The organism is Pseudomonas donghuensis (assembly GCF_000259195.1).
Classification (GTDB): domain Bacteria; phylum Pseudomonadota; class Gammaproteobacteria; order Pseudomonadales; family Pseudomonadaceae; genus Aquipseudomonas; species Aquipseudomonas donghuensis.
In genome coordinates this window covers 3,562-58,117 of record NZ_JH650758.1, presented here as the reverse complement: position 1 = coordinate 58,117, position 54,556 = coordinate 3,562, and the positions used below count along the sequence as shown (strand labels likewise).

The 54,556-nt window shown below is 62.8% G+C and carries 54 protein-coding genes and 3 pseudogenes (1 of these 57 cut by a window edge); 27 read left to right on the top strand and 30 right to left on the bottom strand.

Translation table 11 applies throughout. The annotated features are described in order from the left end of the window. From UW3_RS0104880 to UW3_RS0104865, 4 genes are all read left to right on the top strand, one after another. A protein-coding gene (locus UW3_RS0104880) for an EVE domain-containing protein (RefSeq protein WP_010221168.1) crosses the window boundary here: on the top strand, window positions 1-79 show its end. Its footprint begins 371 nt before the window's first position; 79 of the gene's 450 nt are visible here — the last part of the coding sequence; the start codon falls outside the window, past its left edge; its stop codon occupies window positions 77-79. Window positions 80-172: 93 nt separating this feature from the next. Beyond that, the gene (locus tag UW3_RS0104875; RefSeq protein ID WP_036994894.1) at window positions 173-1,138 is read left to right on the top strand and encodes an HlyD family secretion protein; all 966 of its coding nucleotides are present in this window, start codon (window positions 173-175) and stop codon (window positions 1,136-1,138) included. Next, a complete protein-coding gene (rbbA, locus tag UW3_RS0104870; RefSeq protein WP_010221166.1) occupies window positions 1,135-3,858 on the top strand; it encodes a ribosome-associated ATPase/putative transporter RbbA in 2,724 nt (907 codons plus the stop codon). The genes UW3_RS0104875 and rbbA overlap by 4 nt, the downstream gene beginning before the upstream one ends. Continuing rightward, on the top strand, window positions 3,858-4,976 hold the full coding sequence (locus tag UW3_RS0104865; protein WP_010221165.1) for an ABC transporter permease: 1,119 nt from the start codon (window positions 3,858-3,860) through the stop codon (window positions 4,974-4,976). The genes rbbA and UW3_RS0104865 overlap by 1 nt, the downstream gene beginning before the upstream one ends. Here the strand turns inward: UW3_RS0104865 and UW3_RS0104860 are convergent, their stop codons facing one another. Further along, window positions 4,977-5,381 (bottom strand): flagellar basal body-associated protein FliL, encoded by a 405-nt coding sequence (locus UW3_RS0104860; RefSeq protein WP_010221164.1) that lies wholly within the window; start codon window positions 5,379-5,381, stop codon window positions 4,977-4,979. Between the two features lie 156 nt (window positions 5,382-5,537). On the opposite strand from UW3_RS0104860, the gene UW3_RS0104855 reads away from it, so the two are divergent. Then, window positions 5,538-6,515, top strand: a complete 978-nt coding sequence (locus tag UW3_RS0104855; RefSeq protein ID WP_010221163.1) for an NADPH:quinone oxidoreductase family protein — start codon at window positions 5,538-5,540, stop codon at window positions 6,513-6,515. Window positions 6,516-6,635: 120 nt separating this feature from the next. On the opposite strand, the gene UW3_RS0104850 is transcribed toward UW3_RS0104855, so the two are convergent. The 5 genes from UW3_RS0104850 to trxA all read right to left on the bottom strand — a co-directional run bounded on the left by UW3_RS0104850 (window position 6,636) and on the right by trxA (window position 11,946). Then, complete coding sequence (locus UW3_RS0104850; protein WP_010221162.1) at window positions 6,636-7,286, bottom strand: gamma-glutamylcyclotransferase; 651 nt, start codon at window positions 7,284-7,286, stop codon at window positions 6,636-6,638. Between the two features lie 276 nt (window positions 7,287-7,562). Continuing rightward, entirely contained in the window at window positions 7,563-8,531 is a 969-nt protein-coding gene (locus UW3_RS0104845; protein ID WP_010221161.1) for a CDP-6-deoxy-delta-3,4-glucoseen reductase, read from the bottom strand. Further along, complete coding sequence (gene ubiD / locus UW3_RS0104840; protein WP_010221160.1) at window positions 8,532-9,998, bottom strand: 4-hydroxy-3-polyprenylbenzoate decarboxylase; 1,467 nt, start codon at window positions 9,996-9,998, stop codon at window positions 8,532-8,534. Window positions 9,999-10,127: 129 nt separating this feature from the next. Further along, window positions 10,128-11,387, bottom strand: a complete 1,260-nt coding sequence (gene rho, locus UW3_RS0104835; RefSeq protein ID WP_010221159.1) for a transcription termination factor Rho — start codon at window positions 11,385-11,387, stop codon at window positions 10,128-10,130. Window positions 11,388-11,616: 229 nt separating this feature from the next. Beyond that, window positions 11,617-11,946: a thioredoxin TrxA gene (trxA, locus tag UW3_RS0104830; protein ID WP_010221158.1), complete on the bottom strand. Its 330-nt coding sequence runs from the start codon at window positions 11,944-11,946 to the stop codon at window positions 11,617-11,619. 241 nt (window positions 11,947-12,187) lie between these two features. On the opposite strand from trxA, the gene ppx reads away from it, so the two are divergent. Continuing rightward, window positions 12,188-13,690, top strand: a complete 1,503-nt coding sequence (gene ppx, locus UW3_RS0104825) for an exopolyphosphatase (RefSeq protein ID WP_010221157.1) — start codon at window positions 12,188-12,190, stop codon at window positions 13,688-13,690. On the opposite strand, the gene ppk1 is transcribed toward ppx, so the two are convergent. Beyond that, window positions 13,677-15,908 carry a polyphosphate kinase 1 gene (gene ppk1 / locus UW3_RS0104820; RefSeq protein WP_010221156.1) on the bottom strand — a complete coding sequence of 744 codons (2,232 nt, stop codon included), beginning with the start codon at window positions 15,906-15,908 and terminating at the stop codon, window positions 13,677-13,679. The genes ppx and ppk1 overlap by 14 nt on opposite strands. Before the next feature lie 19 nt (window positions 15,909-15,927). After that, window positions 15,928-16,938, bottom strand: coding sequence for a porphobilinogen synthase (gene hemB, locus UW3_RS0104815; RefSeq protein WP_010221155.1), 1,011 nt, complete (start codon window positions 16,936-16,938; stop codon window positions 15,928-15,930). A 207-nt stretch (window positions 16,939-17,145) separates the two neighbouring features. Here hemB and UW3_RS28075 point away from each other — a divergent pair, with 207 nt between their 5' ends. Next, complete coding sequence (locus tag UW3_RS28075; RefSeq protein WP_010221154.1) at window positions 17,146-17,790, top strand: DedA family protein; 645 nt, start codon at window positions 17,146-17,148, stop codon at window positions 17,788-17,790. Window positions 17,791-18,291: 501 nt separating this feature from the next. Here the strand turns inward: UW3_RS28075 and UW3_RS30055 are convergent. Beyond that, window positions 18,292-18,840, bottom strand: a pseudogene (locus UW3_RS30055) (sterol desaturase family protein); the annotation flags it as partial. Between the two features lie 191 nt (window positions 18,841-19,031). Here UW3_RS30055 and elbB point away from each other — a divergent pair. Beyond that, on the top strand, window positions 19,032-19,700 hold the full coding sequence (elbB, locus tag UW3_RS0104800) for an isoprenoid biosynthesis glyoxalase ElbB (RefSeq protein WP_010221152.1): 669 nt from the start codon (window positions 19,032-19,034) through the stop codon (window positions 19,698-19,700). 49 nt (window positions 19,701-19,749) lie between these two features. Here the strand turns inward: elbB and UW3_RS0104795 are convergent, their stop codons facing one another. Continuing rightward, window positions 19,750-20,208: a YaiI/YqxD family protein gene (locus UW3_RS0104795; RefSeq protein WP_010221151.1), complete on the bottom strand. Its 459-nt coding sequence runs from the start codon at window positions 20,206-20,208 to the stop codon at window positions 19,750-19,752. 60 nt (window positions 20,209-20,268) lie between these two features. Further along, window positions 20,269-22,167 (bottom strand): cytochrome c/FTR1 family iron permease, encoded by a 1,899-nt coding sequence (locus UW3_RS0104790; protein ID WP_010221150.1) that lies wholly within the window; start codon window positions 22,165-22,167, stop codon window positions 20,269-20,271. A gap of 345 nt (window positions 22,168-22,512) precedes the next feature. Between UW3_RS0104790 and UW3_RS0104785 the strand changes: the two genes are divergently transcribed. The 4 genes from UW3_RS0104785 to UW3_RS0104770 are packed head-to-tail and all read left to right on the top strand — an operon-like array spanning window position 22,513 to window position 25,647. Next, window positions 22,513-23,910 carry a COG3014 family protein gene (locus tag UW3_RS0104785; RefSeq protein WP_010221149.1) on the top strand — a complete coding sequence of 466 codons (1,398 nt, stop codon included), beginning with the start codon at window positions 22,513-22,515 and terminating at the stop codon, window positions 23,908-23,910. Window positions 23,911-23,919: 9 nt separating this feature from the next. Next, window positions 23,920-24,291: a YcfL family putative periplasmic lipoprotein gene (locus UW3_RS0104780; protein WP_010221148.1), complete on the top strand. Its 372-nt coding sequence runs from the start codon at window positions 23,920-23,922 to the stop codon at window positions 24,289-24,291. Between the two features lie 24 nt (window positions 24,292-24,315). Further along, window positions 24,316-24,903: a penicillin-binding protein activator LpoB gene (gene lpoB / locus UW3_RS0104775; protein WP_010221147.1), complete on the top strand. Its 588-nt coding sequence runs from the start codon at window positions 24,316-24,318 to the stop codon at window positions 24,901-24,903. A 3-nt stretch (window positions 24,904-24,906) separates the two neighbouring features. Continuing rightward, complete coding sequence (locus tag UW3_RS0104770; RefSeq protein ID WP_010221146.1) at window positions 24,907-25,647, top strand: hypothetical protein; 741 nt, start codon at window positions 24,907-24,909, stop codon at window positions 25,645-25,647. 50 nt (window positions 25,648-25,697) lie between these two features. Here the strand turns inward: UW3_RS0104770 and UW3_RS0104765 are convergent, their stop codons facing one another. The 3 genes from UW3_RS0104765 to UW3_RS0104755 form a co-directional block, all read right to left on the bottom strand. Then, a complete protein-coding gene (locus UW3_RS0104765) occupies window positions 25,698-26,330 on the bottom strand; it encodes a LysE family transporter (protein ID WP_010221145.1) in 633 nt (210 codons plus the stop codon). An 83-nt stretch (window positions 26,331-26,413) separates the two neighbouring features. After that, complete coding sequence (locus tag UW3_RS0104760) at window positions 26,414-27,001, bottom strand: mechanosensitive ion channel family protein (protein WP_010221144.1); 588 nt, start codon at window positions 26,999-27,001, stop codon at window positions 26,414-26,416. Further along, window positions 27,001-28,911: an ATP-binding cassette domain-containing protein gene (locus UW3_RS0104755; RefSeq protein ID WP_010221143.1), complete on the bottom strand. Its 1,911-nt coding sequence runs from the start codon at window positions 28,909-28,911 to the stop codon at window positions 27,001-27,003. Before UW3_RS0104755 ends, UW3_RS0104760 begins: the two co-directional genes overlap by 1 nt. 50 nt (window positions 28,912-28,961) lie before the next feature. On the opposite strand from UW3_RS0104755, the gene UW3_RS28070 reads away from it, so the two are divergent. Next, window positions 28,962-29,444: a TIGR02444 family protein gene (locus UW3_RS28070; protein ID WP_036994884.1), complete on the top strand. Its 483-nt coding sequence runs from the start codon at window positions 28,962-28,964 to the stop codon at window positions 29,442-29,444. Here UW3_RS28070 and UW3_RS29045 read toward each other — a convergent pair. Beyond that, window positions 29,420-30,428: pseudogene (locus UW3_RS29045) on the bottom strand (AlgP family protein). The gene UW3_RS28070 and the pseudogene UW3_RS29045 overlap by 25 nt on opposite strands. Before the next feature lie 226 nt (window positions 30,429-30,654). On the opposite strand from UW3_RS29045, the gene UW3_RS0104740 reads away from it, so the two are divergent. Further along, entirely contained in the window at window positions 30,655-31,320 is a 666-nt protein-coding gene (locus UW3_RS0104740; protein WP_010221141.1) for an FKBP-type peptidyl-prolyl cis-trans isomerase, read from the top strand. 15 nt (window positions 31,321-31,335) lie between these two features. On the opposite strand, the gene UW3_RS0104735 is transcribed toward UW3_RS0104740, so the two are convergent. From UW3_RS0104735 to UW3_RS28615, 8 genes and pseudogenes are all read right to left on the bottom strand, one after another. Then, window positions 31,336-31,806 carry an Rsd/AlgQ family anti-sigma factor gene (locus tag UW3_RS0104735; RefSeq protein WP_010221140.1) on the bottom strand — a complete coding sequence of 157 codons (471 nt, stop codon included), beginning with the start codon at window positions 31,804-31,806 and terminating at the stop codon, window positions 31,336-31,338. 225 nt (window positions 31,807-32,031) lie between these two features. Beyond that, window positions 32,032-32,553 (bottom strand): disulfide bond formation protein B, encoded by a 522-nt coding sequence (locus UW3_RS0104730; protein ID WP_010221139.1) that lies wholly within the window; start codon window positions 32,551-32,553, stop codon window positions 32,032-32,034. Between the two features lie 217 nt (window positions 32,554-32,770). Next, window positions 32,771-34,009, bottom strand: coding sequence for a heme biosynthesis protein HemY (locus UW3_RS0104725; protein ID WP_010221138.1), 1,239 nt, complete (start codon window positions 34,007-34,009; stop codon window positions 32,771-32,773). Next, window positions 34,006-35,097: a uroporphyrinogen-III C-methyltransferase gene (locus tag UW3_RS0104720; protein ID WP_010221137.1), complete on the bottom strand. Its 1,092-nt coding sequence runs from the start codon at window positions 35,095-35,097 to the stop codon at window positions 34,006-34,008. The genes UW3_RS0104725 and UW3_RS0104720 overlap by 4 nt, the downstream gene beginning before the upstream one ends. A gap of 46 nt (window positions 35,098-35,143) precedes the next feature. Beyond that, window positions 35,144-35,911, bottom strand: coding sequence for a uroporphyrinogen-III synthase (locus tag UW3_RS0104715; RefSeq protein ID WP_010221136.1), 768 nt, complete (start codon window positions 35,909-35,911; stop codon window positions 35,144-35,146). Beyond that, complete coding sequence (hemC, locus tag UW3_RS0104710) at window positions 35,908-36,849, bottom strand: hydroxymethylbilane synthase (RefSeq protein WP_010221135.1); 942 nt, start codon at window positions 36,847-36,849, stop codon at window positions 35,908-35,910. Before hemC ends, UW3_RS0104715 begins: the two co-directional genes overlap by 4 nt. A gap of 121 nt (window positions 36,850-36,970) precedes the next feature. Then, a complete protein-coding gene (locus UW3_RS0104705) occupies window positions 36,971-37,717 on the bottom strand; it encodes a LytR/AlgR family response regulator transcription factor (RefSeq protein ID WP_010221134.1) in 747 nt (248 codons plus the stop codon). Beyond that, window positions 37,714-37,821, bottom strand: a pseudogene (locus tag UW3_RS28615) (sensor histidine kinase); the annotation flags it as partial. The pseudogene UW3_RS28615 and the gene UW3_RS0104705, both read right to left, overlap by 4 nt. 220 nt (window positions 37,822-38,041) lie before the next feature. On the opposite strand from UW3_RS28615, the gene argH reads away from it, so the two are divergent. Beyond that, window positions 38,042-39,436, top strand: coding sequence for an argininosuccinate lyase (argH, locus tag UW3_RS0104700; protein WP_010221133.1), 1,395 nt, complete (start codon window positions 38,042-38,044; stop codon window positions 39,434-39,436). Window positions 39,437-39,491: 55 nt separating this feature from the next. On the opposite strand, the gene UW3_RS0104695 is transcribed toward argH, so the two are convergent. Beyond that, window positions 39,492-40,154, bottom strand: a complete 663-nt coding sequence (locus UW3_RS0104695; RefSeq protein ID WP_010221132.1) for a glutathione S-transferase family protein — start codon at window positions 40,152-40,154, stop codon at window positions 39,492-39,494. A 146-nt stretch (window positions 40,155-40,300) separates the two neighbouring features. On the opposite strand from UW3_RS0104695, the gene UW3_RS0104690 reads away from it, so the two are divergent. The 3 genes from UW3_RS0104690 (at window position 40,301) to UW3_RS0104680 (ending at window position 43,920) form a co-directional block, all read left to right on the top strand. Beyond that, on the top strand, window positions 40,301-40,585 hold the full coding sequence (locus UW3_RS0104690; RefSeq protein ID WP_010221131.1) for a hypothetical protein: 285 nt from the start codon (window positions 40,301-40,303) through the stop codon (window positions 40,583-40,585). An 84-nt stretch (window positions 40,586-40,669) separates the two neighbouring features. After that, window positions 40,670-40,915, top strand: a complete 246-nt coding sequence (locus UW3_RS0104685; RefSeq protein ID WP_010221130.1) for a TIGR02647 family protein — start codon at window positions 40,670-40,672, stop codon at window positions 40,913-40,915. A gap of 158 nt (window positions 40,916-41,073) precedes the next feature. Next, window positions 41,074-43,920, top strand: a complete 2,847-nt coding sequence (locus tag UW3_RS0104680; RefSeq protein ID WP_010221129.1) for a class I adenylate cyclase — start codon at window positions 41,074-41,076, stop codon at window positions 43,918-43,920. A gap of 3 nt (window positions 43,921-43,923) precedes the next feature. Here UW3_RS0104680 and rnk read toward each other — a convergent pair whose 3' ends face one another. From rnk to cyaY, 3 genes are all read right to left on the bottom strand, one after another. After that, a complete protein-coding gene (gene rnk, locus UW3_RS0104675) occupies window positions 43,924-44,343 on the bottom strand; it encodes a nucleoside diphosphate kinase regulator (RefSeq protein WP_010221128.1) in 420 nt (139 codons plus the stop codon). Between the two features lie 133 nt (window positions 44,344-44,476). Then, window positions 44,477-44,698, bottom strand: coding sequence for a DUF1289 domain-containing protein (locus UW3_RS0104670; protein WP_010221127.1), 222 nt, complete (start codon window positions 44,696-44,698; stop codon window positions 44,477-44,479). Further along, window positions 44,698-45,030 (bottom strand): iron donor protein CyaY, encoded by a 333-nt coding sequence (gene cyaY / locus UW3_RS0104665; protein WP_010221126.1) that lies wholly within the window; start codon window positions 45,028-45,030, stop codon window positions 44,698-44,700. The genes UW3_RS0104670 and cyaY overlap by 1 nt, the downstream gene beginning before the upstream one ends. 195 nt (window positions 45,031-45,225) lie before the next feature. Between cyaY and lptM the strand changes: the two genes are divergently transcribed. From lptM to UW3_RS0104635, 6 genes are read left to right on the top strand one after another with little or no spacing between them, the layout of a single operon-like run. Beyond that, entirely contained in the window at window positions 45,226-45,363 is a 138-nt protein-coding gene (lptM, locus tag UW3_RS28065; RefSeq protein ID WP_010221125.1) for an LPS translocon maturation chaperone LptM, read from the top strand. Window positions 45,364-45,372: 9 nt separating this feature from the next. Then, window positions 45,373-46,620, top strand: a complete 1,248-nt coding sequence (lysA, locus tag UW3_RS0104655; protein WP_010221124.1) for a diaminopimelate decarboxylase — start codon at window positions 45,373-45,375, stop codon at window positions 46,618-46,620. A gap of 4 nt (window positions 46,621-46,624) precedes the next feature. Next, window positions 46,625-47,455, top strand: a complete 831-nt coding sequence (gene dapF, locus UW3_RS0104650) for a diaminopimelate epimerase (RefSeq protein ID WP_010221123.1) — start codon at window positions 46,625-46,627, stop codon at window positions 47,453-47,455. A 13-nt stretch (window positions 47,456-47,468) separates the two neighbouring features. Beyond that, window positions 47,469-48,206, top strand: a complete 738-nt coding sequence (locus UW3_RS0104645; RefSeq protein WP_010221122.1) for a DUF484 family protein — start codon at window positions 47,469-47,471, stop codon at window positions 48,204-48,206. Then, complete coding sequence (gene xerC / locus UW3_RS0104640) at window positions 48,206-49,105, top strand: tyrosine recombinase XerC (protein ID WP_010221121.1); 900 nt, start codon at window positions 48,206-48,208, stop codon at window positions 49,103-49,105. Before UW3_RS0104645 ends, xerC begins: the two co-directional genes overlap by 1 nt. Beyond that, window positions 49,102-49,797 carry an HAD family hydrolase gene (locus UW3_RS0104635; protein ID WP_010221120.1) on the top strand — a complete coding sequence of 232 codons (696 nt, stop codon included), beginning with the start codon at window positions 49,102-49,104 and terminating at the stop codon, window positions 49,795-49,797. The genes xerC and UW3_RS0104635 overlap by 4 nt, the downstream gene beginning before the upstream one ends. Before the next feature lie 148 nt (window positions 49,798-49,945). On the opposite strand, the gene sutA is transcribed toward UW3_RS0104635, so the two are convergent. The 3 genes from sutA to glnK form a co-directional block, all read right to left on the bottom strand. Further along, window positions 49,946-50,269, bottom strand: coding sequence for a transcriptional regulator SutA (sutA, locus tag UW3_RS0104630; RefSeq protein WP_010221119.1), 324 nt, complete (start codon window positions 50,267-50,269; stop codon window positions 49,946-49,948). A 463-nt stretch (window positions 50,270-50,732) separates the two neighbouring features. Further along, a complete protein-coding gene (locus tag UW3_RS0104625; RefSeq protein ID WP_010221118.1) occupies window positions 50,733-52,064 on the bottom strand; it encodes an ammonium transporter in 1,332 nt (443 codons plus the stop codon). Between the two features lie 43 nt (window positions 52,065-52,107). Beyond that, window positions 52,108-52,446, bottom strand: a complete 339-nt coding sequence (glnK, locus tag UW3_RS0104620) for a P-II family nitrogen regulator (protein WP_002555808.1) — start codon at window positions 52,444-52,446, stop codon at window positions 52,108-52,110. 329 nt (window positions 52,447-52,775) lie between these two features. Between glnK and UW3_RS0104615 the strand changes: the two genes are divergently transcribed. From UW3_RS0104615 to UW3_RS29250, 3 genes are all read left to right on the top strand, one after another. Continuing rightward, window positions 52,776-53,039 (top strand): accessory factor UbiK family protein, encoded by a 264-nt coding sequence (locus tag UW3_RS0104615; protein ID WP_010221117.1) that lies wholly within the window; start codon window positions 52,776-52,778, stop codon window positions 53,037-53,039. A gap of 7 nt (window positions 53,040-53,046) precedes the next feature. Beyond that, window positions 53,047-53,400 carry a gamma-glutamylcyclotransferase family protein gene (locus UW3_RS0104610; RefSeq protein WP_010221116.1) on the top strand — a complete coding sequence of 118 codons (354 nt, stop codon included), beginning with the start codon at window positions 53,047-53,049 and terminating at the stop codon, window positions 53,398-53,400. A 244-nt stretch (window positions 53,401-53,644) separates the two neighbouring features. Then, the coding region (locus UW3_RS29250) for a YifB family Mg chelatase-like AAA ATPase (RefSeq protein ID WP_010221115.1) at window positions 53,645-54,556 on the top strand (912 nt) is incomplete at its 3' end.

The following is a 54,556-nucleotide window of genomic DNA, read 5'->3' as shown; positions in this document are numbered from 1 at the left end:
GCTGGTACAGAAAGGCAGCCGCTTGTCGGTGATGCCGGTAACCGCCGAACAATGGGCAGCGGTACTCGCACTGCGTTAAAGAGGGTAGGATTGCCGCTCATTTGACGAACATCAACGCACCAGGACCGGTGCGACGTCACAATTTGACGTTAATGCAGCAGGATGCCCAACCATGTCGATGAGCCAACACACGCCCAAACTCTTCGCCGGCGCCTTGATCGCCCTGCTCCTGGCCGCTGGCGGCCTGGGCTACTGGAAATCCCTGCATGACCGCCTGCCCGAAGGCTTGAGCATGGGCAATGGCCGGCTCGAAGCCACCGAAGTGCAAATCGCCAGCAAGATCCCCGGGCGCCTGGCCGAAGTGCTGGTCGACGAAGGCGACACGGTCGAACAGGGCCAGTTGCTTGCCCGCATCGACACCCGCACCCTCGAAGCCCAACGCAGCCAGGCCGAAGCCGAAGTGCTGCGCGCCCGGGAAAACTACTCCGCCGCCCAGGCCACCGTGCAACTGCGCCAGAGCGAGCAACTGCTGGCCAGCCAGGAGCTCAAGCGCGTGCGCGAAATCTTCCAGCGCAAATACGCCAGCCAGCAACTGCTCGACCAGCAACAGGCCCGTTACGACACCAGCAACTCCGCAGTCGTCGCCGCCCGTGCACAACTGGCCGCGATCAAGGCCGCCATCGGCGCCGCCGAAGCCCAGGTCGCGCAACTGACCAGCGAGATCGACGACAGCAGCCTGCGCGCGCCGATCAACGGCGTGATCCAGCTACGCCTGGCCGAACCGGGTGAAGTGCTCGGCGCCGGCGGTCGTGTACTGATGCTGATCGACCCCAGCGATCAGTACATGAACCTCTACCTGCCCGCCTCCACCACCGGCCGCCTGACCGTTGGCGACCAGGCGCGCATCGTGCTCGACGCCCTGCCCGACCAGGCAATGCCTGCGAAGATTGCCTTCGTCGCAGCCAAGGCGCAGTTCACCCCCAAACAGGTGGAAACCCGTGACGAGCGCCAGAAGCTGGTGTTCCGGGTCAAGCTGCGCCTGACCGAACCGAGCGCTGTGCCCCAGGCCAAACCCGGCATGCCGGGCGCCGGCTATGTGCGCACCGCTAAAGTGGACTGGCCGGCCAACCTGCAATGAGCGCGCTGGCGCTGCAGGCCGAGGGCATCAGCCACCGCTACGCTGGGCTGAGTGCCCTGCAAGACATCGCTTTCAGCCTGCCGGCGGGCACCCGTTGCGGCCTGATCGGCCCGGATGGCGCCGGCAAGTCGAGCCTGCTCGGGCTGATCGCCGGGGTGAAGAAGCTGCAGAGCGGCGAGCTGCAGGTGCTCGGCGGCTCGATCCGCCAGCGCCGCCACCGTAACAGCCTGTACCCGCGCATCGCCTTCATGCCTCAAGGGCTGGGCAACAACTTGTACCCCGAGCTGTCGATCAGCGAGAACATCCGCTTCTTCGCCACCCTGTTCGGCCTTGGCGCCAGGGAGTGCGAGCAGCGCATGCACAACCTGCTGCTGGCCACCGACCTGCTGCGTTTTGCCGAACGCCCGGCGGGCAAGTTGTCTGGCGGCATGAAGCAGAAGCTCGGGCTGTGTTGCGCGCTGATCCACGAACCGGACTTGCTGATCCTCGACGAACCCACTACCGGCGTCGACCCGCTGTCGCGTCGACGCTTCTGGGAGCTGGTCGAACAGGTGCGCCAGGAGCGCCCGCAACTGACCTTGCTGGTGGCGACCGCCTACATGGAAGAGGCCGAACAGTTCGAGCACTGCCTGATGCTCGATCGCGGCCAACTGATCGCTGCGGGCTTGAGCGAAGAGCTGGCCGCCGCCACCGCCAGTCACAAGCTCGATGACGCCTTCACCCACTTCCAGGGCAACCGCCAGCGCAGCCAACAACCCTTGGTGATACCACCCCATGATAACGGCGATGCCGAGATCGCCATCGAAGCCCACGAACTGACCCTGCGCTTCGGTGATTTCACCGCCGTGAACAAGGTCAGCTTCGCCATCGGCCGAGGCGAAATCTTCGGTTTTCTCGGCTCCAACGGCTGCGGCAAGACCACCACCATGAAGGTGCTCACCGGCCTGATGCCGGCCAGCGAAGGCAGCGCCACGCTACTCGGCCGCCCAGTGAACGCCAAGGACCTGGCGACGCGCAAGCGGGTCGGCTTCATGTCGCAGAGTTTCTCCTTGTATGGCGAACTCAGCGTGCGGCAGAACCTGGAACTGCACGCACGGTTGTTCGACCTGCCCAAGGCCGAGAGCAGTCCGCGTATCGCCGAGTTGATCGAGCGCTTCGATCTTGGCGCCATCGCCGACCAGCAGTCCGGCGCCCTGCCCCTGGGCCTGCGCCAGCGCCTGTCATTGGCAGTGGCGGTGTTGCACCGCCCGGAAGTGCTGATCCTCGACGAACCCACCTCAGGCGTCGACCCAGCCGCCCGCGACGACTTCTGGCGCCTGCTGATCGAGCTGTCGCGGGATCAGGGGGTGACGATTTTCCTCTCCACCCACTTCATGAACGAAGCCCTGCGCTGCGACCGGATCTCCCTGATGCATGCCGGCAAGGTCCTGGCCTGCAACACCCCGGCGGCGCTGCAACAGCAATTTGCCGGCCAGACCCTGGAAGACGCCTTCGTCACCTGCCTGGAACAGGCGCAGGGCGCGGGCGAAGCGCCAACTGCCAGCGCTCAACTCGACACGCCAGCCCAGGCGACGCCGTTGCACATGCGCCGAGGTTTCAGCCTCAAGCGCCTGTTCGCCGTCGCCACCCGTGAGGGCAAGGAACTGCTGCGAGACAAAGTGCGCCTGGCGTTTGCCCTGCTCGGCGCCCTGTTCATGATGGTGATCTTCGGCTATGGCATTTCCCTGGACGTGGAGAACCTCGCCTTCGCCGTGTATGACCAGGACCAGAGCCCGCAAAGCCGTGCCTATCTGGAGGCCTTTCGCGGCTCGCGCTACTTCGCCGAGCAGACGCCGATCGACGATGCCGCGCAGTTGCACAAACGCCTGCAGCGCTCGGAAATCAAACTGGCCCTGGAGATTCCGCCAGGCTTCGGCCGCGACCTGCACGCCGGGCGCCAGCCAGTGGTGGCGGCCTGGCTGGATGGCGGCATGCCGTTTCGCGCCGAAACCAGCCGCAACTATGTCGAGGCCGTGCACCAGGCCAACCTTGAGCAATTGGCGGCGCTGAGCAGCAAGGCTCAGCCAGGGCAAAGCCCGGTGCGCCTGGAAACCCGCTTTCGCTACAACCAGGATGTGGTCAGCGTGAATGCCATCGGCCCCGGGGTAATGGCGCTGATACTTGCCTTCATTCCGGCGATGCTCACCGCGCTGGGTATCGTGCGCGAGAAGGAACTGGGCTCGATCACCAACTTCTACGCCACGCCGCTGACGCGCCTGGAGTTCCTGCTCGGCAAGCAGGCGCCATACCTGGCGGTGAGCCTGATCAACCTGGCGCTGCTGGTGGCGATGAACCGCTGGCTGTTCGGCGTGCCATTCAAAGGCAGCGCCCTGGCCCTGGCCTGCGGCGGCTTGCTGTACCTGCTGGCGACCACCAGCCTGGGCCTGCTGATCTCGGCGTTCACCCGCACCCAGATCGCCGCGATCCTCGGCACCATGATCATCACCAGCCTGCCGACCATCCAGTTCTCCGGGCTGATCGTGCCGCGCTCTTCGCTCGAGGGTGCTGCGGCCTTGATGGGCCAGTTGTTCCCGGCCGGGTATTTTCTCGATATCGCCGTCGGCACCTTCACCAAGGCCCTGGACCTGCGCGAACTCTGGCCTCAGTGCCTGGCGCTGCTGGGGTTCTTTATTGGTTTCACCGGCCTGAGCCTGGCCATGCTGAAGAAGCAGGAGGTCTGATGCATCGTCTGGCACACACCCTGCGCCTGGGTTTGAAGGAGCTGACCAGCTTGCGCCATGACAGCGTATTGCTGCTGTTTTTGCTGTACGCCTTCAGCGTGGCGATCTACATGCCGGCAGCGGGTTCGGTGATCGGCGTGCACAACGCCAGCGTCGCGGTGATCGACGAAGACCATAGCCTGGTATCGCGCAAGCTCACCGAAGCCCTGCAACCGCCGGAGTTCCAGCGCGCCGTGCCACTGGCCTACAACCAGCTCGACCAGGCCATGGACAGCGGCCAGTACACCTTCGTGATCAACGTGCCGGTGAACTTCCAGACCGACCTGCTGGCCGGGCGCTCACCAGAGCTGCAGGTCAACGTCGACGCCACGGCCATGAGCCAGGCGTTCATGGGTGCCGGCTACATCGGCAGGATCGTCGAGCGCGAACTGCTCGACTACGCCAACCAGGGCTCGGCGACTGCCGGCAGCCCGGCCCTGCTCAGCGCCCGGGCGCTGTTCAACCCCAACCTTGAGGGTGGCTGGTTCCTGGCGGTGATCCAGATCGTCAACAACATCACTATCCTGGCCATCGTCCTGACCGGCACGGCACTGCTGCGCGAGCGCGAACACGGCACCCTCGATCACCTCTTGGTGCTGCCGCTGACCGCCCTGGAAATCATGCTGGCGAAGATCGGCAGCAACGCCCTGGTGGTGGTGCTGTGCACCTGGGTGTCGCTGGAAGTGATCGTCAAAGGGGCGCTGGGGGTGCCGCTGGCAGGATCACTGGGGCTGTTTTTGGCGGTGACCGCACTCTACCTGTTCGCCAGCACGGCACTGGGGATCTTCCTCGCCACGCTGGCGCGCTCGACCCCGCAGTTCGGCCTGCTGGCGATCCCGGTGATCATCCCGATGCTGTTGCTCTCGGGTGGCAGCACGCCGCTGGATAGCATGCCGCAATGGCTGCAGTGGGTGATGCAGGGCTCGCCCTCGACCCACTTCGTCAGCCTCAGTGCGGCCATCCTGTTCCGCGACGCCGGGTTGCCCGTGGTCTGGCCGGACCTTGCGGCACTTGCCGCGATCGGCCTGGCCTTCTTCGCGATTGCCCTGGCGCGCTTTCGCCGCAGCCTGACGTCCTGATTACTGAACGATCAGGTTGTTGAACAGCAAGTCGTCGACGGTCGGCTTGCCTTCTTCGTTTTCGAGCACCTGCTGGACTTGCTTCAGGGCTTCCTGACGCAGTTTTTCCTTGGCCTCGACATTGCTCATGCTCTCGAGGTTCTGCTGGGTGAACAGGGCCACCAGCTGATTGCGGATCAGCGGCTCGTGATGACGCACCGCTGCGGCGGCGGCATCGCTGTTGACCCGCAGGGCCACGTCGGCCTTGTACACGCGCAGTTTCGGCCCGCCATCCAGGGCGTAGTTGCCGACAAAAGGCGGGGTAAGGGAAATGTAGGAGACCTTCGGCTCCCCTTCCTTGGCTTCCTCGGCCTGGGCCGCCATCGGCAGCATCAGCGCCAGTACCATCAAGATCCACGCTTTCACGAATTCGCTCCTCATACAGTTGGCGCCAGCATACCCAGCGCACCGGTCAAACCCAAGCCCGGGCTTATGCCGGCCTATCAGGGCGGGCCATGCTCGTTGACCCGGCACCTCGCCCACCTACACTTATCGGCCACTACGCGCAAAGGAATAGTCCCGATGAAAGCAGTGTTGTGCAAAGCCCTTGGTCCGGCGCAAAACCTGGTTCTGGAAGAAGTCGCCAGCCCCGTGCCGAAGAAGAATGAGATCCTGCTCGACGTGCAGGCCGCCGGGGTCAACTTTCCCGACACCCTGATCATCGAAGGCAAGTACCAGTTCCAACCGCCGCTGCCGTTCTCGCCCGGAGGCGAAGCAGCCGGCGTGGTCAGTGCCGTGGGTGAAAAGGCCGGCAACCTGAAGGTTGGCGATCGGGTCATGGCCCTGACCGGTTGGGGCAGTTTTGCCGAACAGGTAGCGGTGCCGGCCTATAACGTGCTGCCGATCCCGGCGCAGATGGACTTCACCACCGCCGCGGCCTTCGGCATGACCTACGGCACGTCGATGCATGCCCTGAGCCAGCGCGGCCAGCTCAAGGCCGGGGAAACCCTGCTGGTACTGGGTGCCTCCGGCGGCGTGGGCCTGGCGGCGGTAGAAATCGGCAAGGCCATGGGCGCGCGGGTGATCGCCGCTGCCAGCAGCGCCGAGAAGCTGGCCGTAGCCAAGGCCGCCGGCGCCGACGAGCTGATCAACTACGGCCAAGCCAGCCTCAAGGACGAGATCAAGCGCCTGACGGGCGGTAACGGCGTTGATGTGATCTACGACCCGGTGGGTGGTGACTTGTTTGATCAAGCGGTGCGCGGGATCGCCTGGAATGGTCGCTTGCTGGTAGTCGGGTTTGCCAGCGGGCGTATTCCAGAGCTGCCGGTAAACCTGGCGCTGCTCAAGGGCGCAGCGGTGCTCGGGGTGTTCTGGGGCGCCTTTGCCCAGCGCCAGCCGGCTGACAATGCGGCGAACTTCCAGCAGCTGTTTGCCTGGTACGCCGAGGGCAAACTCAAGCCGCTGGTATCGCAGACCTTCCCGCTGGCTAAAGCCGGTGCGGCTATCGAGATGCTGGGGCAGCGCAAGGCGGTGGGCAAGCTGGTGGTAACCATGGCCTAAAGGCCGCGGATTGCGACCGCTTCGCGCTCGATCGCTGGCAAGCCAGCTCCCACAAGGGACTTTGTCAGGCCCACCGCTTCAAGGTAGACACTGGACACTGTGGGAGCCGGTCTTGCCGCCTCAAACCTCCCGAAGTGAATGACAGCGCCGGAACCGCGCCTCGAGATTACGATCGGGCATGGCGTGGCTGCGCAGGGCATCGAGGGTCTGCTCGACATAGTCGCGGGTAGTGCCATAACGGCCCTTGGCACTGGCAAAGATCTGACTGAGCAAGGTGTCCGGCAAGTTGCCGGCGTAGCACGGCAAGTGGCGTTCGAGTACGAAGCCCAGGGCCTGGACCTTGCTGCCATCCTCAAGACGACAATTGAGCCAGTGCGGACGATAGGCCGGGTAAGGCATCTCCCGTTGCCACAAGGCCAGCAGCGATTCTTCCAGGCAGTCGTCCGGCAAGCGGTAGGCGAAACCGCTGCACGAACCGCCGCGATCCAGGCCGAACACCAGGCCCGGGCACTCCGGCGTGCCGCGATGTTCATGGGACCACAAATACAACCCGCGATGATAACCGTGCACCCGTGCCCGCCGCCGCTCAACGGCATTGCACTCCGGACGCCAGATCAACGAACCGTAGGCAAACAACCACACCGGGCCACCCTGATGCCGGGACATGGTGTGCTGGACCGAATGTACAAGTTGCTCGCGGGTTAATTGCTCGCCGAAATCAAGCAACGGCGGATAGGTCACATTCAAAGATACCGTTTCGATCGCCGACATAGCTGTCGCCACACTTCCCCATGAATTAACAACGCTCCGCACTATAAAGGCAAAGCACTGTGCACAGAGTTACCGTACGGCAGATAAGCGCCGGAATACAAGCCCCCGGTGCCCTGCGGCGGCAATAATGGCCGGACAGGTGCGATAACAGGTGCACTGTTTCAAGTGTAGCGAAAGTTATTTTCGGTGTTGGCAATAATAAGTGGCTTATAACCGACGGCCGTGCCGACAGTTATTTAAACCGGCACGCTGTTGCAGCGTGCCTTATTCCTTCATTCAATTGCGCGGCGCATAAGCAAATACATCGGCGCGCATTTGATGCGCATCCATGCCGGCATCGACCAGGGCATCGAGGGTGGCATAGATCATGTTCGGCGAGCCGCTGGCATAGACATGCACACTCGCCAGGTCGCTGATGTCCTCACAGACGGCCTCGTGCAGCAGACCGCAACGCCCCTCCCAGCCACACAGGTCACTGACCACCTTGTGCAGGAACAAGTTGGGCAGGTGCTGCCATTCGGCCCAGTGTTCGATCTGGTAGAAGTCATCCGGCAGACGTACGCCCCAGTACAAGTGCACCGGGTGCTTGAAACCACTGGCGCGGCAGTGCTCGATCAGGCTGTGCATCTGCGCCATGCCGGTACCGGCAGCGATCAGCACCAGCGGGCCGTCAGGCAATTGCGCCAGGTGGGTGTCACCAAAGGGCATTTCGATTCGCGCCATGCGTGTGCGCTGCAACTGGGCAATCAGCTCCAGGGCGCTGTTCTCACGGGCCAGCACATGCAGCTCGAGGTCGCGGCCACTGTGTGGCGCCGAGGCCAGCGAGAAAGCGGCCTTGTCGCCGCTGTCACGCTCGATCATCAGGTACTGGCCAGCGTGGTAGCGCGGAGGCTTGCCGGCTGGCGCACGCAGCCGTACGCGCCAGACATCGCCGCCGACTTCAACACATTCGCTGAGCTGGCAGGCCAGTGTCCGTACCGGCAGCTCGCCCAGGGCCAGCACGCCATCCCACAACAAGACACAGTCCTCCAGGGGCTCGGCGATACAGGTGAACAGTTCGCCATGATCACGTTCAACGCCATCCTGGCGCACCCGGCCTTCAACCAGCAGCGCGGCACAGACATGGCAGTTACCGTTGCGGCAGCTCTGCGGGCAGTCGTAGCCCAGGCGCCGCGCCGCATCGAGAATCCTTTCCCCGGGTTGTAGCGCCAGTACGGCCCCGGACGGCTGCAAGGTTACCTGCATTTAGTCTATTCCCAACTGATGCCACAGCTCATCGATCCGCCGGGTGACGGCTTCATCCTTGACGATGACCCGTCCCCACTCGCGCGTGGTTTCACCCGGCCACTTGTGGGTGGCGTCCAGGCCCATTTTCGAACCCAGCCCGGACACGGGCGAGGCGAAATCCAGGTAATCGATCGGTGTGTTGTCGATCATCACCGTATCGCGCTTGGGGTCCATGCGCGTGGTGATCGCCCAGATCACATCGTTCCAGTCCCGTGCATTGATATCGTCGTCGGTAACGATAACGAACTTGGTGTACATGAACTGTCGCAAAAACGACCAGACACCCAGCATCACGCGCTTGGCGTGGCCTGGATACTGCTTTTTCATGGTCACCACCGCCATGCGGTACGAACACCCCTCAGGCGGCAGGTAGAAGTCGGTGATCTCCGGGAACTGCTTCTGCAGGATCGGCACGAACACTTCGTTCAAGGCAACGCCGAGAATCGCTGGCTCATCCGGCGGACGGCCGGTGTAGGTGCTGTGGTAGATCGGCTTGCTGCGGTGAGTGATGCGCTCGACAGTGAACACCGGGAAGCTGTCGACTTCGTTGTAGTAACCCGTATGGTCGCCGTATGGACCTTCCGGGGCCATTTCGCCCGGATGGATTACGCCTTCGAGGATGATTTCGGCAGTGGCCGGCACCTGCAGGTCGCTGCCACGGCACTTGACCAGCTCGGTACGGTTACCGCGCAGCAGGCCGGCAAAGGCGTACTCGGAGAGGGTGTCGGGCACCGGCGTCACGGCGCCGAGGATGGTCGCCGGGTCCGCGCCCAGGGCCACGGCCACCGGGAAGGGTTGGCCAGGGTGCTTTTCACACCATTCGCGATAGTCCAGGGCACCGCCGCGGTGGCTCAACCAGCGCATGATGACCTTGTTACGGCCGATCACCTGCTGACGATAGATGCCCAGGTTCTGGCGGTCCTTGTTAGGCCCGCGGGTAACCGTCAGGCCCCAGGTGATCAGCGGCGCAACATCGCCCGGCCAGCAGTGCTGCACCGGCAGCAGGCCGAGGTCGACATCGTCGCCTTCGATGACCACTTCATGGCATGGCGCATCCTTGACCACCTTGGGCGCCATGGACACCACCTTCTTGAAGATCGGCAGCTTCGACCAGGCGTCCTTGAGGCCTTTCGGCGGCTCGGGCTCCTTGAGGAAGGCCAGCAGCTTGCCGATTTCACGCAGTTCGCTGACCGACTCGGCGCCCATGCCCATGGCCACCCGTTCCGGGGTGCCGAACAAGTTGCCAAGCACTGGAATGTCGAAGCCGGTTGGCTTTTCGAACAGCAGGGCCGGGCCTTTGGCGCGCAGGGTGCGGTCACAGACTTCGGTCATTTCCAAGACTGGAGAGATCGGCACCTGGATGCGCTTGAGTTCGCCGCGCTGTTCCAGGCCACGGATAAAGTCGCGCAAATCGCGATACTGCATGCAAAAGCCTCGTATTGGCTGCCGTAGCGGTCGGGCTGCAGAGTGTAGCGCCGAACTCGGCTGCTCAGAATAGCCAAAGTACAGATAGCAAAAAGCCGGGTCGCCCCGGCTCTTGCCCAGCGCAACAGTTTACTTGCGCTTCATCGACAGGAAGAACTCGTCGTTGGTCTTGGTCTGCTTGAGCTTGTCGACCAGGAACTCGATGGCGGCGACTTCATCCATCGGGTGCAGCAGCTTGCGCAGGATCCACATGCGCTGCAGCTCGTCGTCGGCGGTCAGCAGCTCTTCGCGACGGGTACCCGAACGGTTGATGTTGATGGCCGGGAAGACGCGCTTCTCGGCGATCTTGCGGTCCAGGGGCAGCTCCATGTTGCCGGTGCCCTTGAACTCTTCGTAGATCACTTCGTCCATCTTCGAGCCGGTTTCAACCAGCGCGGTGGCGATGATGGTCAGCGAACCGCCTTCTTCGATGTTACGCGCGGCACCGAAGAAACGCTTCGGCTTCTCCAGGGCGTGGGCATCGACACCACCGGTGAGGACCTTGCCGGAGCTCGGGATCACGGTGTTGTAGGCACGGGCCAGACGGGTGATGGAGTCGAGCAGGATGACCACGTCTTTCTTGTGTTCAACCAGGCGCTTGGCCTTCTCGATGACCATTTCGGCAACCTGCACGTGGCGGGTTGGCGGCTCGTCGAAGGTCGAGGCAACCACTTCGCCGCGCACGGTGCGCTGCATTTCGGTCACTTCTTCCGGGCGCTCGTCGATCAGCAGGACGATCAGGTGGCACTCGGGGTTGTTACGGGTGATGTTCGCCGCGATGTTCTGCAGCATGATGGTCTTGCCCGCTTTTGGCGGAGCGACGATCAGGCCGCGCTGGCCTTTGCCGATCGGGGCGCAGAGATCGATAACCCGGCCGGTGAGGTCTTCGGTGGAGCCGTTGCCGGCTTCCATCTTCAGGCGCTCGTTAGGGAACAGCGGCGTCAGGTTTTCGAACAGGATCTTGTTCTTCGCGTTTTCCGGCCGGTCGAAGTTGATGGTGTCGACTTTCAGCAGGGCGAAGTAACGCTCGCCTTCTTTTGGCGGGCGGATCTTGCCGACGATGGTGTCGCCGGTACGCAAGTTGAAGCGACGGATCTGGCTTGGCGACACGTAGATGTCGTCCGGGCCGGCCAGGTACGAGGCATCGGCCGAGCGCAGGAAGCCGAAGCCGTCCTGGAGAATCTCCAGCACGCCGTCACCGGAGATTTCCTCGCCGCTTTTCGCATGCTTTTTCAACAGGGAGAAAATCACATCTTGCTTGCGCGAACGGGCCATATTTTCTATGCCCATCTGTTCGGCCATTTCGAGCAGATCGGTAATCGGCTTTTGCTTGAGTTCAGTCAGGTTCATAAGGGGAGTGACGTAATCATGTAAGAAGGGGGAATTAAGCTTCTGGCTTAATGAAGCCGCGCCGCAAAGAAGGCGACAGGATCGCGTACTGATTCGAATTAGGGATGCGTCGGCGACGGCGTGCAGAGGGCACCGAAGAAACAGTGCGAGGCCGAATGTAACACCTGCTTTTTCTGGCGTCTAGTCACCAGATAAAGAAAAGCCCCGACGAATGCGGGGCTTTTTTGACTCAGATATTGGCGTCCAGGAAGGCTGCCAGCTGAGATTTCGACAGTGCACCGACCTTGGTGGCCTCGACGTTGCCATTCTTGAACAGCATCAGCGTCGGGATGCCACGTACGCCATGCTTGGCCGGGGTTTCCTGATTGTCGTCGATGTTCAGCTTGGCGACGATCAGTTTGCCCTGGTAGGTAGCGGCGATGTCGTCCAGAACCGGCGCGATCATTTTGCAAGGGCCGCACCATTCAGCCCAGTAGTCGACCAGCACCGGGCCTTCAGCCTTCAGGACTTCGGCTTCGAAGGTGGCGTCGGTGACGTGTTTGATAAGATCGCTGCTCATGGAAGTCTCCAAGGTCGTAAGCAAAAAAACGTGGCCCATCATAGCCGCACCGGCTCACTACAGGAAGCCGGGAACGATTGAGTGTAACTATAGTTGTGCATGACCGCGCATATCGCTGCTGTCACGGGAAAGTCATATTTCCCGCACAACCTGCCCCATATCAAGCCTTGATACGCTGCGCGTTGGCGCCAGCGCCGGATCGTGGCAGGATTGCCGGGTTATCGACCGAGAACCCATGACCATGCCGCAAACCACAGCCAAGAATCTGTCCTTGATCGCTGCCATAGACCTGGGCTCCAACAGTTTTCACATGGTGGTCGCCAAGGCCCACCATAGCGAGATCCGCATCCTAGAGCGGCTCGGCGAAAAGGTTCAGCTGGCCGCCGGCATCAACGAAGAGCGCCTGCTCAGTGAAGAGTCCATGCAACGCGGCCTGGACTGCCTCAAGCGCTTTGCCCAGCTGATCAACGGCCTGCCCGATGGCGCCGTGCGCATCGTCGGCACCAACGCCCTGCGCGAGGCGCGCAACCGCGGCGAATTCATCCGCCGCGCCGAGGCCATTCTCGGCCATCCGGTGGAGGTCATCTCTGGCCGTGAAGAAGCCCGCCTGATCTACCTCGGTGTCTCGCACACCCTGGCTGACACCCCGGGCAAGCGCCTGGTCGCCGACATTGGCGGCGGCAGTACCGAATTCATCATTGGCCAACGTTTCGAGCCGCTGCTGCGCGAAAGCCTGCAAATGGGTTGCGTCAGCTACACCCAGCGCTATTTCCGCGATGGCAAGATCACCCCGGCGCGCTACGCCCAGGCCTACACTGCCGCGCGCCTTGAACTGATGAGCATCGAGAACGCCCTGCACCGCCTGACCTGGGACGAAGCCATCGGCTCCTCGGGGACCATTCGTGCCATCGGCCTGGCGCTCAAGTCCGGTGGCATGGGCAGCGGCGAGGTCAATGCCGAAGGCCTGGCCTGGCTCAAGCGTAAGCTGTTCAAGCTGGGGGAAACCGACAAGATCGACTTCGACGGGGTCAAACCCGACCGCCGGGCGATCTTCCCGGCGGGCCTGGCGATTCTCGAAGCGATTTTCGACGCCCTTGAGCTGCAGCGCATGGACCACTGCGACGGCGCCCTGCGCGAAGGCGTGCTCTACGACCTGCTCGGCCGCCACCACCACGAAGACGTGCGTGAACGCACCCTGACCTCGCTGATGGAGCGCTACCACGTTGACCAGGGGCAAGCGGCACGGGTCGAGCGCAAGGCCCTGCATGCCTTCGACCAGGTGGCCAAGGCCTGGGACCTGGAAGATGGCATCTGGCGCGAACTGCTGGGCTGGGCGGCCAAGGTGCATGAAGTGGGCCTGGACATCGCTCACTATCATTACCACAAGCACGGCGCCTACCTGATCGAGCACTCCGACCTTGCCGGCTTCTCCCGTGAAGACCAACTGATGCTGGCGCTGCTGGTGCGCGGCCATCGACGCAACATTCCCAAGGACAAGTTCGCCGAGTTTGGCGACGATGCCGTCAAGCTGATCCGCCTGTGCGTCTTGCTGCGCTTTGCGATCCTGTTCCACCACATCCGCGGCACCCAGCAGATGCCCACGGTGACCCTGCACGCCAAGGGCGACAGTCTGGACGTCGAGTTCCCTGCCGGCTGGCTGGACGAAAACCAGCTGACCCAGGCCGACTTCGGCCTGGAGGCAGAATGGCTGGCCCGGGTCGGCTTCGTCCTCAGCGTACGATAAGCACCGGGTTGCTCAGGCGCTCGAGCAGAGTGGCCTGGGCACTGCGCGGGTTCTGGTTGCCGGTTGGCGTGCTGCGTACGTAGCGGCCATCCGGCTGCAGGATCCAGGCGTGGGTGTTGTCGGTCAGATACCCTTCCAGTTCCTTTTTCACCCGCAGGATCAGTTTCTTGCCCTCGACCGGGAAGCAGGTCTCGACGCGCTTGTCGAGGTTGCGCTCCATCCAGTCGGCGCTGGAGAGGAACATCTGCTCTTCGCCGCCATTGAGGAAGTAGAACACCCGCGTGTGCTCGAGGAAGCGGCCGATGATCGAACGCACCTGAATGTTGTGCGACACCCCGGCAATGCCCGGGCGCAGGCAGCACATGCCGCGCACCACCAGGTCGATACGCACCCCTGACTGGCTGGCCTTGTACAGCGCGCGGATGATCTTCGGATCGGTCAGCGAGTTGAACTTGGCGATGATGTGCGCAGGTTTGCCGTCGAGGGCGAACTGGGTTTCGCGCGCGATCATGTCGAGCATGCCCTTTTTCAGGGTGAACGGCGCGTGCAGCAGCTTCTTCATGCGCAAGGTCTTGCCCATGCCGATCAGCTGGCTGAACAGCTTGCCGACGTCCTCACACAGGGCGTCGTCAGAGGTCAGCAGGCTGTAGTCGGTGTACAGGCGGGCATTACCGGCGTGGTAGTTACCGGTCCCCAGGTGCGCATAGCGGACGATCTCGCCGGCTTCGCGGCGCAGGATCAGCATCATCTTGGCGTGGGTCTTGAAGCCGACCACGCCGTAGATCACCACCGCACCGGCGGCCTGCAGGCGGCTGGCCATCTGCAGGTTGGACTCTTCGTCGAAACGCGCACGCAACTCGATCACCGCAGTGACCTCCTTGCCGTTACGCGCGGCGTCGACCAGCGCGTCGACGATCTCCGAGTTGGCCCCGCTGCGGTACAGGGTCTGGCGCACAGCCAGAACGTGCGGGTCCTTGGCGGCCTGGCGCAGCAGGTCGACCACCGGGGTGAACGACTCGAAGGGGTGCATCAGCAGAATGTCCTGCTTGCTGACCACGCTGAAAATGTTCTCGCTGTTCTGCAACAGCTTGGGGATCGCCGGGGTGAACGGCGTGTATTGCAGCTCCGGATGGCTGTCCAGGCTGGTGATGCTGAACAGCCGGGTCAGGTTGACCGGGCCGTTGACCTGGTACAGCTCGCTCTCGCTCAGGCTGAACTGCTTGAGCAGGTAGTCGGAGAGGTGCTTGGGGCAGGTGTCGGCCACTTCCAGGCGCACTGCATCACCATACCGGCGCGAGAACAGCTCGCCGCGCAAGGCCCGGGCCAGGTCTTCGACATCTTCGGAGTCCAGCGCCAGGTCGGCGTTACGGGTCAGGCGGAACTGGTAGCAGCCCTTGACCTTCATGCCCTGGAACAGGTCATCGGCATGGGCGTGGATCATCGACGACAGGAACACATAGTTGTCGCCAGGCCCACCGACCTCTTCCGGCACCTTGATCACCCGCGGCAGCAAGCGCGGCGCCGGGATGATCGCCAGGCCCGAATCGCGGCCGAAGGCATCGACACCCTCAAGCTCGACGATGAAGTTCAGGCTCTTGTTCACCAGCAACGGGAACGGGTGGGTCGGGTCAAGGCCGATCGGGGTGATGATCGGGGCAATCTCGTCACGGAAGAACCGCCGCACCCAGGTCTTGAGCTTGGTGTTCCAGTGACGCCGGCGGATGAAACGGATCTGGTGTTTTTCCAGCTCCGGCAGCAGCACGTCGTTGAGGATCGCGTACTGGCGATCGACTTCGCCGTGCACCAGCTCGCTGATCCGCGCCAGCGCCTGGTGCGGCTGCAAGCCGTCGGCGCCGGCCTGTTCACGGGCGAAGGTGATCTGCTTCTTCAGGCCCGCCACACGAATTTCGAAGAACTCATCCAGGTTGCTGGAGAAGATCAGCAGGAACTTCAGCCGCTCCAGCAGCGGATAGGACTCATCCAGTGCCTGTTCCAGCACGCGGATGTTGAACTGCAGCTGGGACAATTCGCGGTGAATGTACAGGCTGCTGTCGTCCAGACCGGGAATGACGATCGCAGGCGCAACAACCGGCGCCGGTGCCGGGGCCTCGACCACCGGCTCCGCAACCGCAGCCGGCTGCGGCGGGGTCTCGATCATCTGCTCGGGCACAGGCTGGGCGTCTTTCACTGCAACGTCGGTAAGTGCTTCGTTATTCATCTAGCGTTCCTGAAGGGCGTTACTGCCCTCTCATCAATTGAGCAGCGCGAACAGCGAAATAGGTGAGGATGCCATCGGCGCCCGCCCGTTTGAAAGCGGTGAGGGACTCAAGGATAACCCCTTCACTGAGCCAGCCGTTCTGAATCGCCGCCATGTGCATGGCGTACTCGCCACTGACCTGGTAAACAAAGGTCGGCACTTTGAACTGGTCTTTGACCCGGTGCAGGATATCCAGGTACGGCATACCCGGTTTGACCATGACCATATCGGCACCTTCCGACAGATCGGCGGCCACTTCGTGCAGGGCTTCGTTACTGTTGGCCGGGTCCATCTGGTACGAGGCCTTGTTGGCCTTGCCCAGGTTCAGCGCCGAGCCGACGGCATCGCGGAACGGGCCGTAGTAGGCACTGGCGTATTTGGCCGAGTAGGCCATGATCCGCACGTTGACGTGACCGGCCAGCTCCAGGGCTTCACGGATGGCCTGGATGCGACCGTCCATCATGTCCGACGGCGCAACCACCTGGGCACCGGCGTCGGCATGGGACAGCGCTTGGCGCACCAGGGCATCGACGGTGATGTCGTTCTGTACGTAGCCTTCTTCGTCGAGAATGCCGTCCTGGCCATGGGTGGTGAACGGGTCCAGGGCAACGTCGGTGATCACCCCCAGTTCCGGGAACCGCTCACGCAGGGCACGGGTGGCACGCTGAGCGATACCGTCGGGGTTCCAGGCTTCGGCGCCATCCAGGGACTTCTTCTCCACCGGGGTCACCGGGAACAGGGCCAGGGCCGGAATCCCGAGGTTTACCCACTCTTGCGCAGCTTCGAGCAACAGGTCGATGGACAAACGCTCGACGCCCGGCATCGAGGCGACCTCTTCGCGGCGGTTTACGCCATCGAGGACAAATACCGGGAGGATCAGGTCATCGACAGTCAGAACATTTTCGCGAACCAGACGACGGGTAAAGTCGTCACGACGGTTGCGACGCAGACGGGTGGCAGGAAACAAACGGTTAGCGGGGGTAAAGCTCACGGCAGACTCCTGAGCCCGCGCAGGCGGGCGAGCGCGACAGTTATAAGCGGCCATTATGACGCCTGTATGACAGCCAAGGGCAACCCTGCGACTTGAGGACGCAGCCATTGTCCTTGTAGGAAATGTTCACGTCGAGACACATTTGGACACTTTCCCCAAAGGCCACGAAGGGTTAGGCTGCGCGTTCATTTCGCCAGCACCCAGAAAATGCTCCAACAATTCCTGCAGGATTTCGGCTACTTTGCCCTTTTTCTCGGTACGTTTTTCGAAGGTGAGACCATCCTGGTTCTCGCAGGCTTCCTTGCGTTCCGCGGATATATGGATATCAACCTGGTGGTCGTGGTGGCCTTCTTCGGCAGCTACGCCGGCGACCAACTGTGGTACTTCATGGGGCGCCGCCACGGGCGCAAGCTGCTGGCGCGCAAACCGCGCTGGCAGATGATGGGCGACCGTGCGCTGGAGCACATTCGTCGCCACCCGGACATCTGGGTCCTGAGTTTCCGCTTCGTTTACGGCCTGCGCACGGTCATGCCGGTGGCCATTGGCCTGTCCGGCTATCCGCCACGCCGTTACCTGCTGCTCAACGGCATTGGCGCGGCCATCTGGGCCCTGGCCCTGGGCGCCGCCGCCTATCACTTCGGCGCCATTCTTGAAGGCCTGCTGGGCAACGTGAAGAAGTACGAGCTATGGGTGCTCGGCGGCCTGCTGATGCTCGGCGGCTGCCTGTGGCTGCGTCGGCGCTTCAAGGCCGCGCGCGTTGCGCGCAAGGAAGCGGCTGCCATAGAGGCCGAACAGGCTGAGCAAACCATAGCCAAGCAGCAAGATCCAACCCAGGGCAGTGACCGGCCATAAGCCAGTAAACCCGGCCAGCACCATGGACGGGATATTCACCGCCAGGCGCAGCAACTCCAGCCTCAAGGCCCAGGGCCGGTTCTCCAGCGCCGCACCCAGCACGAACAAGCCCCAAGCCATCAAGCCCCAGCCCAACAGCAAGGCCGCGACCGGCAGCTGTTCGGCGCGCTCCATCAAGTAACTGCCCAATCCCACATACACCGCGAACTGCAACGCGACGTAGAGCTGCTGCGGCCAGGCCAGGGGGACCTCGAACTTCTCGAAACGGCTCAGGTCCTGCTTGGCCTGCGGGTACCGCCGGGCCACGTCATCAGGGCGCCAGCCGGTGGGCATGAACCAGATGCGCAGCTTGTCCCACCAGCGTTCGGCCCGTCGCGCATCACTCCACAACTGGGCATAGAACTGCAGATTGGCCCACAGCGGGTTCCAGCTGGCCAGCGGCGTGGTCACGCCAAAAATCACCGGCTCGTTATCGTCCTCTTCCTGGAAGGTGCCGAATAGACGATCCCAGACAATGAACACCCCGCCGTAGTTGCGATCCAAGTACAGCGGGTTCTGCGCATGGTGGACGCGATGATTGGACGGAGTAATGAACAGCCATTCGAACCAGCCCAGCTTCGGAATGTGCCGGGTGTGCACCCAGAACTGGTACAAAAGGTTCAACGCCGCGACAGTGATGAACACCAGCGGTGGCACGCCCAGCACAGCCATCGGCAAGTAGAAGATCCACGACAGCAGGAAGCCGCTGCTGGTCTGGCGCAGGGCTGTGGACAGGTTGTAATCCTCGCTCTGGTGATGCACTGAGTGGGCGGCCCAGAGGATGTTGCGCTCGTGGCCCATACGGTGCAGCCAGTAATAGCAGAAGTCATAGAAAACAAACGCCAGCACCCATACCCACAGCGCCTCGCCCGGCAACTTGAACAACGCCAGGTGCTCCCAGGCCAGGGCATAGGTAACCAGGCCCACCCCCTTGGTCAGCAGGCCGGTGGTGGTCGACAACACGCCGGCGCTGAGGCTGTTGATCGCATCGGCCAGACGATAGGTACGCATGCCCCGCAAGTAATCCGCGAGCAGTTCGACCACAATCAGAACGAAGAAAAACGGTACCGCCAACAGGATCAGGTCCATGGATCATCCATCTCCAGGCTATCCAGCAAGATTAGGCCGGGAATGGCGCAAACCCTATGGCGACATCTGCCAAACTAGAGGACATTTAGCGCCTCGAATCGGGAGTAGTGAGCATGACCCAGAAAAAAATTGCTGTGATTCTTTCCGGCTGTGGCGTGTACGACGGCGCCGAAATCCACGAAAGCGTGATCACCCTGCTGCGCCTGGATCAGCGCGGCGCAAAAGTGCAGTGTTTTGCGCCCAACATTGCCCAGATGCATGTGATCAATCACTTGACCGGCGAAGTAATGCCCGAGACTCGCAACGTGCTGGTGGAATCGGCGCGGATCGCCCGCGGCGAGGTCAAGGACCTGCGCGAGGCCGACGCCAAGGACTTCGACGCGCTGATCGTGCCGGGCGGCTTCGGCGCGGCGAAAAATCTCTCGAACTTTGCCGTTGAAGGCGCGGGCTGCAGCCTGCACCCGGACGTACTGGCCCTGGCCGAAGCCTTCGCCGAAGCCGGCAAGCCGGTCGGCCTGATCTGCATCTCACCCGCCCTGGCGGCAAAGATCTACGGGCCCGGCGTGGTCTGCACCATCGGCTCCGATGCCGGTACCAGCGCAGCCATCGTCAAGATGGGCGGCACCCACGAGGAATGCGATGTTCATGACATCGTCGAAGACACCCAGCGCAAGCTGGTCAGCACCCCGGCCTACATGTTGGCAAAAAGCATCAGCGAAGCCGCTGGCGGCATCTACAAGCTGATCGACCGGGTGCTGGAACTGACCCACGAGAATGATTGAACACTGGAGTGAGGCACAGATCCACTGTGGGGGCCGACCAAGCCAGTGACTATGGCACCTGGCGCGCCAGGCGGGTCAGGATCCGGTCCAGGGCGTTGGCAAACGCCTGCTTCTCGCGGTCGCCATAAGGCGCCTGGCCACCACCGACCTGCCCCTGCTCGCGCAGGTCGGTGAACAGGTTGCGCACCGCCAGGCGTTCACCCATGTTGCGCTCGTCAAATTCCTTGCCGCGCGGGTCGAGGCAGGCAACGCCCTTCTTGACCAGGCGATCGGCCAGTGGCACGTCGCTGCAGATCACCAGCTCGCCCGGTACCGCGTGCTCGACCAGGTAGTCGTCGGCGGCATCCGGCCCACTGGGCACGACGATCAGCCTGACGCAGGCAAAGGCCGGTTTGATCTGGCTCTGGCCAGCCACCAGCACCACTTCCAGCTGACGCTTGAGGGCAAACTTGACCAGTTGATCCTTGGCCGCCTTGGGGCAGGCGTCGGCATCGATCCACACACGCATGGCACAGATTTCCAACAAAAACGGGCAAACAGTATCCCTGCTCGCCCGTTTTGCTTCAAATCAGCCCGCCGGTTGGCGACGCTGCTCGGCCAGGCGGCTGCGCCCGTAAAGGATGGCAATGGCCAGCAAGGCCACTACTTGCGCGGCCAGTGAATAGGCGTCGGCGTGAATACCCAGCCAATCGAAGTCGAAGAACGCCACCGGCCGCGTACCGAACACCCCGGCCTCCTGCAGCGCCTTGACCCCGTGCCCGGCAAACACCACCGACAAGGCGCACAGCAGCGCCGCGTTGATGCTGAAGAACAGGGCCAGCGGCAGCTTGGCCGAGCCGCGCAGGATCACCCAGGCCAGCCCCACCAGCAGCACCAGCGCCGTGGCGCCACCAGCCAGCACCGCGTTGTGGCCAGCAGGGCCGGCCTGCAGCCAAAGGGTTTCATAGAACAGGATCACTTCGAACAGCTCGCGGTACACCGAGAAAAACGCCAGCACGGCAAAACCGAAGCGCCCGCCGCCACCGACCAGGCTGCTCTTGATGTAGTCCTGCCAGGCCGCCGCATGACGGCGATCGTGCATCCACACGCCGAGCCAGAGCACCATGACGCTGGCAAACAGCGCCGTGCAACCTTCAAGCAATTCGCGCTGGGCGCCGCTGACGTCGATGACATACGCCGCCATCGCCCAGGTGGCGAGCCCGGCGAGCAGCGCCAGGCCCCAGCCGACATTGACACTGCGCACCGCCGACTGCTGGCCGGTATTGCGCAGGAAGGCCAGAATCGCCGCCAACACCAGGATTGCCTCCAGACCCTCGCGCAGCAGGATCAACAAACCGGAGATGTAGCTCAGCGACCAGCTCAGGCCATCGCCGCCGAGCAGTTCGGCGGCATCCTTGAGCTTGGCCTTGGCCGCACTCAGGCGCTGCTGCACGTGCTCAAGCGGCAAGCCGTCCTGCAATGACTGACGGTACGCCATCAACGACTTTTCGGTGTCTTTGCGGACATTGGCATCGACGTTGTCCAGCGAGCTTTCGACCAGCTCGAAGCCTTCCAGGTAGGCCGCTACCGACAGGTCATAGGCTTGCTCATGATCGCCTGCCTGGTAAGCCGCCAGGCTCTTGTCCAGAGTGCTGGCGGTGTAGTCCAGCAGTTGCCCCGGGCCACGCTGGACCTGCGGCGGCTGCGCTCGCTGGGCGCGGAACTGGGCAAGCGCTTCAGGCCCTTCACCAGCTTCAACTTCGGCGGGCGTCCGGCGAGCCAGGTCGGCCAGGTTGTAGGTCTTGTCGCCCTTGGCCTTGGCCGGCTCGGCGGTGAGGCTGGCGACATAGGTCGCCAGGTCCCAGCGCTGGCGCTCATCGAGCTGGTCGGCAAACGACGGCATGTCAGTGCCTTCGATACCCAGGCCAAGGGTGTTGTACAGGTCGAACAAGCTCAAGCGGTCGAGCCGTTCGGCGCTGCGCAGGTTCGCCGGCGGCGGGGTCAGGCCCAGGCCTGCCGGGCCATCACCGGCACCGCTATCGCCATGGCACACCGAACAATGCTGGGCGTACAGCGGCGCGCCGCGGCTCGGGTCCGGGGTAATGATCGGCGCCTGGCTGACTTCATAGGCCACCGCCAGTTGTGCGCCGAGCAGACGGGCCTGACGGGCGACGCCAGGGCCGTCCTGACGCTGGCTGATCGCCTGGCGCAAGTTGACCACGCCCTGCTCCAGGGCCTGGCGCTCCTGGCGGGCTGGCAAGGCGATGATCAGGCCCTGCAGCACATCGATGAACTCGAGCTGCTCGCGGTATTCCCCCTCGTCGATGACCTTGCCCGCCTCGACGGTAGCCGGGTAGTCGGCACCGATGTAATCGAGCAAGTGCAGGGCCTTGGCGGCGCCATCGACGCTGCCGGCCAGCAGTGTGGCACTGCTCAGCGCCAGCACCGGCCAGAGCAGCCAGGCAAGTAAGCGGGAACGGGGAATCATGAGCGACTCTCAAATGAAAATACGAGGTAAAGCATTGTTCACTTCCACTGAGGTTCGCTCAAGGTTTGCCGGCGTAATCGTTGAAAAATTTTGTGACAAATATCCTGGGCATCCCGCCGATTAAAGCTAAACCGTTCGTCGGCCGATACGTGAATGCTGGCACAACGACAAAATCCAAAAGCAAAACGCCATTAATTAGCCAGCAAATGCGTTTATAATGCCGCGCCGTTATATAGCGGTTAAGAATTTAGGCTCCTGTTTTAATAGGATTTGGCGATATATGCCAAAGGGATACTCGCCGTCTCGCCCCCAGGCCTCTCATCAATTCAGGGAAGAAGAATTCAGATGGCATCCCGTGTCCTCACCGTCGCGACCCTGGTCGCGGCCGTCCAACTGGCTGGTTGCTCGGCCTTTCGCAGTTACGACAGCGAGCTTCAGGAAACCAACCAGCACCTGAGCAGCGGCAACGTCGATGCTGCCCTGCAACTGCTGGAAAAAAACAACAAGGGTGAGGACAAAGACCTTCTCTACTACTTCGAGAAAGGCGAACTGCTGCGCTCCAAGGGCGACCTGGCCGGCAGCCAGCTGGCCTGGCGCAGTGCCGATGACGTGGTGTTCAAATGGGAAGAGTCGGTCAAACTCGACACCGACAAGTACCTGAGCCAGTTCGGCAGCTACCTGGTCAACGACAAGGTGCGTCGCTACGAAGGCTATGACTACGAAAAAGTCATGCTGACCACGCAGATGGCCCTCAACCTGCTGGCCCAGAACGACTTCGACGGCGCCCGTACCGAGATCAAGAAGACCCACGAGCGCGAAGCGGTCATCGCCGAGCTGCGCGACAAGGAATACCTCAAGCGCGAGGAAGAAGCCGAGAAAGAAGGGGTCAAGACCGAGTACAAGGACCTTCAGGGCTACCCCGTGGCCGCCCTCGACGCCCCGGAAGTGGTCGGTTTGAAGAACAGCTACCAGAGTGCGTTCAGCCACTACCTGTCCGGTTATGTGTATGAAGCCCTGGGCGAAAAAGGTCTGGCTGCACCGGGTTACCGCAAGGCCGCCGAGCTGCGCCCGAACACCCCGCTGCTGGAGCAGGCCCTGCTCGAGCTGGACAAGCCAGCGGCGAAAACCACCGACAGCGACGTGCTGATCGTGATCCAGAGTGGCCTGGCCCCGGCCCGCGACTCCGTGCGCATCCCGCTGCCGTTGCCTATCAGCGGCAACCTGGTGATCACTCCGCTGTCGTTCCCGGTAATCAAGGAAGACACTTCCACCGCGCACTTCAGCGAGATCTACCTGAACGACCGCGAGCTGAAGCTGACCGCCCTCAACAGCACCACCGCCATGTCCCGCCGCGCCCTGCGTGACGACATGCCGGGGATCATCCTGCGTACCAGCGTACGGGCCATCTCCCGTGGCGTGGCGCAGAAGCAGCTGAACGACGTCAACCCGCTGGCGGGCCTCGCCGTGGGTATTGCTTCGACTGTCACCGAAGGCGCCGACACCCGCACCTGGCGCACCCTGCCCGATGAAACCCAGGTTGCCCGTGTGCGCCTGCGCCAGGGCGAGCACCAGCTGAGCCTGCCATCGAGCCTGGGCGGCAGTCAGGTCAGCGTGAAAATCGACCGGCCGTTCCAGGTCGTCACCCTGCGCGTGGTCGGCAACCAGGTCTTCGCCGGCGGCCCTGCCCTGCATGTGGAGCCCAAAGCCACTGCCCAGGCCGTCGCCAGCCTCAAACAACCTTAAGGAAGCGTCATGCGAATCAAACTGCTCGCCGTTCTCGTCACTGCCCTGCTGGCCGGTTGCGCAACCCCGCCACCACCAGCGCCTGGCAGCGCCGCCAGCAAGGTGGTGAAGATGGGCAACCTGAAGAACATCGAAACCGGCCCGATGCGCGTTGCGCGCGAGAACGGTTTCCTGACCGTCAAGGTGTCGTTGAACAACACCAGCGCCAGCAACAAGACCCTGTTCTACCGTTTCGCCTGGCTGGGTAACGACGGTTTCCCGGTTGCCGATGAAGAGAGCTGGAAGACCGTGACCCTGTACGGCAAACAGTCCAGCGTGTTGCCGGCGATCGCGCCCGTGCCGCAGGCCACCGATTTCCGCCTTGAAGTTCAGTCTCAGTAATCATTTTTGCAGGAGCACCTTTCCATGATTGCACGCATCTCCCTCGCCGCCCTCGCCATTGCACTGGTCAGCGGCTGCAGCACCCCGTCGCCAGTCCTGGGCGGCAAGAACATCGGCTATGGCGACAGCAAGGCCGTGGAGCTGGTCACCAACGAGTTCGGTTCGACCGACCTGCAGATGATCGCCGAATCCATGACCCGCTCGCTGGCCCAGTCCGGCATCCTTCAGGGCCGCCCGGTGGTGCAGGTCTATGACGTGAAGAACAAGACCAGCGAGTACATCGATACCCGCGAGATCACCACCTCGATCAAGACCCAGCTGATGAAGTCCGGCACCGCCCGCTTCGCTAGCGACAACACCCAGATGCAGAGCCAGGTCGACCAGCTCAAGCTGCAGAACCAGAGCGGCCTGTACAAGAAGAACACCGTGGCCAAGACCGGCAACATGATCGCCGCCAAGTACCGCCTGGAAGGCTCGATCAGCTCGATCGTCAAGCGCAGCAGCGACTACAAGGACGTGTTCTACAAGTTCAGCCTGCAGCTGATCGATGTTGAAAGCGGCCTGGCCGAGTGGATGGACGAGAAAGAAATCCGCAAGACCACGGAGCGCTAAGCAATGCGTGCATGGATGAGCATCCTGGGCCTGGCTTGCGCGTTCAGCGTGCAAGCGGCCCCCAAGGTCGCGGTGACCGACCTCGCCTACCAGGAGCGTGTGGAGCAGTACATCCACACGGTCTCGGCGCAAAGCAGTGGCCAGGCGAGCATGTACCACGCCAGTGGCTCGTCGAGCTACAGCGAGTACGAGAGCCGCGACAGCTACATCGAGCAGACTGAACTGCGCAAGTTCACTGGCGACATCAAGGGCGAGATTCTCAAGTCCGGGATGTTCCAGCTGGTTCAGGGCACGCCCTACACCGCCGATGCCAAAGGCGACGTGTATGACGTGATCCGGCGCATCAAGAACGGCAACTTCAAGGGCGCCGACTATGTGCTGTTCGGCACTTTGTCGGATATCGACTTCCAGCGCGACATTACCTCGCTGGACAACACCAATAGCTATTCGGCCATCCTTGGCCTGAGCCTGGTGGCCGATTTCAGCCTGATCAACACCAAGACCTACGAGATCACCTCGGCGTTCACCGCCATGGGCGAAGGCCAGGACACCAAGCTGGTCAACAGCCAGGATGTGCGCGTGACCCTGAACCGCCCACGGGTGGTGCGTGAGGTGTCGAAGGAACTGGGGATGGACGTTGCCCGGCAGATGGCCGAGCAACTGGGTGGTAGCGTACCGGGGCACGAACGTGCGCCAGCGCGCAACAACCTGCCGCCTGATGAGCCGGCGCAGATCCTGCGTTGAGACACAAAAAAGGCGACCTTCGGGTCGCCTTTTTTGTCTGCGATAGGTTCCTACACCGGTGCCCGGCGAATACTCGCCAGCAACGTAGCCGCGCCCAGGAACAACCCAGCAAAGGTCCGGTTCATCCGCCGCTGTTGCTTGGGCGTACGCAACAAGCGCAACACCTTGGCAGCGAGCCCGGTATACCCGGCCATGACCATCAGGTCGACCGTGACCATGGTCAGCGTAATGATCAGGTACTGCGGCAGCAGCGCGGCATGCGGGTTGATGAACTGCGGCAGCACCGCGAGCATGAAGATCAGCGCCTTGGGGTTGCTGACGTTGACCAGAAAGCCACGGAACACCAGGCTCAGCGGCTTGCCGATCGGTCGTACGGCGGAATCGTCGGTGATGTCAGCCGGCAGCGCACGCCACTGCTTAACCGCCAGGTAGACCAGGTAAGCCACACCAAACCACTTGATGACCTGGAAGGCAGTGGCCGAAGCCGCGAGGATGGCACCCACGCCGGCGGCAATGATCGCAATCTGCAGCACCAGGCCCAGCTGCAGGCCTAGCGCGTTCCAGTAGCCGCGCCAGAAACCGTACTGCAGGCCACAGGACATCGAGGCAATGGCCCCGGCACCCGGCGACAGACTGATCACCCAGCAAGCGGCAAAAAATGCCAACCACGTTTCCAATGACATCGCGCACCTCGGCACTGACTTGTTACAAACCTCTAAGCTAGTGCCCTGGCGAAAAAATCACCACGATTTTTTTCTGCGACCGATCAATTGCCCGGGGTTTTGCTCTCACTCACCAGCGGCAGCACTTCGGCGCCACGCCAGCGTCGTACCGACTTCTGGAAGAACTGGCTGTTGGGCACCTGCACCAGCGCGCCACCCGTTTCCGGCAGCTCGATCAGGGTGGTGAACAACAGGTTGATCGCCACCACACGGCCCTTCACGCCCGGCTTGTCGATGGTTTCGACCAACTCGACCACATCACCGATGCGAAACGGTCCGACGGTAAAGATCAGTACCGCGCAGAGCAGGTTCGACAGCACGCTCCACATGGCAAAGAAGGCCACCGCCGCCACGGCGACGAAACCGGACAAGGCGGTCCACAGCACTGTGGCAGAAACGCCCAGGCGCTCGAGCACGAAGATCAGCGCGCTGCCCATGATCAGCCAGCGCAAGCCACCACGCAGCGGCATCAGCAACTCGGGCGGCAACGGGTAGCGCTCGCCCAGGCGCTTGAGGCAGCGTGCAACCACGCGCTGCAGGATGAAGGCCGCCGAGAGGATCAGCAGGATCTGCAAACCCAGCCAGAACGGTGCGATCCATTCCACCGGCAATGGCCATTGCAAGGATTCCATCAGGACATCGCCTCCAGCTCCGCCTGCATGCTCTCGAGCGTCTCCAGGGCGACCATCCAGGCTTCTTCCAGCTCCCCTTCACGGACCTTGAGCTTGGCCTGCTGGGCCAGCAAGTCACGCAATTCGTCCTTGCGCGCCGCCTCATAAAGGGCACTGTCACCCAGGCTGGCATCGACCTTGGCCAGTTGCTCATGCACGCTGCCCAACTCGCGTTCAAGCTTGTCGGCTTCGCGCTTGTGCGGTGCCAACTGCTGGCGCAGGGCTGCCGCCGCCTGGCGCTGGGCCTTCTTGTCGGTCTTGTCGGCATTGACCGGGGCGCTGCTGACCGGTGCGTTGCGCTGACGGTACTCGACCAGCCAGCGGGTGTAATCATCCAGATCGCCGTCGAAGGTTTCGACTTTGCCGTCGGCTACCAGGAGGAAATCATCGGTGGTGCTCTTGAGCAGGTGCCGGTCGTGGGAGACCACCAGCACCGCACCGCTGAACTCCTGCAGGGCCATGGTCAGCGCCAGGCGCATTTCCAGGTCCAGGTGGTTGGTCGGTTCGTCGAGCAGCAACAGGTTCGGCCGCTCCCAGGCAATCAGGGCCAGGGCCAGACGGGCTTTTTCGCCACCGGAGAAATTCACCACCGGCTCGTCGATGCGCCCGCCACGGAAGTCGAAACCACCGAGGAAGTCACGCAGGGTCTGCTCGCGCTCGGTCGGTGCCAGGCGTTGCAGGTGCAGCAACGGGCTGGCCTTGTTGTCCAGCGAGTCGAGCTGGTGCTGGGCGAAGTAGCCCACCGACAGGTTCTCGCCGCGCACCAGGCGCCCGCTCAGCGGCTCCAGTTCACCGGCGAGGTTCTTGATCAGGGTCGACTTGCCGGCACCGTTGGGGCCAAGCAGGCCGATCCGTGCACCGGGGGTGAGCTGCAGCTTGACCTTCTCGAGGATGGTCTTGTCGCCATAGCCCAAACGGCCGTCGGACAGATCGAGCAGCGGGCTGGAGATTTTCTCCGACTCGCGGAAGACGAAGTCGAACGGTGAATCGACATGGGCCGCCGACAGCTCTTCCATGCGCTCCAGGGCCTTGATCCGGCTCTGCGCCTGACGGGCCTTGGTGGCCTGGGCCTTGAACCGGGCGATGTATTTTTCCATGTGCGCGCGCTGGGCCTGCTGCTTCTCGTAGGCCTGTTGCTGCTGCGCCAGGCGCTCGGCGCGAGTGCGCTCGAAGGCGGTGTAGCCGCCGCGGTAGAGGGTCAGCTTGCACTGCTCGACGTGGGCGACATGATCGACCACCGCGTCGAGAAAGTCACGGTCGTGGGAAATCAGCAGCAGCGTGCCCGGGTAGCCCTTGAGCCAGTCTTCCAGCCAGAGAATGGCGTCCAGATCCAGGTGGTTGGTCGGCTCGTCGAGCAACAGCAGGTCGGACGGGCACATCAGTGCCTGGGCCAGGTTAAGGCGCATCCGCCAGCCACCGGAGAAGTCGCCTACCCGGCGGTCCATCTGCTCGTTGGTAAAGCCCAGGCCCGCCAGCAACTTGCGCGCCCGAGCGTCGGCGGTATAACCGTCGGCGCTGTCGAGTTCGATGTGCAGGCGTGCCAGTGCGGTGCCGTCGTGGGCGGCTTCGGCAGCGGCCAGGTCGGCCTGGACCTTGCGCAAGCGGGCATCACCGTCGAGCACATAATCAACCGCCAGGCGCTCGAGGGTGTCGACCTCCTGGCGCATGTGCGCAATGCGCCAGTCCGCCGGCAGCTGACAGTCGCCGGAGTCGGGCGTCAACTCGCCACGCAGCAAGGCGAACAGGCTGGATTTACCGGCACCGTTGGCACCGATGAGGCCGGCTTTCTGACCGGCGTGCAGGGTCATCTCGGCGCCTTCTAGCAGGCGCTGCGGACCACGCTGTAAAGTGAGGTTCGATAGTCTGATCATAATGGCCGCGGAGTCTACCAGCTTCGTCGGCAACTGGCGCGAGTGGGACCATGCACACCGACCTGTGGAATTTTGCCCTGCAACTTTACGCCCGACCAGGCGTGGAGGCTGCCTGCCTGCAATGGCAGGACCTGGGTGGCGACGTCTGCCTGCTGCTGTGCGGCATGTGGCTCAGTGCGCGCGGCATAGCCCCGAACGAACAGCGGGCACGACAGCTCGCTGAATTGGCCGATGCCTGGCAAACCGATGTGGTGAAACCGTTACGCACGCTGCGCCAGGCCTGGCGCGACAAGGCTTCCCAAGACGCGCAATTAGCGGGTCTGCGTGAGCAGGTCAAAGGCTTGGAGTTAGCGGCTGAACGCGTCCTGCTGGAGCGTCTCGAGGGTATTTGCAAGGACTGGGCAGCGACGCCCGAAACGGGATTGGACTGGATAAGCTGGCTGGCACCCAAAGGCGCCGGTGCGCATCACGACGCGCTGCACGCGCTGCGCGTCGTGATGCTGACGACTCAGGACGCCGAAGACGGGGTCTGAGTAGCCGGTGCTGCCGAAGCTGCTGGTGCAGGCGACGGGGCAGCGGCTGGGGCTGCCGGGGGCTGCCGGTGCTGCTGGAGTCGCAGGTTTGGCGGCGGCTGGCTGCGCTGGTTTGGCAGCGGCTGGCTTGGCTGCAGGTTTTGCAGCAGGTTTGGCCGGCGCTTTCGCAGCAGCAGGCTTGGCCGCTGGCTTGGCAGCGGGTTTTGCCGCAGCAGGTTTGGCCGCTGGTTTGGCTGGCGCTTTCGCTGCTGCCGGTTTGGCCGCAGGCTTGGCTGCAGGTTTTGCCGCTGCAGTTTTAGCGGCTGGTTTGGCAGGCGCTTTGGCAGCAGGCTTGGCAGGTGCTTTGGCAGCAGGCTTGGCCACAGGCTTGGCGGCAGCAGGTTTGGCGGCAGCGGTACGGGCGGGTGCTTTGGCAGCTGGTTTGGCGGCAGCTTTAACCGCAGGCTTGGCCACAGGTTTAGCGGCAGCTTTAGCAGCGGGCTTGGCCGCTGGCTTGGCAGCAGGTTTGCTCGCTGCTTTGGCCGGCGTCTTGGCCGCTGGTTTGGCGGCGGGCTTGGCCGCAGCGGCGGCGGCAGGTTTGGCCGAACGCAGGGTCAGCGCCTTGGCGGCAGCTTCCTTGACCTTGCCAACGCCCTGGGCCAGCTTCAGGCTTTCCTGGGCATCACGCTTGAGTTGCAGGATGTAGGTGCGCGTTTGCGATTGACGGTCTTTCAACTCGTCGAGCAACTTTTCCAGTTCGCCCACAGCCGACTTGGCCTTGTTCTGTGCCTTGGCTTTGCCAGCCTTGGCCGCGTCCTGCAGTTTCAGCCGGGACTTGTGCAGTTTTTCCTGCGCCTTGCCCCGTTGTTTTTCCAACTTGGCGAGCAGTTTTTCAGCATCAGCCAGCGCTTGCGAGCAGGCATTTTCCAAATGATCGAGCAGGCTGCCCGAGAGTTGCTGGAGCAGGTGCAACGGCGTACTTACTGGCTTCTTATTGGCCGACATGGTTTACCTCCTGGCTGACGAGATTGCGGCTCATACTATGCTTCTGCTGCTACCGCCGCTAGGGCATGTTGACAGTATTAAATGCGCCGCGTTGCATGCCTGGGCAAAGTTGTTATCGCTGCAGCTGGAAACAAGTGTAGATGCTGCACAAAGTGTTGCTGATATTTACACGAAGTGACGAGCGAAGGCTGGCATACTTTATTTCCTCTGAAGCAGGAGCGAGCCTGTGCCGCGCTATCTAATCCTTACCCTGTTGCTATTGCCGACCTCGTTAATTGCAGCGCCTGAAACTAAACCTGCCAGCGACCATGACCTGGCGTACAGCCTGGGCGCCAGCCTGGGTGAGCGTCTGCGTACGGAAGTGCCCGACCTGCAACTCGACGCCTTGATTGAAGGGTTGCGCCAGGCTTATCAGAACAAGCCATTGGCACTGAGCAAAGAGCGCATGACGACAATACTCGGCGAACATGATGCCCAGGCCAACGACGCTGCGGTTCAAGCACAGACCGAGCAATTGCTGACAGCGGAAAAACGGTTCTTGGCCACTGAACGGGCTAAAGCCGGAGTGCGCGAACTGGCCGAAGGCATACTCGTCAGCGAGTTGCAGGCCGGGACTGGAAGCAAGCCCAAAGCGGGTGGCAAAGTCCAGGTTCGCTATGTTGGCAAGTTGCCGGATGGCACAGTGTTCGATCAGAACCAGCAAGCGCAATGGTTCAATCTGGACAGTGTGATCGAGGGATGGCAAGTCGCATTGCCGCAGATGGCGACAGGATCTAAGTGGCGACTGGTGATCCCTTCGGCGCAGGCTTACGGCGCCGAAGGCGCGGGCGACCTGATTGCGCCCTATACGCCACTGGTGTTCGAAATCGAGTTGCTCGGGGTTGCCGACTGAGGGTCGGCAGCACCGTCAGGCCTGGACCGCGCCTTCTTCGCTGTGCGCGGTGTGCAGCACTTCGATCAGGCAGTCTTCGAGCTCGAAACGCTCGTGCAACAAGCTGCCGAGCTTGCCTAGCTTTTCCGCGAAACGTTCAGGGTCGTTACAGTTGCCCTTGTCGCAATGATCGTTGAACGCCGAAGCGATTTCGGTGATGGCGTCGATGCGAGGGCTGATCTGCTTGGCCAGCTCCAGCCCGCGAGTGTCGCCAAACGCCTTGGCTTCGCTGACCAGTTGCTCGCTCACTTCAAAATGCCAGGCTGACACGTAGTCGATCAGCACCGCACAGAAGTCCCGGCTCTTGTCCTTGTCGGCAAAGGCCGGCTTGGCATCACGCAGCTCGCGGAAAGCCTTCACCAGCTCTGCACGCTCGTCCAACCAGCGGTCAATGAGCTTATGAACCCCACCCCAGCGTTCCTGAGCATTCTGACAACTATCTAGCATGGCGATCTCTTCCCTTCTGGGTAATGCCCCTGCCCCCGCGCCGCAAATGTGCAGAGCAAAGGTGAAGTCAGCAGAGCGGCATCGAGCAGCTGTGTTTTCGGTATGCGTGCAGGGAGATTATTCCCGTGCGCCCTTGCCTTCAAGGTACGCAGACGACAATGTTCATACAAGCGTTTAATCCGACCATTCTTTGCCGTCGGTCGCTTGCACCGTTAAAAAACCGCCTCAGCTTTTACCTGCCCGACTGAACAGCGGGCAGCCGCGACCGAGCAGGCGAACGATCGGCAAAGTCGCCAGCAACACGAAGGACAACAGGCTCCACTCGGGCAGGGTAAGGTCCAGGAAGCTCCAGTTGATTGGCACGCAGTCAGCACTGCCGATCACCATCACCTTGATCACCTGGACCATGGGCATGCTCTCGATCACGTAATCGAAAGCCGGCTGGCACTCGATGCTCGACAACGCCGGATTGCCCTGCAGCCAGACATGCCGGGCCGCCAGCAATGCCCCGCCTGTCGCACAGAACAGCGCCAGGGCGGCATAGACGCGGGTGCCGAGACGCCCCGGCGAATGCACCAACGCACACAGGCAGACCAAGGCAAAAGCCCCCAAAAACAAGCGCTGGCTGTAGCACAACGGGCATGGTACCAGGCCCAAGCCGAACTCCAGATAGAAAGCGGCCGCCTGGACCAGCACCGATGCCAGCAACGCCGGAAAGAACAATGTACGCAAGCGGGCCAACAGCATGGCGAGTCCAGAAGCGGGATAGACAGGCGATAACGGTAGAGGAAAGGCGCGGCTTGTATCAAGGCAAGACAGTCGGGACAAGTCGCTGATCGACAAGGGAAGCATCCCGAGTGCCGCAAGAAAAATGCTTAGCAATTTGCAGGAAAATTTACCAGCAAGGCGCAGAAAGATGACTCAAGCCCATGAGCGCGCGATTTGCGGTGCGCCCATGGGTACATCAAGCTCGAACAGCCTCAGGCAGTGGCAACGCCAGCAACCGCTGATCAAGCATACCCAGGCCTTCCTGGAATAGCTGATTGCTGCGTTCGGCATCACCCAAGCTGGCCAACAACCGGGCAAGTTCGGCACAGGCTTCGGGATTGCGCTGCACCCGCAGGCTGCTTTCCAGATAATCCCGCGCTTTGCCCCAAAGGCGATTCTGCAGGCTTAGCCGGCCCAGGGTCAGGAGCAGACTGGGATCGTCGGGATGTTCCTTGAGCCAGCCTTCTGCGGTTTGCAGCTGCCGTGCCAGGTCGCCACCGCGCACCAGCCCATAAAGCCGAGCCAGATGGCTTTCGTACTGGCGCTTGAGCGCCGTGCGCAGGGCCTGTTCGGCTTCGCTCTCTGCACCCAGCTGGCGCAGTTGCTCGGCATAGGCCAGCACCAACTGCGGCTCCTGGCGCTGCGCAGCGGTAAGCTGCTGCCAGGCGCGCTCAAGGGATTGACGAGCTGTCTGTTCATCGCCTTCACGGCTGGCGGCCAGGCTCAGGTTCTCACCCCAGGCTCGGCGCTCCAACTCGGCCAGTTCACTCACCGGCAGCACCTTGTCCTTGCGTAGCTCCGGCAGCAGGCGAATCAGCGCCGACCAGTCGCCACGCTCGCGATACAGGCGCTGCAACAGGCGCAGTACCTGAACGTTATGCGGATGGCGCTCTTGCATGGCCTGCAGGGTAATCAGGGCCGCATCGCTGTCACCACGGTCCATCTGCAACTGGGCGTGACTCAGGGCGATGGCCAGCTCCGCCTCGGGCTGACGCTCCAGGGCGCGCTCGAGCAAGTTGTCGCTGTCTTCGGTTCGGCCCAGTTCGTTGGCTGCACGCGCGGCACCGAGGTAATACAGCAAGGGTTGACGCTCGGCTTCGGCAGCCCGGTGCAGGTGACGCTGGGCACTGGCCCAGCGGCCCTCGGCGAGGTCCAGTTGGCCCTGCTCGATGGCCAGTTGGGTGCGACGGCTGCGATTACGCCGCGACCAGGGGTTGACCACCCCGCCGGATGTCAGCACCAGGCCGACCAGGTAGCGCACCAGCAGCACGGCCAGGATAATCGCGGTCAGGGCCGCCAGCGCTGCCCACAGGCCCGATTGATAGCGAAAGCTGCCGTAGGCGATCTGCACATAGCCGCTGTGCTTGGCAATCGCGATCCCGAGCCCGGCAGCAACGATAATCGCCACCACCGCCAGCAGGTAAACGCGCCTCATGGCTTGGCCTCCTCGACCGGCAAGTGCCGGCGTTCCAGGTAGGCCTGAACGGCACTGATACTGTCCGCCAGGTCCGGCACCACCACCGCGACCGGCTGTTCAGCCAGCGCGTTGAGGCTATCGAGCATGGCCTTGCTCTGTGGGTTGTCGGCGTTGAAGTTGGCCAGCAGCACACTGCGGGCGTCATCCAGGGCCTGGGTGTACACCTTGGCTTCGCCATTGAGTGCGGCCCACTGGGCTTGCTCGATGGTCAGGCTCAGGGCCAGGCGCAACTGGTTGAGCGACTGCCCCGCCAGCAATGGCCGGATGTTTTCGTCGGCGTCAAATTCGATCTGGAAGTACTTGGACAGCTCCGCCCACCATTGTGACCAGCGACTGGCGCCATCGCCATCGGCGGTCAAGGCACCCAGCGCATTGGCATCGCTGTTGAATTCCGGTGTCTGGGCACTGAGCTGCAGCACTTGCTCACGCTGGGCCGCGAGCTTCAGGAACAAGCCGGTGCGATCGGGCTGCTGGACGCTGTTGAGCGTAGCCAGGCTCTTGGCCAGTTGCTCACGGGCGGCAAAGGAGCCCGGGTCGCTCTGTTCACGGAGGATGTCATCAGCGCCCTTGACCAGTTCACGCGCGCTGACGATGTCCTGCAAGGCGGACAAGCGCAGGCTGGCCAGGCGCAGCAGATGCTCGGCTTCGGCCAGGCGCCAGTCCTTGCGGCTGGCGCCAAGGATGGTCTCCAGGCGCTGGCTCAAGCGTTGCTGGTCACCCTGCAGTTGAGCGACCAGACGCCGACGGTCTTCCAGTTCGGATGCGGGCGGCAGAACGGCCAACTGCGCAGAAAGTTGCTGTTCACGCTGCTGCAGGGCCTGGGTTTGCTCGCTCAGGGACTGCAGGTTCTGTGCCTGGCCCTGCTCGGCGCTCTGGAGCTGGCGAACCTGCCATACGCCCCACCCGCCAACTGCGACACCTGCCGCGCCCAGCAGCAAGGCCAGGATTGCCAGACCATTGCCGGACCGCTTGGCCGGTTCGACGGGGGTTTGTGCAGGAGCCTCTGGGGCCTTCAGTTCATCGTTGGGCAAGACAGTTTCGCTCACGTATCCATCCTTTGCATTACGGCACGTCGCCAATCAGCTTAGCGCCTTAGGGGGCTGGTGCAGGAGTTTCCTGCAATGTTGCCAGCAAAGCCGCGGCGCTTGCACCACGGCAATCCACTACATTCTGTGCGCCACTGGCGCGGGCGAGTTCCGCTACCCGCGGGCTGGGCACGAACAACGGTAGTTGCACCAACTGCGGCCAGTCTGCACCTGCCAGCTCGCGCAAGTGTTCAAAACCCTGCCCACTGCTGACCACCAGGCCATTCAGGCGTTCCCCGGCAATACGCCGGGCCAGGGTGGCCTCAGGGTAATGCGGCAGGTAGCGGCGATACAACTCAAGGTAATCGACACGGGCACCCAATGCGGCCAAGCGCTCAGCGAGCAATTCACGCCCCCCCTCGCCGCGGATGATCAACACCCGTGGCTGTGAGCGCCTGATCGCTTCGCTCAACGCCGGCAGCTGCAGCAATGCTTCGCTGTCGTCGCCTTGGGCTGGATAACTGACATTGAGGCCATGGTCGTCAAGAATCTGCGCAGTGGCTGCGCCGACGGTAAACCAGGCCTGCGCGGGGGGCTGCGGCCAGTGCACATTCAGCTGTTCTATAGCCAAGCGCGCAGCTGGCTTGCTGACGACAATCACCGCGCAGTACTGATCGAGCGTTTGCACCTGGCCAAGCTGCGCTGGCGTCAGCGCCAGCGGCTCGATTTCCAGCAACGGCAGGCTGCTGCTGAACACCCCCTGTTCGGCAAGCGTCTGGGCCAGCGCCGTGCATTCTTCTGCCGGCCGGGTCAGCAGCAGGCGCCAGCGGCTCACGGATGCCCGGCCTCGCCGTAGACCGCCTTGAGAATTTCCTCGGCACCTTGCCCGAGCAGGTCTTCGGCGACCTTGATGCCAAGCGCTTCGGCATCCTTGCGCGGCGCGCGGGCCTGGGCGGTGAGCAACTTGCCACCGGCGGGCTCGCCCACCAGCCCGCGCAACCAGAGCTGATCGCCTTCCAGCACCGCATAACAGGCAATCGGTACTTGGCAGCCACCGTTGAGGTGCTTGTTCAGGGCGCGCTCGGCAGTAACCCGGTCTGCGGTGTCGACGTGATGCAACGGAGCCAGCAGCGCATGGATTTCGCTGTCGGCGCTGCGGCACTCGATGCCCACTGCGCCCTGGCCGCCTGCGGGCAGGCTGTCGTCAACGCTGATACTGGAGGTGATGCGATCTTCAAACCCCAGACGGATCAGGCCGGCGGCGGCGAGGATGATGGCGTCGTACTCACCGGCATCGAGCTTGGCCAGGCGGGTGTTGACGTTGCCACGCAAGAAGCGGATTTCGAGGTCGGGGCGACGGCTCAGCAACTGGGCCTGGCGGCGCAGGCTGGAGGTACCGACGATACTGCCGGCCGGCAGCGCCTCGAGGCTGTCAAAGGTGTTGGAAACAAAGGCATCGCGCGGATCTTCGCGTTCACAGATGCAGAACAGGCCCAGGCCTGCCGGGAAGTCCATCGGCACGTCTTTCATCGAATGCACGGCGATGTCGGCCTGGTTCTCCAGCAGCGCGGTTTCCAGTTCCTTGACGAACAGGCCCTTGCCGCCGATTTTCGACAGCGGCGAGTCGAGCAACTTGTCGCCACGGCTGACCATCGGCACCAGGGTCACGACCAGGCCAGGATGGGCCTGCTCCAGACGGGCTTTGACATATTCGGCCTGCCACAGGGCCAGGGCACTTTTGCGGGTGGCAATGCGGATTTCGCGAGTGGACATGGAACGATCCGTACGAGATAGATTCGCCCGATGATAACAGCTCAGTCCAGACCGCTAGCAGATCTAAATCATGCTAGGTGCCGACCATCCCTGGCCCTCGACTGCTCGATAGTCCTCGCCCTTACAGTTGCTGCATCATCTTGCGTACACCGGCCACATGCCGGCGGCTGACGATCAGGGCATCGCCATTGAGGCCCTTGAGAAACAGTTGGAAATGCCCAAGCGGCGTGCGTTGCAAGCGCTCGATGCGGTTACGGGCGACCAGCGCGTTACGGTGAATACGGACAAAACGCTCGCCGAACTCGTCTTCCAGAGCCTTGAGTGGCTCGTCGAGCAGCACTTCGCCAGATTCGTGCCGCAGGGTCACGTATTTATGATCGGCGATGAAATAGATCACCTGGTCGAGGGGGATCAATTCAATGCCTTTGCGCGTGCGGGCACTGATATGGCTGCGCGGCCCGCTGCCACTCTCGGCCGCCGGCCGGGTCAGCGCCGCCAACTGCACGCGGTTGGGGCGTTCGGCCCTTTTCAAGGCGTCACGCAGGCTATCGGGCTGCACCGGCTTGAGCACATAGCCCAAGGTGCTGTCCTTGAACGATTCGACGGTGAACTCATGGTCACCGGTACAAAACACCACTGCAGGCGGTGCTTCGCGCTCGCACAGCCGCGCAGCGACCTGCAGGCCATCGAGCCCCGGCATGCGGATGTCGAGCAGGACGACCTCGGGCTTGAGGCTGTCAATCAGGGCCAGAGCCTCTTCGCCATTGGTGGCGCTGGGCTCCAGCACAGTATAGCCCTCCAGTTCGCCGAGCAGTCGGCTCAGGCGTTCCCGGGCTTGGGGTTCGTCATCAACGATCAGGACATTCATATTGCGCTGGATTCCTGCGTGAGTCTCGCACAAGGATAGCGTAGACAGGTGAGGTGACGACCGTCACGGCGATCCACGCTCAGACTCGCACGATGGCTAAAGATTCACTGGCCCGGCAGGAAACATGCCGAGCCTCTGTCCAACTGTAGACGGTTGCCGCAACACTGCCGTTCAATCGATAAATATCCTGTTGCAAGCGCGCTGTCGCGGGCCTGTGCTGCGACATAAACCCGCATTTACGCCGACCGCCGCACTCCGGCAGGGCCGCCAATCCTGCTATGATCGGCAGCACTTTTTCCGTTCACGCCTTCAACGAGTGAATCCATGAGCACCGACAAGACCAATCAGTCCTGGGGCGGCCGCTTCAGTGAGCCCGTCGACGCCTTCGTCGCCCGCTTCACCGCCTCCGTCAATTTCGACCAGCGCCTGTACCGCCACGACATCATGGGTTCGATCGCCCACGCCACCATGCTGGCGAAGGTCGGCGTCCTCACCGACGCCGAGCGCGACACCATCATCGACGGCCTGAAGACCATCCAGGGCGACATCGAGGCCGGCAACTTCGACTGGCGCGTCGACCTTGAAGACGTGCACATGAACATCGAGGCACGCCTGACCGACCGCATCGGCATCACCGGTAAAAAGCTGCACACCGGCCGCAGCCGCAACGATCAGGTCGCAACCGATATCCGCCTGTGGCTGCGTGACGAAATCGACCTGATCCTGGCCGAGATCACCCGCCTGCAGCAGGGCCTGCTGGAGCAGGCCGAGCGCGAAGCCGAAACCGTCATGCCCGGCTTCACCCACCTGCAGACCGCCCAGCCGGTGACCTTCGGCCACCACCTGCTGGCCTGGTTCGAAATGCTCAGCCGCGACTACGAGCGCCTGGTCGACTGCCGCAAGCGCACCAACCGCATGCCCCTGGGCAGCGCCGCACTGGCCGGCACCACCTACCCGATCGACCGCGAACTGACCTGCCAGCTGCTGGGCTTCGAAGCAGTAGCCGGCAACTCGCTCGACGGTGTCTCTGATCGCGACTTCGCCATTGAATTCTGCGCGGCCGCCAGCGTGGCGATGATGCACCTGTCGCGCTTCTCCGAAGAGTTGGTGCTGTGGACCAGCGCCCAGTTCCAGTTCATCGACCTGCCTGATCGCTTCTGCACCGGCAGTTCGATCATGCCGCAGAAAAAGAACCCGGACGTGCCGGAGCTGGTGCGCGGCAAGACCGGCCGCGTGTTCGGCGCCCTCACCGGCCTGCTGACCCTGATGAAAGGCCAGCCACTGGCCTACAACAAGGACAACCAGGAAGACAAGGAGCCGCTGTTCGACGCCGCCGACACCCTGCGCGACTCGCTGCGCGCCTTTGCCGACATGATCCCGGCGATCAAGCCGCGTCACGCCATCATGCGTGAAGCAGCCCTGCGCGGCTTCAGCACCGCCACCGACCTGGCCGACTACCTGGTACGCCGTGGCCTGCCGTTCCGTGATTGCCATGAAATCGTCGGCCATGCGGTGAAGTACGGTGTCGATACCGGCAAGGACCTGGCGGAAATGAGCCTGGACGAGCTGCGCCAGTTCAGCGACCAGATCGAACAGGACGTGTTCGCCGTCCTGACCCTCGAAGGGTCAGTCAACGCCCGTGACCACATCGGCGGTACTGCGCCTGCGCAAGTACGCGCTGCCGTAGCCCGCGGCAAGGCGCTGCTCGCCGCGCGCTAAGCCCTGTCGCGTGCTGCTGCCCGGCCAGTTCTGACTGGGTGGCAGCACTTGGCCTTCAAGGCTTGCTTGAGCGCACCATCTCCAGAAAAGCAGGCATCTGCGCTTCCTTGTCGGCGGCAATTCTCTGCACGTTCGGGTTGTGCTTGAAGCGCTCCAACAGCTCACGCGCTTGCGGAAAGTCTTCCAGCACGTCGATGGCGAAGACCTTCTTGCCCACGGCATAGGCCAGGTCGACGCTAAAGCAGAACAGTATGTCGGCGAGGGTCAGGCTGTCGCCGGCCACAAATGGGCTGAACTTGCCATTGCGCTTGAGGGTGGCGATACCGGCCAGCAATTCGGCCTTGGCCTTGGCCTTGATGGCGTCATCGACCCGTGCGCCGAAAAATGCTTCGGGGTAGCAGGCGCGGGCAGGCAGCTCGATGTACAGCTCGATCTCCTTGGCCAGCTCGTGCACCTTGGCCTGGGCAAAAACCCCTTCAGGCAATAGCGCCTTGCCCGGCTGGGTCCGCTCGATGTAGTCGAGGATCAGGTTGGTTTCGCTGATAAAGCCCTCTTCGGTCTCCAGCACCGGCACCTTGCCGCGCGGGCTGAGCTTCAGCGCTTCGGGGCTCTGGCCGCCGAAAAACAGCACTTCTTCAAACGGCACGCCCTTTTCCAGCAGCGCCAGTTTGGCCATGTTGTAGTAGTTGCTGACCGAAAATCCATGAAGCTTGAGCATGAAACAGCCTCCAGGCCGTAAAGGGGTTGGCCGGGTTGTTATAGACCCAAGTGCCGGGTACTGACCAGCATCATGGAGTTTGTCGATAGCAAGGCATCGGTGCCCGGCTCGTGGCAAACTGGGCACCCCAAAAGAGGAAAGCGCCCATGAGCGAACCAACCGATATCGACAACGACGAAGAAGAGTTCGCCGAGTCGACCCTGATCGAAGCGATCGAGAACCAGATCGAAAGCGACAACCCGCCGGCGGCCAAAGCCACGTTCAACAAGTTGACCCTGGTGGGTTACGAGCGTGAAGATATCCTCAACCTCATGGCCCATGTGCTGGCCTACGAGATTGACGCGATGCTCGAAGACGACCGCGCGTTCAACACCGAATGGTACGAAACCGCCTTGCGCGCCCTGCCCGAGCTGCCGCCGGAAAAGGTCTGAAGCAAAGCAGGATTTCCCTGACTACACTGCAAAACCAGGCACCGGCGACGGTGCTGCCCTCCTTGTCTGGAAGTCGGAGTCTCTATGTCGTTTACCCCCGAACTGATTGCCGAGCTGGAAGTCCTTGCCTTGTTCAACCTGGATAGCAGCCAGGAAGGTATCAAGGTTCATAACACTGCCTCCAAGGAGGTAATCGCTGCAGCGCGTCGTCTGTACGAGAAAAAGCTCACTGACCAGCCCGATGGCGGTTACCTGACCAGCCTTGGTCACGATGCTGCCGAGAACGTGCAGGTGTTGCTGAACATTCTGAATGTCGGCGAACCTGCCTGATCGGGACTGCCTTGCAGTCCATCGCCGGCAACGCCGGCTCCCACAGTGGGGGCTGGCCTTGCTATCGGTCGTCTCCACACCATCGCTAATAAAATGGCGTCAAAATTAAAATAGCTTAAACTCGCCATTGCTCCCTAGACGGCCGGTTTCAGCTCGCCATGAACCACCCCCACGAAATTCGCCCCGACCTCGATCAGGGCATTGACCGCAAGGTGCTCAGCCAGCTGCGCCAACGTTTTCTGACGCTCAACCAGGGGCGCCTGGGGCGGGCCATGGACGGGCTGTCTAGCCGGCAACAGCAGGTGCTGACCCTGCTGCCGCTGTTCTTGCACGTCAATCACCCGCTGCTGCCCGGTTATGTATCCGGCAACACACCGGCGGGCGTCGCCAATTTCGAGCCTGATGCCCCACTGCTGGCCGAAGCCCAGCGCCTGACCCGCTCGTTCTCGTACAAGGCCCGGCGCGGCAACCCGCCCCAGCCGATTCATGGGCTGTACCTGATGGGCAGCCTGGGCACCCTGGCCCAGGCCGAGCAAAGCGACATGGACGTCTGGGTCTGCCACGCCGCCGACCTCAGCGAAAGCGAGCTGGCGGAGTTGCGCAAGAAGTGCCTGTTGCTGGAAATCTGGGCGGCCAGCCAGGGCGCCGAGGCCCACCTGTTCTTGATCGAGCCGCAGAGCTTCGTCCAGGGCGAACGTGACGGCCAGCTCAGTTCCGACGACTGCGGCACCACCCAGCATTACCTGCTGCTCGACGAGTTCTACCGCACCGCCATCTGGCTCGCCGGGCGCACGCCCTTGTGGTGGCTGGTACCGGTCTACGAAGAAACACGCTACCGGCAATACATCGAGACCCTGCTGTGCAAACGCTTCGTGCGTGCCGAAGACAACCTCGACCTCGGCCACCTGGCGCACATCCCGCCAGGCGAGTTCGTCGGCGCCGGTCTCTGGCAGCTGTTCAAGGGCATTGAGTCGCCCTACAAGTCGGTGCTCAAGCTGCTGCTGACCGAGGTCTATGCCAGTGAACACCCACAGGTGCAGTGCCTGAGCCTGCAGTTCAAGCAGGCGGTGTTCAGCAATCACCTCGACCTCGACGAGCTCGACCCCTACATGATGGTCTACCGGCGCATCGAGCAGTACCTGCAAGGCCGGGGCGAACGTGAGCGGCTGGAGCTGGTGCGGCGCAGCCTGTACCTGAAGGTCAACAAGAAGCTCAGCGGCCTGGCCCGCTCGCGCAGCACCAGTTGGCAGCGCGAGCTGCTGCAACGGCTGAGCCGGGAATGGGGCTGGGACGAGCGTCAACTGACGCTGCTCGACAGCCGCAGCCAGTGGAAAGTCCGCCAGGTGGCGCTCGAGCGCCGCGAGCTGGTGGCCGAGCTGAACTACAGCTACCGCTTCCTCTGCCAGTTTGCCCGCAGCCAGAACGCCATCAGCCGCATCGACCAGCGCGACCTCAGCGTGCTCGGCCGGCGCCTGTATGCCGCTTTCGAACGGCGCGCCGGCAAGGTCGAGTTCATCAACCCGGGAATCGCCCCGGACTTGGCCGAAGATACCCTGACCCTGGTCCAGTCACCCAACCGCAAGGAGCCCGGGCAACACCACTGGGGCCTGTACAACGGCAACCTGGGCGTACACGAGTGGGAGCATTTTGCTCCGATCAAGCGTTGCCGCGAGCTGCTTGAGCTGCTGACCTGGGCCCACCGCAACGGCGTGATCGACAGCAGCACGCGCCTGGCCCTGCACCCGGGCAGCAGCGACCTGAGCGAGTACGAGCTGTTCAACCTGCTCGGCAGCCTGCAACAGAGCGTCGCCCTGCCGTTGTCGCTGGTCAGCGAACAGCGCCTGCTGCAGCCCAGTGTGGCCGACGAGATCCTGCTGTTGGTCAACGTCGGCGTCGACCCGCTGCAACACCACCGCGACCTGAACATCCTGATGACCACCGAACGCACCGACTCGCTGAGCTATGCCGGGGTGCGCGAAAACCTGGTGCTGACCCTCGACCAGGTCACGCTCAACAGCTGGAACGAAGTGCAGGTGCACCGCTACGACGGCGGACATGCGCTGTTGCGCTGCCTGCGTGATTACCTCAATGGTCTGGGCAGCGAGCACATCCCTCGGCTGCGGGTGCGCTGCTTCTGCCACAACCGTGCCCAGGCCATTGCCCTGCGGGTCGAAGACGTATTCGCCACCACCCAGGGGCTGCTGGCGCAGAACCTCAACCATCGCTACCTGTTGCAGGTTGAGCAGCACACCCATGTGCTGGAGCTGCACCCTGGCGCCGTGAACCTGGTGACCCTCGACGATCAGGACGCAGTACTGCGCTACCTCGGCGAAGAACGCAGCGATTACAGCCCCCTGCACCTGGACGCCAACGCCCTGCAGGAGCTGGACCTGGCGCAGGTACTACCCTTGGGCCAACCGCAATGCATCCAACTGTTCTATCGGGTGCAAGAGGCCTTCGCCGATGTCTACGTGCTCGATGAGCACAATGCCCTGTGGCAGCAACGCCTGCCGTTCCACGATGAAAACAGCCTGTTGCTGCCCCTGCAGCGCTTTTTGCAATCGATCGTGTTTCGCCGCGAAGCACGGCTGCCCCTGGACAGCCTGCAGGCCCAAGGCTCACTGGATATTCTTTATTACCAATTGTTGCCGTCAGGCCCTGGCAAGGTCCGCCAGGTGGAAGCGCGCCAGGTCGAGGTCAAGGCCATCGACCGGCCGTACTACGAAGTGCAGGCAATTTTACAAGCTGGCGCCAGCGACGACGTACAAGTAACGCTGTACTGCAATCAGCGGGAGTTTTCCCAGCTCGAGCATGGCGACCAACTGTATGCGGTGGTCGCCCGCGAGATCATCGATCAGCGCCGCGAGGCCGAGCGCTACCGCTGCTATATCACCGACCTTGACCTGTCGGGCCTGCTGGCCGACGGCCTTGGCTCAAGCATCCTCTACCTGCGCTACAAGGGTGAACTGGAGCGGGCGCTCAACGAGGCCCTGGCGCAGGCTTAAGGCTCAGAGGTCGAAGTCGCCCGCCGCTTCTGGCTGGTACTCGACTGCCAGCAGCTCGAGCTTGAGGGTCTTGCCACCCGGCGCCGGCCAGTCGATCTTCTCGCCCACCGACAGGCCCAGCAGTGCACTGCCGATCGGTGCGAGGATGGAGATCTTGCCTTCGTCAGCGTTGGCGTCCTTGGGATAGACCAGGGTCAGGTGGTAGTCCTTGCCGCTGGCTTCTTCGCGGCAATGAACCCGGGAGTTCATGGTCACGACACCGGCCGGAACTTCCTCGTGACCGACCTGTTCGGCGCGGTCCAGCTCGTCCTGCAAGGCGAGCACACCCGGCGACTCCTGCGTCTTCTCATCGAGGCTTTCGATAAGACGCTCGAGACGCTGTACGTCCAATCGGGTGACGATAATGGAAGGCTTGGTGCTCATGATCCGGTCAGACTCCTTTTTCTGGGCGATATAAAGCAAAACCCCGCCCAAGGGCGGGGTTTGCAGGAATTCGGCACAGCCGAAACAGGTTCGACACTACCACAGCCAAGTAAATACACAATACCCGCAGGGTCTATGCCGACCCGGCCAGTTGGCGACGCGCCAGCGCCTCACGGCAGATCTGCCGGCGCTGCTCATCGTCGGCCGCACGCCACTGGCGAATGTCCTCGACATGGCGAAAGCAACCGATGCAGACCTTGTGCTCATCCAGCCGGCAGGTGCTGATGCACGGCGACGGCACTGCCGGGCTGACATTGCTGTAGAGCGGCTTGGCCGGCTTGGCTGCGCTGCTCATCAGATTTCGTCGAAGTCGAGCTTTTCACCGACCCGCTCCCAGACGATGCGCTCAAGCATCTCACCGAGCAGCTCTTCGGTCTTTTCGCAGGTCCACTTGCCGCTCGACTCATCGTAGTCGAAGTGGAAACCACCGGATTTGTCGGCCAGCCACAGCTGGCGCAGCGGCTCCTGGCGACTGAAGATCAGTTGGCTGCCGTTGTCGAACTTGATGGTCAGGACCCCTGCCGAGTTCTCCATGTCCAGATCCAGGTCCGTCTCGTCGAACAGGTCTTCCAGCGCCTGTTGGGTCGCGTCGACCAGGTCGTGAAAACGCGCTTCGGTCAAACTCATTGCAAGAACCTCAAAAATGTCTGCACACACGCAAGCCGGGCAAGATACGAGCGCGGCGCGCCGAATGCAAAGGATACCGACCTGTGCCAGGCAGCGCAGCCACCACCCCGCCCGACGGCGGGCTGCCTGCATAGGCAAGGGGCCGGGCGCTCGGTATACTCGGGCGCAATACTGCATATTACAAAGGATTACGCCATGAAGCGCCTGATCTCCACCCTCGCGGCGCTCGTCGCGGTTGCCTGCCTCGTCTCCGCCTGCGGCCAGAAGGGCCCGCTGTACCTGCCAGACGACAGCAAAGACGGTCAAAAGTCGCAATCGCACAAGCACCAGTAAGGGTAACCCATGGACGCTTTCAACTACCGCGACGGTGAACTGTTCGCGGAAGGCGTGGCCCTGTCGGCCATCGCCGAACGTTTCGGCACGCCGACCTACGTCTACTCGCGCGCCCACATCGAGGCCCAGTACCGTAGCTACGCCGATGCCCTGGAGGGTGTTTCGCACCTGGTGTGCTTCGCCGTCAAGGCCAACTCCAACCTCGGCGTGCTGAACCTGCTGGCCCGCCTGGGTGCAGGTTTCGACATCGTTTCCGGCGGTGAGCTGGAGCGTGTCCTGGCCGCTGGCGGTCGGGCCGATCGCGTGGTGTTCTCCGGCGTCGGCAAGACCCGTGAAGACATGCGCCGCGCCCTGGAAGTCGGCGTGCACTGCTTCAACGTCGAATCCACCGACGAGCTCGAACGCCTGCAGGTCGTGGCTGCCGAAATGGGCGTACGCGCGCCGGTTTCGTTGCGGGTCAACCCGGACGTCGATGCCGGCACCCACCCGTACATCTCCACGGGCCTGAAAGAAAACAAGTTCGGTATCGCCATCGCCGATGCCGAAGAGGTGTACATCCGCGCCGCGCAGCTGCCAAACCTGGAAGTGGTCGGCGTCGACTGCCATATCGGCTCGCAGCTGACCACCCTGGAACCCTTCCTCGATGCCCTCGACCGCCTGCTGGCGCTGATCGACCGCCTCGGCGACTGCGGCATCCTCCTGCGCCACCTGGACCTGGGTGGCGGCGTCGGCGTGCGCTATCGCGACGAAGAGCCGCCACTGGCCGGCGACTACATCAAGGCCATCCGCGAGCGGGTCGGTGATCGCGACCTGGCCCTGGTGTTCGAGCCGGGCCGCTACATCGTTGCCAACGCCGGCGTGCTGCTGACCCAGGTCGAGTACCTCAAGCACACCGAGCACAAGGATTTCGCCATCGTCGATGCGGCGATGAATGACCTGATCCGCCCAGCCCTGTACCAGGCCTGGATGAACGTCACCGCCGTGCAGCCGCGTGCCGGTGAAGGCCGTACCTACGACATCGTCGGGCCGATCTGCGAAACCGGCGACTTCCTCGCCAAAGAGCGCGAACTGAACCTGGCCGAAGGCGATTTGCTGGCGGTGCACTCGGCGGGCGCCTATGGTTTCGTCATGAGCTCGAACTACAACACCCGTGGTCGTTGTGCCGAAGTGCTGGTCGATGGTGACCAGGCCTTCGAAGTGCGTCGTCGCGAAACCGTGGCCGAGTTGTTCGCCGGCGAAAGCCTGCTGCCGGAGTAACCCCATGCTGCTGCGTTTTACCAAGATGCATGGGCTGGGCAACGACTTCATGGTCCTCGACCTGGTCAGCCAGCATGCGCACATTTTGCCCAAGCACGCCAAGCAATGGGGCGACCGCCACACCGGCATCGGCTTCGACCAGCTGCTGATCGTCGAGGCGCCAAGCAATCCGGAAGTGGATTTTCGCTACCGGATCTTCAACGCCGACGGCTCCGAGGTCGAACAGTGCGGCAACGGTGCGCGCTGCTTTGCGCGCTTCGTGCTGGACAAGCGCCTGACCGCGAAAAAACGCATCCGCGTCGAAACCAAGGGCGGCATCATCGAGCTGGACGTGCGCAACGACGGGCAGATCAGCGTCGACATGGGCCCACCGCGGCTGGTGCCGGCCGAGATCCCGTTCGAGGCGCCGGCCCAGGCCCTGAGTTACCCGCTCGAGGTCGCCGGGCGCAACGTGGAACTCTTCGCCGTATCGATGGGCAACCCCCATGCGGTACTGCGGGTCGACGACATCAACGCCGCCCCGGTGCACGAGCTGGGCCCGCAGATCGAACATCACCCGCGCTTCCCGCAGCGGGTCAATGTCGGCTTCATCCAGGTCATCGACCGCCACCGCGCGCAACTGCGGGTGTGGGAACGTGGCGCTGGCGAAACCCAGGCCTGCGGAACCGGCGCCTGCGCCGCAGCCGTGGCGGCGATCAGCCAGGGCTGGATGGACTCACCGCTGTTGATCGACCTGCCGGGTGGGCGCCTGTCCATCGAATGGGCAGGCCCGGGCACACCGGTGCTGATGACCGGCCCCGCCGTACGCGTGTTTGAAGGACAGGTTCGTCTATGAGTGAGTACCAGCCATGACCGATCAGCCCCAGGCTCCCGCCGAACAGCCCTGCGACCTTAGTGCCGAGGGCTCGACGCCCACCCTCGGGGCTGAGGCCGTGGTTGCCTACCTGCGCGACAACCCGACGTTCTTTGCCGAGCACGACGAGCTGCTCAGCGAGCTGCACATCCCCCATCAGCGTGGCGATAGCGTGTCGCTGGTCGAGCGCCAGCTCAAGCTGCTGCGCGACCGCAATATCGAGATGCGTCACCGCCTTTCGCAACTGATGGACGTGGCCCGCGACAACGACCGGCTGTTCGACAAGACCCGCCGGCTGATCCTCGACCTGCTCGATGCCGACAGCCTGGAAAACGTGGTCATGGCCGTCGAAGACAGCCTGCGCCAGGAGTTCAAGGTGCCCTTCGTCAGCCTGATCCTGTTCGGTGAAACCGCCGCGCCGGTCGGTCGCTGGGTCAACAGCGCCGACGCCCAGCAAGCCATTGGCGGCCTGTTGTGTGCCGGCAAGACGGTCAGCGGTAACCTGCGCGATCATGAGCTGGACTTCCTGTTCGGCGAAGAGCAGCGCAAGGAAGTCGGCTCCAGCGCCGTCGCCACCCTCAATCATCAGGGCCTGCACGGCGTACTGGCGATCGGTAGCCGCGACCCGCAGCATTACAAGAGCACGGTCGGCACCCTGTTCCTCAGCTACATCGCCGAAGTGCTCGGCCGAGTAGTACCGCGCCATACCCAGACCCTGCGTCCGGTGCGCTAGTGGAGCGCCAGCTGGAGGCCTTCTGCGCGCACTTGCGCAACGAGCGCCAGGTGTCCGAACACACCCAGCTGGCCTACCGACGTGACCTGGAGAGTGTCCTGGCGTTCTGCGCCAAGAGCGGCATCGACAGCTGGAACGCGCTACAGATCCAGCATCTGCGCCAACTGATCGCCCGCCAGCATCACCAGGGCCAGTCTTCACGCAGCCTTGCCCGCCTGCTTTCGGCAGTGCGTGGTTTCTACCGCTACCTCAACCGCGAAGGCCATTGCAGCCACGATCCGGCCAACGGCCTGTCGGCGCCCAAGGGCGAGCGGCGCCTGCCCAAGACCCTCGACACCGACCGAGCCCTGCAACTGCTGGAAGGCGCGGTCGAAGATGAATTTCTCGCCCGCCGCGACCAGGCCATGCTCGAGCTGTTCTACTCCTCCGGCCTGCGCCTGTCGGAGCTGACCAACCTCAATCTCGATCAGCTTGACCTGCCAGACGGCCTGGTACAGGTGCATGGCAAGGGCAGCAAGACCCGCGTGCTGCCGGTCGGCCGCAAGGCCCGCGAGGCACTGGAGCAATGGCTGCCCCTGCGCGCCGGCAGCGGCCCGCAGGACGGCGCGGTGTTCGTCAGCCAGCAGGGCCGGCGCCTCGGCCCACGGGCCATTCAGCTGCGAGTACAGGCCGCTGGCGCCCGCGAGCTGGGCCAGAACCTGCACCCGCACATGTTGCGACACTCCTTCGCCAGCCATCTGCTGGAATCGTCCCAGGACCTGCGCGCCGTACAAGAGATGCTCGGCCATGCCGACATCGCCACCACGCAGATCTACACTCACCTGGACTTCCAGCACCTGGCCGCCGTGTATGACAGCGCCCACCCCCGGGCCAAACGCAGTAAGGGCAGTGACTCATGAGCATCAAGCTGATCACCTTCGACCTCGACGACACCCTGTGGGACACCGCGCCGGTGATCGTCAGCGCCGAGGCCATCCTGCGCGACTGGCTGGCCGCCAATGCGCCGGACCTTGGCGCAGTACCCGTGGAGCACCTGTACGCCATCCGTGAGCGCCTGGTGCAGGCTGAGCCTGGGCTCAAGCACCGCATCAGCGCCTTGCGCCGGCGCGTGCTGTTCCGCGCCCTGGAAGAGGTCGGCTACAGCGAGAACAAGGCCCGTGAGCTGGCCAACGAAGGCTTCGAGGTGTTCCTCCACGCCCGCCACCAGATCGACATCTTCCCCGAAGTGCAGCCGGTGCTGGAGATCCTGCGTCACAGCTACACGCTGGGCGTGGTCACCAACGGCAACGCCGATGTGCGCCGCCTGGGCCTGGCCGATTACTTCAAGTTTGCCCTGTGCGCCGAAGACCTAGGGATAGGCAAGCCCGACCCGCAACCCTTCCTCGAGGCCCTGCGCCAGGGCGAAGTCGACGCTGATGCGGCGGTACACATCGGCGATCACCCCGGCGATGACATTGCCGGGGCCCAGCGCGCCGGCCTGCGGGCGATCTGGTTCAACCCTCAGGGTAAGACCTGGGAGGCTGAGAACCGCCCTGACGCGGAGATCCAGCGCCTGTCGCAGCTGCCTGAACTGCTCAACAGCTGGCGCTAAATCTGTGGGAGCGGGCTTGACCCGCGATTGCGGACTGTCAGCGCACATCGCATCGCGGGGCAAGCCCGCTCCTACATTTCGGCGATCCAACCATTACAGACACAAAAAAGCCCGCAGCGACGGCGGGCTTTTTTGCTGACGGGGCCACTCAGATAGGGCGGCTACCGTACTTGTTGTCCGGCTTCTTGGGCGGATCGGCGACCACGTTGGCCTCCACTTCCTGCACCTTGCCACCACGGGAGAGAAACTCTTCCATGGCCTTGGCCAGGGCATCACGCTCCTTCTGCTTGGCTTCCATGCTCGGCATCTCGTCGACCGAGACCGCCGCCGACTTCTTGCCTTTGGCTACGGGAGCCGGGCTGTCGTCGCCGCTGTCGTCAGCCACATCATCGGCTGCCGCTTCCAGACCGTCATCAGTTTCGTCTTCGTCGCCTACTTCGAGGTCGTCATTTTCCAGATCGTCGTCGCTCATGTTCTACCTCATGACTTGCGAAAAGCAGATTAGTTATAGACCAGCAACGTCGAAAATCGACAGCTGCCAGAAAAAATTCAAGGTCCGCGGACTGGCCGCAGGCCGTGGTTGCGCCACAACGAATGGCGAGAACCGGGCAAACCCCACGTCACGGGCGAGGTCTGTACAAATAAAGAGCGGGCGCGTTAACGCGCCGGCATACCCTGGCGTGATCGACTCGCTTATTGGCAAGCCTAGCAAAGGGTATGGAAGTTTGCGGACAGCTCGTCAGCACCCTTCGGCGCGCATTCTAGCGTGCTCAGAGAAAAAGCAAAGTGCCTAAATTTCACTGAACGCTGTAAGTTTTCTACCCACGCCACATGCAGCCATCAAAGCTCGGCAAGAAACCGTTTGCGCTTGAACGAACGGGCAAAATCCGGGCAAAAAAATGCCCGGCAAGCCGGGCAAGATTTTTTCGAGGACGTTACAGGTTGTAGCCGCGCTCGTTGTGTTGCGCCAGGTCGAGACCGACCGACTCTTCTTCTTCGTTGACCCGCAGGCCCATGACCAGATCCAGCACCTTGAGAATCACGTACGTGACGATCGCGGTGTAGATCACGGTAAAGCCGACGCCCTTGGCCTGAATCCAGACTTGCGCGCCGATGTCTTCGACGGTGCCGAAGCCGCCCAGTGCCGGGGCTGCGAACACGCCGGTGAGGATTGCACCGACGATACCGCCGATGCCGTGCACGCCGAAGGCGTCCAGCGAGTCGTCATAGCCGAGCTTGCGCTTGAGGCTGGTGGCGCAGAAGTAGCAGATCACGCCCGCCACCAGGCCGATCACCAGGGCGCCCATCGGCCCGACGGTGCCGGCAGCCGGGGTGATGGCCACGAGACCGGCTACCACGCCCGAGGCGATACCCAGTGCGCTGGGCTTACCGTGGGTCAGCCACTCGGCGAACATCCAGCCCAGTGCCGCTGCCGCGGTAGCGATCTGGGTGACCAGCATGGCCATGCCGGCGGTGCCGTTGGCGGCGGCGGCGGAGCCTGCGTTGAAGCCGAACCAGCCGATCCACAGCATGGCTGCGCCCATCAGCGTGTAACCGAGGTTGTGCGGGGCCATCGGCGTGGTCGGGAAGCCCTTGCGCTTGCCCAGCACCAGGCAGGCCACCAGGCCGGCGATACCGGCGTTGATGTGCACCACGGTGCCGCCGGCAAAGTCGAGCACGCCCCAGTCCCACATCAGGCCGCCGTTACCGCTCCAGACCATGTGGGCGATCGGCGCATAGACCAGGGTGAACCAGATGGCCATGAAGATCAGCATCGCCGAGAACTTCATGCGCTCGGCAAAGGCTCCGACGATCAGCGCCGGGGTGATGATCGCGAAGGTCATCTGGAAGGTGATGAATACCGCTTCAGGGAACAGCGCCGCCGAAGAGGTCAGGCTCGCCGGAGTCACGCCGGCAAGGAACGCCTTGGACAGACCGCCAACGAAGGAATTGAAATTGACTACGCCTTGCTCCATACCCGTGGTATCGAACGCCAGGCTATAGCCGTAAACCACCCACAGAACGCTGATCAGGCCGGTGATCGCAAAGCACTGCATCATCACCGACAGCACGTTCTTGGAACGCACCATACCGCCGTAGAACAGGGCCAGACCAGGGATGGTCATGAACAGCACCAGGGCTGTGGCGGTCAACATCCAGGCGGTGTCGCCGGAGTTGAGCACGGGGGCTGCCTCCTCTGCCAGGGCCAGGCCGGGCATTACGAGGGACAAAAGGGCTCCTAGCCCTGCGAACTGACGCAGAGTCATATTGTTATCTCCTGGGGCGTTGGGGTTTGGTGAGGCTTTTTTGTTAGATCGCGTCGGTATCGGTTTCGCCGGTACGGATGCGAATCGCCTGCTCCAGATTGACCACGAAAATCTTGCCGTCACCGATCTTGCCGGTGTTGGCCGCCTTGGTGATCGCCTCGATGACCCGGTCCAGATCCTTGTCGTCGATAGCAACGTCGATCTTCACCTTGGGCAGGAAATCGACCACATATTCAGCGCCGCGATACAGCTCGGTGTGACCTTTCTGCCGGCCGAAACCTTTGACTTCAGTGACAGTGATGCCCTGCACGCCGATTTCGGACAACGACTCGCGCACGTCGTCCAACTTGAACGGCTTGATGATGGCAGTGACTAGCTTCATGAAACTCTCTCCCGAATTGGTGGACTTGCCCCAGGAAAACAAACCCGACTCAAGTCTAAGCGCAGTGCCTGGCTTTGTAACGCGTCGTCATGGTGACTGCATCAGTGCATGGGTCATGAAGGTCTTAGCAGAAAGCTTGCCAGATTGGTTAAAGCCCAGAATTACAGGGGCTTACGTTACCCGGCCCGACTTGGCCAGTCGCCAGCACCGTTTTGATGCACAACAACGGTGCGCGGCGTTTCGCCGCCATGCGCGAAAAGCGTGCAGCATTGGGGCGCGAATACTGCGTGTTACACTGGCGCCCCATTGCATACTGTGGACAGCCGAACATGCTCGCGCCCAAAGCCTTTCTTGATGCCCTGAGCGACCAGGCCTCGCGCCTGTTCAGCGGTGATACCTCGCAGCCTCGCAGCGAAATCGAAAGCCAGTTCAAAGCCCTGCTGCAAAGCGGCTTCAGCAAACTGGAACTGGTCAGCCGGGAAGAATTCGACAGCCAGATGGTCGTCCTGGCCCGCACCCGCGCCCGCCTTGAAGCGCTCGAAGCCAAGGTCGCGGAAATGGAAGCACGCCTGAACCCGCCTGCCGCCGAGTGAGCCTGCGATGACGCCATCTGCTGAATATCCGGTGCTGTTGTTCTCCTACGGCACCCTGCAAGACAAAGCCGTGCAGCTGGCCAACTTCGGCCGCGAACTGGTCGGCCAGGCTGATCAGATGCTCGGTTACAGCCAGGCCTGGGTGGAAATCACCGACCCGCAAGTCCTGGCCACCAGCGGCAAGACCCACCACCCGATCGTCACCCCCAGCAGCAATGCCGAGGACAGCGTGGCCGGCATGGTCTTGCAGATCAGCGAGGCGGAACTTGCGGCGGCGGATGCCTATGAAGTGGCCGACTACAAGCGGGTCGCCGTGACCCTGGCCTCTGGCCTGACGGCCTGGGTTTACGTGCGCGCCTGAGCTCATGGCGTGGCTGGCTGAGCTGGCCTCATCGCGGGTCAAGTCGAGTCTTCGCCCCGCCGCTCCCACAAGGGGGCTGTGTACGCCGGACCTGTGGGAGCTGGCCTTGCCAGCGATCGAGCGCAAAGCGCTCGCAAAAACACGCCGGTAAAAACCTGACTCACTCTTCCCCGCCCCGATCCGCTCCACCCCACTACGCTTGCAGAGCCGCAGGACGCGGCCTCGTCTAGATCATGGAGCGTTCATGTCCCTCGCCCTTGTCCACAGCCGTGCCCAGGTCGGTGTTTCGGCCCCGGCAGTCAGTGTTGAAGCGCATCTGGCCAATGGTCTGCCGGCGCTGACCCTGGTTGGCCTGCCGGAAGCGACCGTGAAAGAAAGCAAGGATCGGGTGCGCAGCGCGATCCTCAATTCCGGCCTGGAATTCCCCGCCCGGCGCATCACCCTCAACCTCGCGCCAGCGGACCTGCCCAAGGATGGCGGGCGCTTCGACCTGGCCATCGCCCTGGGGATTCTCGCCGCCAACGGCCAATTCCCGATTGCAGCGCTTGGCGAAGTGGAGTGCCTGGGTGAACTGGCGCTGTCCGGGGCGATCCGCTCGGTGCAAGGCGTATTACCCGCCGCATTGGCCGCACGGGAGGCCGGCCGAGCCCTGGTGGTACCGCAGGAAAATGCCGAGGAAGCCTGCCTGGCGTCTGGGCTCGTAGTGTTTGCAGTCAGCCATCTGTTGGAACTGGTCGCCCACTTCAACGGCCAGACCCCGCTCAACCCTTACGCCGCCAACGGTTTGCTGCTGCAGATTCGCCCCTACCCCGACCTCAACGAAGTGCAGGGCCAGCAAGCTGCCAAGCGCGCGCTGCTGGTCGCCGCCGCAGGCGCACACAACCTGCTGTTCAGCGGCCCTCCCGGCACCGGCAAGACCCTGCTCGCCAGCCGACTGCCCGGCCTGCTGCCGCCGCTGGATGAACGCGAAGCGCTGGAGGTGGCGGCGATCCAGTCGGTGGCCAGCCATGTACCACTGAGCAGCTGGCCGCAGCGGCCGTTTCGTCACCCGCACCATTCGGCCTCAGGTGCTGCGCTGGTCGGCGGTGGCAGCCGACCGCAGCCCGGGGAAATAACCCTGGCCCACCACGGCGTGCTGTTTCTCGATGAGCTGCCA

What these genes read in the sequence shown, in the direction of transcription:
- UW3_RS0104875 (WP_036994894.1), top strand. Translation starts at nt 173, where the DNA reads ATGTCGATGAGCCAACACACGCCCAAACTCTTCGCCGGCGCCTTGATC.
- rbbA (WP_010221166.1), top strand. Translation starts at nt 1,135, where the DNA reads ATGAGCGCGCTGGCGCTGCAGGCCGAGGGCATCAGCCACCGCTACGCT.
- UW3_RS0104865 (WP_010221165.1), top strand. Translation starts at nt 3,858, where the DNA reads ATGCATCGTCTGGCACACACCCTGCGCCTGGGTTTGAAGGAGCTGACC.
- UW3_RS0104855 (WP_010221163.1), top strand. Translation starts at nt 5,538, where the DNA reads ATGAAAGCAGTGTTGTGCAAAGCCCTTGGTCCGGCGCAAAACCTGGTT.
- UW3_RS0104850 (WP_010221162.1), bottom strand. Translation starts at nt 7,286, where the DNA reads ATGTCGGCGATCGAAACGGTATCTTTGAATGTGACCTATCCGCCGTTG.
- UW3_RS0104845 (WP_010221161.1), bottom strand. Translation starts at nt 8,531, where the DNA reads ATGCAGGTAACCTTGCAGCCGTCCGGGGCCGTACTGGCGCTACAACCC.
- ubiD (WP_010221160.1), bottom strand. Translation starts at nt 9,998, where the DNA reads ATGCAGTATCGCGATTTGCGCGACTTTATCCGTGGCCTGGAACAGCGC.
- rho (WP_010221159.1), bottom strand. Translation starts at nt 11,387, where the DNA reads ATGAACCTGACTGAACTCAAGCAAAAGCCGATTACCGATCTGCTCGAA.
- trxA (WP_010221158.1), bottom strand. Translation starts at nt 11,946, where the DNA reads ATGAGCAGCGATCTTATCAAACACGTCACCGACGCCACCTTCGAAGCC.
- ppx (WP_010221157.1), top strand. Translation starts at nt 12,188, where the DNA reads ATGCCGCAAACCACAGCCAAGAATCTGTCCTTGATCGCTGCCATAGAC.
- ppk1 (WP_010221156.1), bottom strand. Translation starts at nt 15,908, where the DNA reads ATGAATAACGAAGCACTTACCGACGTTGCAGTGAAAGACGCCCAGCCT.
- UW3_RS28075 (WP_010221154.1), top strand. Translation starts at nt 17,146, where the DNA reads ATGCTCCAACAATTCCTGCAGGATTTCGGCTACTTTGCCCTTTTTCTC.
- elbB (WP_010221152.1), top strand. Translation starts at nt 19,032, where the DNA reads ATGACCCAGAAAAAAATTGCTGTGATTCTTTCCGGCTGTGGCGTGTAC.
- UW3_RS0104795 (WP_010221151.1), bottom strand. Translation starts at nt 20,208, where the DNA reads ATGCGTGTGTGGATCGATGCCGACGCCTGCCCCAAGGCGGCCAAGGAT.
- UW3_RS0104790 (WP_010221150.1), bottom strand. Translation starts at nt 22,167, where the DNA reads ATGATTCCCCGTTCCCGCTTACTTGCCTGGCTGCTCTGGCCGGTGCTG.
- UW3_RS0104785 (WP_010221149.1), top strand. Translation starts at nt 22,513, where the DNA reads ATGGCATCCCGTGTCCTCACCGTCGCGACCCTGGTCGCGGCCGTCCAA.
- UW3_RS0104780 (WP_010221148.1), top strand. Translation starts at nt 23,920, where the DNA reads ATGCGAATCAAACTGCTCGCCGTTCTCGTCACTGCCCTGCTGGCCGGT.
- lpoB (WP_010221147.1), top strand. Translation starts at nt 24,316, where the DNA reads ATGATTGCACGCATCTCCCTCGCCGCCCTCGCCATTGCACTGGTCAGC.
- UW3_RS0104770 (WP_010221146.1), top strand. Translation starts at nt 24,907, where the DNA reads ATGCGTGCATGGATGAGCATCCTGGGCCTGGCTTGCGCGTTCAGCGTG.
- UW3_RS0104765 (WP_010221145.1), bottom strand. Translation starts at nt 26,330, where the DNA reads ATGTCATTGGAAACGTGGTTGGCATTTTTTGCCGCTTGCTGGGTGATC.
- UW3_RS0104760 (WP_010221144.1), bottom strand. Translation starts at nt 27,001, where the DNA reads ATGGAATCCTTGCAATGGCCATTGCCGGTGGAATGGATCGCACCGTTC.
- UW3_RS0104755 (WP_010221143.1), bottom strand. Translation starts at nt 28,911, where the DNA reads ATGATCAGACTATCGAACCTCACTTTACAGCGTGGTCCGCAGCGCCTG.
- UW3_RS28070 (WP_036994884.1), top strand. Translation starts at nt 28,962, where the DNA reads ATGCACACCGACCTGTGGAATTTTGCCCTGCAACTTTACGCCCGACCA.
- UW3_RS0104735 (WP_010221140.1), bottom strand. Translation starts at nt 31,806, where the DNA reads ATGCTAGATAGTTGTCAGAATGCTCAGGAACGCTGGGGTGGGGTTCAT.
- UW3_RS0104730 (WP_010221139.1), bottom strand. Translation starts at nt 32,553, where the DNA reads ATGCTGTTGGCCCGCTTGCGTACATTGTTCTTTCCGGCGTTGCTGGCA.
- UW3_RS0104725 (WP_010221138.1), bottom strand. Translation starts at nt 34,009, where the DNA reads ATGAGGCGCGTTTACCTGCTGGCGGTGGTGGCGATTATCGTTGCTGCC.
- hemC (WP_010221135.1), bottom strand. Translation starts at nt 36,849, where the DNA reads ATGTCCACTCGCGAAATCCGCATTGCCACCCGCAAAAGTGCCCTGGCC.
- UW3_RS0104705 (WP_010221134.1), bottom strand. Translation starts at nt 37,717, where the DNA reads ATGAATGTCCTGATCGTTGATGACGAACCCCAAGCCCGGGAACGCCTG.
- argH (WP_010221133.1), top strand. Translation starts at nt 38,042, where the DNA reads ATGAGCACCGACAAGACCAATCAGTCCTGGGGCGGCCGCTTCAGTGAG.
- UW3_RS0104695 (WP_010221132.1), bottom strand. Translation starts at nt 40,154, where the DNA reads ATGCTCAAGCTTCATGGATTTTCGGTCAGCAACTACTACAACATGGCC.
- UW3_RS0104690 (WP_010221131.1), top strand. Translation starts at nt 40,301, where the DNA reads ATGAGCGAACCAACCGATATCGACAACGACGAAGAAGAGTTCGCCGAG.
- UW3_RS0104685 (WP_010221130.1), top strand. Translation starts at nt 40,670, where the DNA reads ATGTCGTTTACCCCCGAACTGATTGCCGAGCTGGAAGTCCTTGCCTTG.
- UW3_RS0104680 (WP_010221129.1), top strand. Translation starts at nt 41,074, where the DNA reads ATGAACCACCCCCACGAAATTCGCCCCGACCTCGATCAGGGCATTGAC.
- rnk (WP_010221128.1), bottom strand. Translation starts at nt 44,343, where the DNA reads ATGAGCACCAAGCCTTCCATTATCGTCACCCGATTGGACGTACAGCGT.
- UW3_RS0104670 (WP_010221127.1), bottom strand. Translation starts at nt 44,698, where the DNA reads ATGAGCAGCGCAGCCAAGCCGGCCAAGCCGCTCTACAGCAATGTCAGC.
- cyaY (WP_010221126.1), bottom strand. Translation starts at nt 45,030, where the DNA reads ATGAGTTTGACCGAAGCGCGTTTTCACGACCTGGTCGACGCGACCCAA.
- lptM (WP_010221125.1), top strand. Translation starts at nt 45,226, where the DNA reads ATGAAGCGCCTGATCTCCACCCTCGCGGCGCTCGTCGCGGTTGCCTGC.
- lysA (WP_010221124.1), top strand. Translation starts at nt 45,373, where the DNA reads ATGGACGCTTTCAACTACCGCGACGGTGAACTGTTCGCGGAAGGCGTG.
- dapF (WP_010221123.1), top strand. Translation starts at nt 46,625, where the DNA reads ATGCTGCTGCGTTTTACCAAGATGCATGGGCTGGGCAACGACTTCATG.
- UW3_RS0104645 (WP_010221122.1), top strand. Translation starts at nt 47,469, where the DNA reads ATGACCGATCAGCCCCAGGCTCCCGCCGAACAGCCCTGCGACCTTAGT.
- UW3_RS0104635 (WP_010221120.1), top strand. Translation starts at nt 49,102, where the DNA reads ATGAGCATCAAGCTGATCACCTTCGACCTCGACGACACCCTGTGGGAC.
- sutA (WP_010221119.1), bottom strand. Translation starts at nt 50,269, where the DNA reads ATGAGCGACGACGATCTGGAAAATGACGACCTCGAAGTAGGCGACGAA.
- UW3_RS0104625 (WP_010221118.1), bottom strand. Translation starts at nt 52,064, where the DNA reads ATGACTCTGCGTCAGTTCGCAGGGCTAGGAGCCCTTTTGTCCCTCGTA.
- glnK (WP_002555808.1), bottom strand. Translation starts at nt 52,446, where the DNA reads ATGAAGCTAGTCACTGCCATCATCAAGCCGTTCAAGTTGGACGACGTG.
- UW3_RS0104615 (WP_010221117.1), top strand. Translation starts at nt 52,776, where the DNA reads ATGCTCGCGCCCAAAGCCTTTCTTGATGCCCTGAGCGACCAGGCCTCG.
- UW3_RS0104610 (WP_010221116.1), top strand. Translation starts at nt 53,047, where the DNA reads ATGACGCCATCTGCTGAATATCCGGTGCTGTTGTTCTCCTACGGCACC.